33 protein-coding genes (2 of these 33 running past the window's edge) are annotated in these 57,671 nt (G+C 49.0%); 22 read left to right on the plus strand and 11 right to left on the minus strand.

Annotated elements, in window-relative coordinates:
- The 4 genes from LEUMU_RS0117250 to LEUMU_RS0117265 all read right to left on the minus strand — a co-directional run.
- On the minus strand, positions 1-950 hold the 5' end (the start) of the coding sequence (locus LEUMU_RS0117250) for an SdrD B-like domain-containing protein (protein WP_022953553.1). 4,417 nt of this gene lie to the left of the window's left edge; the window shows 950 of its 5,367 coding nt (coding positions 1-950); it begins with the start codon at positions 948-950; the stop codon falls past the left edge of the window.
- A gap of 144 nt (positions 951-1,094) precedes the next feature.
- Positions 1,095-12,674 (minus strand): GEVED domain-containing protein, encoded by an 11,580-nt coding sequence (locus LEUMU_RS0117255; protein ID WP_169446448.1) that lies wholly within the window; start codon positions 12,672-12,674, stop codon positions 1,095-1,097.
- Between the two features lie 306 nt (positions 12,675-12,980).
- Complete coding sequence (locus LEUMU_RS0117260) at positions 12,981-21,230, minus strand: GEVED domain-containing protein (RefSeq protein WP_084708124.1); 8,250 nt, start codon at positions 21,228-21,230, stop codon at positions 12,981-12,983.
- 271 nt (positions 21,231-21,501) lie between these two features.
- The gene (locus tag LEUMU_RS0117265) at positions 21,502-23,085 is read right to left on the minus strand and encodes an isocitrate lyase (protein ID WP_022953556.1); all 1,584 of its coding nucleotides are present in this window, start codon (positions 23,083-23,085) and stop codon (positions 21,502-21,504) included.
- A gap of 171 nt (positions 23,086-23,256) precedes the next feature.
- Between LEUMU_RS0117265 and LEUMU_RS0117270 the strand changes: the two genes are divergently transcribed.
- Entirely contained in the window at positions 23,257-24,210 is a 954-nt protein-coding gene (locus LEUMU_RS0117270; protein ID WP_022953557.1) for a LysR family transcriptional regulator, read from the plus strand.
- Between the two features lie 20 nt (positions 24,211-24,230).
- A complete protein-coding gene (locus tag LEUMU_RS0117275; protein WP_022953558.1) occupies positions 24,231-25,871 on the plus strand; it encodes a cation:proton antiporter family protein in 1,641 nt (546 codons plus the stop codon).
- On the opposite strand, the gene LEUMU_RS0117280 is transcribed toward LEUMU_RS0117275, so the two are convergent.
- Positions 25,835-26,767: a DUF3179 domain-containing protein gene (locus tag LEUMU_RS0117280; RefSeq protein WP_022953559.1), complete on the minus strand. Its 933-nt coding sequence runs from the start codon at positions 26,765-26,767 to the stop codon at positions 25,835-25,837. The genes LEUMU_RS0117275 and LEUMU_RS0117280 overlap by 37 nt on opposite strands.
- Before the next feature lie 183 nt (positions 26,768-26,950).
- On the opposite strand from LEUMU_RS0117280, the gene LEUMU_RS0117285 reads away from it, so the two are divergent.
- From LEUMU_RS0117285 to LEUMU_RS26605, 9 genes are all read left to right on the plus strand, one after another.
- Positions 26,951-28,453, plus strand: a complete 1,503-nt coding sequence (locus LEUMU_RS0117285) for a CotH kinase family protein (protein WP_022953560.1) — start codon at positions 26,951-26,953, stop codon at positions 28,451-28,453.
- Positions 28,454-28,549: 96 nt separating this feature from the next.
- A complete protein-coding gene (locus LEUMU_RS0117290; protein ID WP_022953561.1) occupies positions 28,550-29,233 on the plus strand; it encodes a YceH family protein in 684 nt (227 codons plus the stop codon).
- A gap of 274 nt (positions 29,234-29,507) precedes the next feature.
- Positions 29,508-35,693, plus strand: a complete 6,186-nt coding sequence (locus tag LEUMU_RS0117295) for a GEVED domain-containing protein (RefSeq protein WP_022953562.1) — start codon at positions 29,508-29,510, stop codon at positions 35,691-35,693.
- Between the two features lie 117 nt (positions 35,694-35,810).
- On the plus strand, positions 35,811-36,527 hold the full coding sequence (locus tag LEUMU_RS0117300; RefSeq protein ID WP_022953563.1) for a fimbrial biogenesis chaperone: 717 nt from the start codon (positions 35,811-35,813) through the stop codon (positions 36,525-36,527).
- A gap of 61 nt (positions 36,528-36,588) precedes the next feature.
- Entirely contained in the window at positions 36,589-39,165 is a 2,577-nt protein-coding gene (locus LEUMU_RS0117305; protein ID WP_022953564.1) for a fimbria/pilus outer membrane usher protein, read from the plus strand.
- A gap of 610 nt (positions 39,166-39,775) precedes the next feature.
- Positions 39,776-40,261, plus strand: a complete 486-nt coding sequence (locus tag LEUMU_RS0117310) for a hypothetical protein (protein WP_022953565.1) — start codon at positions 39,776-39,778, stop codon at positions 40,259-40,261.
- A 98-nt stretch (positions 40,262-40,359) separates the two neighbouring features.
- Positions 40,360-40,845, plus strand: a complete 486-nt coding sequence (locus tag LEUMU_RS0117315; protein ID WP_022953566.1) for a hypothetical protein — start codon at positions 40,360-40,362, stop codon at positions 40,843-40,845.
- Between the two features lie 88 nt (positions 40,846-40,933).
- Positions 40,934-41,413 (plus strand): hypothetical protein, encoded by a 480-nt coding sequence (locus LEUMU_RS0117320; RefSeq protein ID WP_022953567.1) that lies wholly within the window; start codon positions 40,934-40,936, stop codon positions 41,411-41,413.
- Positions 41,414-41,428: 15 nt separating this feature from the next.
- Positions 41,429-41,695, plus strand: coding sequence for a ribbon-helix-helix domain-containing protein (locus LEUMU_RS26605; RefSeq protein WP_022953568.1), 267 nt, complete (start codon positions 41,429-41,431; stop codon positions 41,693-41,695).
- Positions 41,696-41,700: 5 nt separating this feature from the next.
- Here the strand turns inward: LEUMU_RS26605 and LEUMU_RS0117330 are convergent, their stop codons facing one another.
- Entirely contained in the window at positions 41,701-42,138 is a 438-nt protein-coding gene (locus LEUMU_RS0117330) for a MarR family winged helix-turn-helix transcriptional regulator (RefSeq protein WP_022953569.1), read from the minus strand.
- A gap of 111 nt (positions 42,139-42,249) precedes the next feature.
- On the opposite strand from LEUMU_RS0117330, the gene LEUMU_RS0117335 reads away from it, so the two are divergent.
- The gene (locus LEUMU_RS0117335) at positions 42,250-42,693 is read left to right on the plus strand and encodes a DUF2798 domain-containing protein (RefSeq protein WP_022953570.1); all 444 of its coding nucleotides are present in this window, start codon (positions 42,250-42,252) and stop codon (positions 42,691-42,693) included.
- Positions 42,694-42,725: 32 nt separating this feature from the next.
- On the opposite strand, the gene LEUMU_RS26610 is transcribed toward LEUMU_RS0117335, so the two are convergent.
- The 3 genes from LEUMU_RS26610 to LEUMU_RS0117345 all read right to left on the minus strand — a co-directional run bounded on the left by LEUMU_RS26610 (position 42,726) and on the right by LEUMU_RS0117345 (position 43,666).
- Positions 42,726-43,208, minus strand: coding sequence for a Uma2 family endonuclease (locus LEUMU_RS26610; protein WP_211223037.1), 483 nt, complete (start codon positions 43,206-43,208; stop codon positions 42,726-42,728).
- On the minus strand, positions 43,177-43,308 hold the full coding sequence (locus LEUMU_RS29325) for a hypothetical protein (protein WP_281169932.1): 132 nt from the start codon (positions 43,306-43,308) through the stop codon (positions 43,177-43,179). Before LEUMU_RS29325 ends, LEUMU_RS26610 begins: the two co-directional genes overlap by 32 nt.
- A 109-nt stretch (positions 43,309-43,417) precedes the next feature.
- Positions 43,418-43,666, minus strand: a complete 249-nt coding sequence (locus LEUMU_RS0117345) for a hypothetical protein (RefSeq protein ID WP_022953571.1) — start codon at positions 43,664-43,666, stop codon at positions 43,418-43,420.
- A gap of 23 nt (positions 43,667-43,689) precedes the next feature.
- On the opposite strand from LEUMU_RS0117345, the gene LEUMU_RS28610 reads away from it, so the two are divergent.
- From LEUMU_RS28610 to LEUMU_RS0117355, 3 genes are all read left to right on the plus strand, one after another.
- Complete coding sequence (locus LEUMU_RS28610) at positions 43,690-43,926, plus strand: type IV toxin-antitoxin system AbiEi family antitoxin domain-containing protein (RefSeq protein ID WP_211223038.1); 237 nt, start codon at positions 43,690-43,692, stop codon at positions 43,924-43,926.
- A 78-nt stretch (positions 43,927-44,004) separates the two neighbouring features.
- On the plus strand, positions 44,005-44,232 hold the full coding sequence (locus LEUMU_RS0117350; RefSeq protein ID WP_022953572.1) for a helix-turn-helix domain-containing protein: 228 nt from the start codon (positions 44,005-44,007) through the stop codon (positions 44,230-44,232).
- Complete coding sequence (locus tag LEUMU_RS0117355) at positions 44,225-46,207, plus strand: DUF2075 domain-containing protein (protein WP_022953573.1); 1,983 nt, start codon at positions 44,225-44,227, stop codon at positions 46,205-46,207. Before LEUMU_RS0117350 ends, LEUMU_RS0117355 begins: the two co-directional genes overlap by 8 nt.
- Here the strand turns inward: LEUMU_RS0117355 and LEUMU_RS0117360 are convergent.
- Together LEUMU_RS0117360 and LEUMU_RS0117365 are read right to left on the minus strand one after the other, a co-directional pair.
- A complete protein-coding gene (locus LEUMU_RS0117360; RefSeq protein ID WP_022953574.1) occupies positions 46,204-46,485 on the minus strand; it encodes a hypothetical protein in 282 nt (93 codons plus the stop codon). The two genes, LEUMU_RS0117355 and LEUMU_RS0117360, sit on opposite strands and share 4 nt — an antisense overlap.
- 9 nt (positions 46,486-46,494) lie before the next feature.
- Positions 46,495-47,526, minus strand: coding sequence for a GlxA family transcriptional regulator (locus LEUMU_RS0117365; RefSeq protein ID WP_022953575.1), 1,032 nt, complete (start codon positions 47,524-47,526; stop codon positions 46,495-46,497).
- Positions 47,527-47,658: 132 nt separating this feature from the next.
- Between LEUMU_RS0117365 and LEUMU_RS0117370 the strand changes: the two genes are divergently transcribed.
- The 7 genes from LEUMU_RS0117370 to LEUMU_RS0117400 form a co-directional block, all read left to right on the plus strand.
- Positions 47,659-50,082, plus strand: a complete 2,424-nt coding sequence (locus LEUMU_RS0117370) for an FAD-dependent oxidoreductase (RefSeq protein ID WP_022953576.1) — start codon at positions 47,659-47,661, stop codon at positions 50,080-50,082.
- 60 nt (positions 50,083-50,142) lie between these two features.
- Entirely contained in the window at positions 50,143-52,581 is a 2,439-nt protein-coding gene (locus LEUMU_RS0117375; RefSeq protein WP_022953577.1) for a GcvT family protein, read from the plus strand.
- 121 nt (positions 52,582-52,702) lie between these two features.
- Entirely contained in the window at positions 52,703-53,383 is a 681-nt protein-coding gene (locus LEUMU_RS26615) for a TetR/AcrR family transcriptional regulator (RefSeq protein WP_022953578.1), read from the plus strand.
- Positions 53,380-54,129 carry an electron transfer flavoprotein subunit beta/FixA family protein gene (locus LEUMU_RS0117385; RefSeq protein ID WP_022953579.1) on the plus strand — a complete coding sequence of 250 codons (750 nt, stop codon included), beginning with the start codon at positions 53,380-53,382 and terminating at the stop codon, positions 54,127-54,129. The genes LEUMU_RS26615 and LEUMU_RS0117385 overlap by 4 nt, the downstream gene beginning before the upstream one ends.
- 1 nt (position 54,130) lies before the next feature.
- A complete protein-coding gene (locus tag LEUMU_RS0117390; protein WP_022953580.1) occupies positions 54,131-55,057 on the plus strand; it encodes an electron transfer flavoprotein subunit alpha/FixB family protein in 927 nt (308 codons plus the stop codon).
- 98 nt (positions 55,058-55,155) lie between these two features.
- A complete protein-coding gene (locus LEUMU_RS0117395; RefSeq protein WP_022953581.1) occupies positions 55,156-56,940 on the plus strand; it encodes an acyl-CoA dehydrogenase C-terminal domain-containing protein in 1,785 nt (594 codons plus the stop codon).
- An 11-nt stretch (positions 56,941-56,951) separates the two neighbouring features.
- On the plus strand, positions 56,952-57,671 hold the 5' portion of the coding sequence (locus LEUMU_RS0117400; RefSeq protein ID WP_211223039.1) for an ABC transporter substrate-binding protein. It continues 57 nt past the right edge of the window; the window shows 720 of its 777 coding nt (coding positions 1-720); it begins with the start codon at positions 56,952-56,954; its stop codon lies beyond the right edge, outside the window.

A 57,671-nucleotide genomic window follows, 5' to 3' on the forward strand; every position in this document is an offset into this window, starting at 1 on the left:
TTGCCGTCCAGATAGCTATTGCCAAAGCAGCCCGGATCATATTTAACCGGCGCACCCGACCAATTAACAACGCGATAAGGTACAGCACTGGCAGGGTCTGTTGCATTGACGATTGTTGCCTCAAACACAATATCCTCAATCAGTGCCTCGGTGCCTTTGCCGTTTTCCACCTTGACTAAAATCGGCACCTGATAGATAACCCCAGTCTCACCAGTATCATCATCTTCTACGATCCGGTAAATCGGGTTATCGAGGCTTTTAATATCCAAATCAAATTTCGGCCTCGCAGAAATAATCAGATCATCCGCCACTGAGTTCAAACTTGAAGTGGTAGTCTTTCCGTTACCATTTTTGAAACTGGTCGCAGTAACATTAGCGGTAACACTGGCAGGCACCGTGCCATTGGCAACGTAATTACCTAAACGGTCCAGAGTGAGTGCAGTCAGCTGCAAAGGTAGTGCTAGAATCGATGATTGCGAGAGGGTGCTATCCGGATCACTTGATGGGTTATTGCCTGGAATTGTACAGGTCAATGTTTGCTCACCCGTCACTGTATTATCCACTAAACTGGAGCCGGTATTACAGTAAGCAGGAACGTCGCTAAGATCTAACTCCTTAGGAATCAAAACGGTGACCGTCGTATCGCTTAACTCTTTGAAGGTAGTAAATTGCACTTCGTAGGAGACGACATCCAATGTTCTGAGGTATTCATTATCCTCACCGGTGTCGTTACCTGCTAAGTTATCCGACTCAAATGGCGAGCTACCCGTAGCCAACGTTTTTAGCTCGAATGACAGATTACTATCGCTATCGGAGGTTCCCGCAAAGGCAGGCACCACTAACATTGCCATCCAGCACCACAGTGCCAGCAGTAACTGTGAAAGCCCAAAGGATGCCCCAGATCGTGGCTCATCATCAAACCAACGCGCTTTTTTATTATTAGTTACCATGCTCCGCTGCCCCCAGCAGGATAGTATGCATTAGCCGCCGACCGTTTATTTCAACGCTCGGCGGCTAATTAGTAGCAGTCCACTATCCTTGTAAAGCACTACAAACCCTATAACCCAAATCTTCTTGGGCCAAATTTATGTTAGCTACTCATCAATAACGACCCGATAGCTGACCGAGCTTCCGGCGCCACCCAATACAGCACCAGTGAAATTCCACTGCAAACTGCCATTCAAACCAACCGGACTCGTTGTACAACTCATTCCCGTCAGCACACCGCCACAATCTAAAGCACCATCGAGTTCGGTGTAAGCCGGAACCAAGTCATTCACCACCAGATCAGTCAAAGGACCAGTACCCGTATTGCTGTAATAAATTCGGTACTCCAATATATCCCCAGGACTGGCGGTATTCACTGTATCGGTTTCCCCGCTATTAGTGCTTATATTACGCACAGTTTTTCGCAATTCCAAACGCGATGGCCCAACGGTAGGTGTTACCGGGGTAGCCGCCACCGGAGCCTGTGCAGGAACTTCCTCAGTTTCAGGAATATACGGCGTGGTTGGCGTTGCTTCCACCGGTGCTTGTACCGGAGTGACCGGTTCCGCGACCACTTCAGGCGTTGCAGGTAAAGCAGGTGCCACCACCTGCAATGCCGTCGTCACATCCCGGACTATCAGCGCTAAGGTGCCTGCAACCGTATTTTCAAAATCAAAGTCCGCCGTGATATTTTGAACATACTGATCATTAGCCGCCACATTAGCTGGCGCATAGACTTTGTTAATCAAACAGATATTATCAGCCGCATCGACCGCCAACGAGCCAGTACCCAACGGCACAGCCCCATCACTTTGATTAAGCGTGCCATCACAGTTTGCATCGCGATAAATAATCGACGACCAACCACTGCTTTTATTCCCACTGGATACACTGCTAAAACTCACGCTTCCCTTGGCTGGCGTTGTAAATTTATGCGCATAGAACAACACATTGCCCGGTAAAACCTGACCCGTATTATCCGGTTCAAAAACTGGCAACTTAACATCACCAAAATCCTGCCCGGTAATATCACTGGTGGTAACGATAAATGCTTCACGCACATTATCCATAGTAGAGCGGTAACTACCTGGGTTTTTAGCAAATGCCGGACCACAGTTTCGAGGAACTGGCACACTTTCACGCGAAGCCTCATAGACCTGATAAGTTCCCGGAACTACATCTTCAAAAGCGTAAGCACCGCTGCCATCGGTTCGAGTACTCACACACACTTTATTGACCGTGTCATACAGCACAACTGGCAACTGGGTTACACCCACTTCACCGCTGTCATTAGCTGCATTCACATTTGCATCATTAAATACACGTCCGCTTACCGTCACACCCACTGTCGTAATGGTGATGGGGTAATCCTCAACCTCACCATCCAGCTTAGGGCCATCCGGCTCACGATTATTCAGTGAATCCGTCGTCAGACGAACACGCAGGTACGTATCACCCGCTTTAATATCCAAGGGAATACTAGACCAGTTGAGCGTAATATCAGAACCACTCGCACCGGCCGAGACCGTACGAATCGCCGCTTCATCAGCATCGAAACGTCCGTTGCCATCAAAATCAATCCAGGCAATCAAGGTGGCGGTATTGCTGGTGCTATTATTCACTCTGGCAACAACGCTATAACTGCTGTCACTGATGGTGAGCGCGCCAAAGCTGGCAATCCCATCTTCATCAGCACCATCGCTATTAGCAGCGGTACTTGGCTGGCCATCGCTATCAACATCCGGCTTTACACTACCCAAATACACATTGTTAATCACATCATGTCGCGCGCCATCGGAGGCTAACGTCGTGTTGTAACGACTTGGCGCATCACCATAATCCTGACCGGCAATAATCGCCACGGCGGAGAACTCGGACGTTCCGGTTCCAGTAAGCGTTGCGGTAGCGGTCAGCTTATCGCCAACCTGCAAGCCTGCTGGCAATGCCATGCGCCATTGGAACGGACTCATACCGGTCGCATCATTGCCATCTGCATCGCTAAGGCCACTACAGTTCACTGCGGCTAAGGTACTATCTTCATCCACGCCTTCTTCAAAGCTGGTTATATAGACTTCACCTTCACCGTAATCCTGCGTTTTGCCAAAGCTATTATCACCAGCCGTCGCACCGCTGGACGAGGTAGAAGAAACATCCGCCTCAAACAGCTCAACCGTCGAGCCAGTTGGCGCACAGCCCTGAATAATCAGATCAGAACCAGAATATACTACGCGGGTAAGCTGCGGGAAGTTAAGCCCGCCATTAGGCCCGGTATCCGCATCGTTGGCATCATTCAGCGTTACATCAGCAGCGGCACTTACCAGATCAATTCCCAACCCTCCATTGCTATACAGACTGTTGCGGCTAATCACCGCATCCGTCGCCCCATCGACATACAAACCATCCGAACCATTATTGGCAATAATATTGCTGCCGGGTGCAGTACCATCTCCGATAGTAATATCAGCGCTGTTTAGTATGCGAATACCAAAGCTGTTATTACCGGCTGAATTACCAGCGGTATCTACACCAATACGGTTGTTGGTGATATTGATCATACGGCTATTGGCAATCCATACACCATTCTGAGTGTTACCCGACAACGTATTATTAGTAATAGTGGCGTTGAAAGTACCCGTGCCACCACCGGAAATATGTAAACCATGCCCACCATTCGCCAGCGTTGTTGTGCCATTAGCGGCCATACCCAACAGGTTGTTGGTAGTCGTTAATGTCAAATTTTCACTGTTAATCACGTACAGACCAGAAATAGTATTACCGGATGAGACGTTATTTTGTACCGTTAACGTGGCACCGGCAGTAGAGATATTGGCCGCAAAGATACCGTGTTTCCCATTAGGTAGCGCGGTCTGACCATCAAGGGTGGTACCCATGTGGTTTGTGTCTACTACAATACCCGCACCGGTTACGCCTATGAACAGGCCCTGTTCTGTATTGCCCGATAGCACGTTCATGCCGGCTGCACTACCATCACCAATTTGCACATTGACTGAGGTAGAAACATTGATTCCGTTAACTGTATTCGGTGTTGCAGTTGTACCGGCAGCATCCAAACCCACATGGTTACAGACGAGCAACGCATCGTCACCCGAGAGGTTAATCCCGTGACGATCATAACCACCAATAGAGAAACCGCGCACGGTTGCGTTATTACCGGTGATAGTGAAGCCATCAATGCCAGAACCAGCAGCGGTACTACTACCATCTAGTACGACTTTTAACGTTCTTGGTGAACAGCTAGCACCGTTTTGGGTGCTGGCATCCAATGCCGTAAAGTGATCGGTGATCGCATCAAACCCTGTACCAGTGGCAATGGTTGCGAGACCTCCTGCAGTCAAATCCAGTGCGCCGTGGTTTGCTGTACCAGCATAGCCGGTACCATCCGGGATCATAAAGATGGAGGTTTCCTGTCCAGCATTAATGTTCTGATTCGGGATGTCAGTCAGCAAGTTACTGTTGAGAATAAACTGGCGCAGCGAGCCTTGGCCGGCATCGTTCGTATTGACGATGGTGTCGAAGTTAAAGCCAAAATCAATGCCTGTGATATCTGCGCCTACCAAGGTAACCGGAGTAACCGATTGCGATTGACCACCATCCAAGGTGCCGCCGGTAAAGGCATAGCTTGTGGTATTCAGAACGGAAGGGCTGGCAATATCATATGCCGTGCCATCGCTAAGTGCTGGCTGTCGCCCACCAACTTCCGCAGTAACTGGTGTTGTGCCATCCGTACGGAAGGTTTGCACCGCAAGCTCACTGCCATCCGCACCGCTTCGGGTAGAGCTAATAGTGTCACTCACAACACGCACATGATAATCGCCATTAATCAAACCAGCGAACTCATACGCGCCGTCGTTAGTACCATCATTCGCAGTGGTTGTACTTGCGATAAATGCGCCGGTATTGTCGTAAAGCTCAACCGTTACGCCATTCACCCCAACGCCTGAAGCGCTCGCCTGATCACGTCCGGCACCACCGCCGTAGTTGATATCTTCAAACACAATACCGTTCAACTTGCTGGCTTCAACAATGGGAATCGGGTAATCCTCGACCTCACCATCAATCGCCGCCAGTGTCGCACGCTCATCCACTCCCGTCGTTCCGGCCACATCAACCAGGGTATCGGACGTTAAACGGAAACGCGCATAGCTGGTACCAGCCGCCATAATATCGGTAAATGCCCAGTCTAAATCGGCCTGCACCACACCTGCAACCACCTCAGCCGTGGCTAATTCATCTGCCTGATATGCACCATCACCATCAAAATCGATCCACGCAGACAGCGTACCGTCTCCTGTGGCTACAATGTCAGTAGCTTTAATCTGGTAGCTAGTCATCGCTTCAGATAGCAGTGGAAAACTGGCAATCGCATCATCCGAAGCATCATCCGCCGCCAATACACTGGCCGTGTCTGCTGTCACACTTGCACCCAATTGAATGCCCGGTAATAACTGGTGCGTCGCGTCGCCATAAGCCGAAGCCGTCACCGTGCCATTTGGCGTATCTAAGCCATCGGCCAACCCATCGGAATAATCCGTTGGACAGGTGTAATTAAGCAGTGTAGGTCTGCCATAGGCCTGAGTCGGGTCAAACAAGACCGAGTAAACATACACCACGCCATCCGTAGGGTAAGTCACGGATATATCGAAGCTCTCACCAATACCGCCGCCACTGGCATAGGTATACACAAAGTCTGCAGCGCTCAGTACATTGCCCGCCGCATCTTCAACCCAGTAAGCCGAGTACTCTGCTCCACCATTGGTATCGTAATTCACCGTTTCAGTGGCACCGGGAGTGCCTTCAAGACGGAATATGGTCGCATGATACTCAGAGCGATGACCGCTATCTGTACGTGCCGTAGTGATTAAATTATTACCTGCACGCGTCGGAATGCTGCCCGTCAGCGTTTCCAGAAGATCAGGATCACCAAACGAGGTTACAATTTTGCCATTCGCCTGACGTCTTAACGCTAGGAAGGCATAAGGATCATTTTGCGCACTACCAGAGTTAAAGCGGATGTCGTTATCATGCAAGATTCCCGCCGCATCCGTTGCCCAACCACGTGACACAAAGCCACCACACACGCCCGGTCTGGTCATTACATCCGGCGTATTATCCAGAATGGTCATGGCATAGTCTTCAACCTCACCATTTGCCGCAATTGAAGCGGGCGTGCTGGCGGTGATTGAGGCATCGGAGGTAAACCGGAAACGCGCAAATGTCGTGCTGGCACCGGCTAAACTAAAGTCAGGATTGCCACCGGCGCCGTCCATGGTCCAACTCAGCGTACCCGCTGTACCACTGGAAATCGCAGTGCTGCTGTGCTCATCGGCATCAAACGTACCGTTACCATCAAAGTCGATCCAAGCATGTAATGTACCGCTACCAACTGCGGTAATATCTGCACTGACAATAGAATATTGCGTATCACCCGCCACCAAAGCCGGTAGCAAAATACCATCTTCATCATCCGCGCCATTAACATCATCACCATCGGCTAAGGCACTATCTTGATAGCTTGCGTCGATATCAGGATCACTGCTACCTAAGCTCATACCCGACACCACGGCATGTTGCGTGATGCCATAATTATTATTACCCGAACCACTTGGCGCAGTGCCTGACAATGGCGCATCACCATAATCAAAACTGGCCACCAAACCAATGGCCGAGAATTCAGAAGTACCGGTACCAGCCAAAGTCGCAATCGCGGTCAACTTATCATCCAGTACGATACTCGCTCCGGCAGGCAAACTGCTCAAGGCAAAGGTCTGGCTAAAGGCCAACATACCCGTCGAGTCATTGCCATCCGCATCGGCAGGCAACGCACAGGCTGTGCCGCTAGCAGGCATAGTCCAAGCCGTCAGGAATACTTCACCTTCACCATAATCCTGAGTCTTGCCAAACGCATTTGAACCTGCGCTGACACCGCTACCAGAAGTTGGTGAAACATCTGCTTCAAACAGCTCGACCGTCGCTCCCGCAGGTGCACAACCGGCTACCGTTAAATTGCCGCTAATCAGTGTGATTTGTGAGAACTGTGGGAAGTTAAGGCCGTCATTACCCGCTCCGGAATCACTATCGCCAGCATCATTGAGCGTGACGTTATCCTGATCCAAATCGATACCTAAACCGGTATTGGCATACATCACGTTACGACTAACAGTATTGTTCTTAGCACCCGAACTTAAGACAGTAATTGCATCGCCCGTATTATAAGCAATGATATTGCTCTCATTAGCCGCACTGCCACCAACTGTCACGCCAGAAGTACTTTGAATCAGCACACCGCCGTTGGTATTACCCATGCCTGTCGTGCCATCCAGCGCGACACCGATTCGGTTATTAGTAATGACGTTATTCGTCGCATCACCATTAATAATTCGGATACCGGTACTGCCATTGCCAGCAATGGTATTGCCGTTGACAGCCAAGTTCACCGCCGCAGTATCAACATCGATACCATAGCTGGTATTGCCGCGATCAGCCGTACCCGCTTCATTCAAACCAATCAGGTTATTGGTCACCGTGGTGTTCGGGCTATTCACCAAATGCACACCGCGTGAGCCATTGCCCGAGGCGACGTTGTCATGAATCACGACACCATTAGTTCCCGAGGTTTCAATACCCGCACCACCATTGGCTGCAATGGTATCGCCATCGGACAGCAAGCCGACCACGTTATTTTCAACCCGTGTGTCAGACGTCGCACCGACCATATAGACGCCTATAACGCCATTACCAGAGACCACATTGCGATCATTCGCCGCACTGCCTCCGACTACAACGTCAGCCGAATTTTGGACATACACGCCGTGCAAACTATTCCCAATCGCACTCATGCCCGTGGCATCAACACCAATATAGTTACCTTTTACCGTCGTGCCACCAGAAGCTGAAATACGCACACCGCTAATATCATTGCCAGCGATAACATTTCGACCCGCCACCGTGCCATCACCAATAATGGCATTGGCAGTATCTGCTAAGAAAATACCGTTATCCGTATTACCCAGCTCACTCGTGCCATTGATAGCAACACCAATATAGTTGCTGAGAATCGAGACCGTATCAGTACCAAAGCGGGTGTTAATTCCATCTTCACCATTTCCGGAAATCACATTGCGGTCAGCGACTGAGCCACCCACGACAATATTTTTAGTATTGAAGCTGTAAATACCGTGACCAGAGTTGGATAAAGCTGCCAAGCCATCGGCTCGCGTTCCGATCAGATTGCGCTTGATATCAATCGTGTTGGCCGCGTAGAGATAAATACCATCAGTGGCATTGATCGGCGATGTACCGGAGATCTTGTCGTTACCTGAAATCAGGTTGTCTAAGATGCTGATATTGGTCGCACTAGCGATCGCCGCAACACCACCGTACTGAGCCCCTTCATTATTATTCGTCCGTGCGCTGTCACCACTCTCATCCGTACCGACATAGTTAAACTGTACCGTCGCGCCATTCACGCCATCCAGATTTATCCCGTGGCGTGTGTTACCGGAGACAATATTTCGCTCAGTGTCGGTGCTACCACCAATGGTGATATTCGTGGCATCTTCAATCCAAATCCCGTGCAAACCGTTGGTGGCTAAGGTGCTGCCATCCGCGGCCAAACCGACATTATTACAAGCAACTACCAAGTTATCCGCATTGGCACTACCGTGAATACCCTGCTCGCTAAACTCACCAATGGCGAAGCCGCGAATAATCGCATCGCTAGCATCAATACTAATACCCTGCTCATTCACACCCGCATTGCTACCGTCTAATTGCACTTGCAATGTACGCGCACCTGCCACACAACTTGCACCTTGCTGAGTTGTTGCATCCAGCGCGGTAAAGCTATCGGTTACTGCGGGTAAACCGGTAGTCGGCTCAATGACTTGTACGCCAGACCCCGGAATTTCAAAGATTGAGGTTTCAACACCGGCTGCTGGGTCAGTCGCGCCATCCGCAGCATTATCAACCTGATCCAATCCCGTGTTATCCAGTAAATTACTGTTGAGAATAAATTGGCGTAAAGAGCCTTGGCCGGCATCATTTGTATTGACGATGGTGTCGAAGTTAAAGCCGAAATCAACCTCAGTCAGGTCAGCGCCTGCCATAGTGATTGGCTGCAATGATTGCGCCTCTCCACCATCCAAGGTACCGCCGGTAAACACAAACGTACTGGTATTGAGTGTCGATGGGCTCGCGTCATCATAGGCAACATCATCTGCGATGGCCGGATTGCGACCACCCACTTCATTAGTAACCGCCGTCGTTCCATCTGTGCGGAAAGTTTGCACTGCAAGCTCGCTACCATTAGCACCACCACGAGTAGAGCCAACCGTATCATTCACAATACGAACGAAATAATCGCCATCCGTGATGGTTTCAAATTTATACGTACCATCTGTACTGCCATCATTGACCGTCGTTGTGCTGCTGACATAAGCACCAGTATCATCATAAAGCTCAACCGTTACCCCATTTACGCCAACACCTGAAGCGCTTGCCTGATCGCGACCCGCGCCACCACCGTAATTAATGTCTTCAAAAACGACACCACTTAAATCAGAGGGACACGTGTAGTCTTCAACCGTCGTCTTACCGTAGTAAGAGGAAGGATCAAATAAGCTACCATAGAGATATACAACGCCATCTGCCGGATAAGTAAAGGTCAGTGGAAGCTCTTCGCCGTCGCCATCTTGAGGCTCAGGAGCAGCCGGAACTGAGTAAATAAACTCATTGGCATGTGTCAGTACATTACCTGCCGAGTCCTCAATCCAAGCGTAAATATTGTCCGCACCACCTACCGAGGTAAACTTCACGGTATCGGTCGTGCCGGGTTTACCATCTAAGCGGAATACGGTCAGGTGATATTCTGATTTTTGACCAGGCTCCCCAACTGCAATCTCTGACAATTCAGTGCCCGCTTTACCGGGAATTGAACCACTCAACGTCTCATTCGGCAGACCAAACGACGTTATGATGCGGCCGTCAGCATCTTTACCAAAGTTGGCATAGGCATAGGGATCACGCAGTTGGTCACCGCTTCCAAACAATATTTGCTTATTAATGTAGGGACCAGCATTAGTCAGCCACCCAGCATGGTTATACACACCACAGCCCGTCGGCCTTGCAAGCACATCAGGAGCGCTAATAGCGAGCACATAGTCTTCTACCTCACCATCGCTGGCTCCCGAGGCTGGCGTACTTGCCGTTACAGAGGTATCCGAAGTAAGACGGAAACGCGCAAAGGTACTATCACCAGCACTCAGTGTGAAATTCGGATTGCCACCCACCCCATCCAAAGTCCAGATCAGGGAGCCGGCTGCAGAACCACCACTTACGCTAGTGCTGCTATGTTCATCGGCATCAAACGTGCCATTACCATCAAAGTCGATCCAAGCATGTAGTGTTCCGGTACCAGCAGCGGTAATGTCTGAACTTAAGATTGAATAAGAACTAACAAGGCCAGCGGTCAATTTCGGTAAATCAATACCATCATCATCGCTGCCATCCCCATCCGCATTGGCACTTGCGATACTTGCTGTTTCGTCATCTACCGCCGAACCAAGATATAAAGCGCTGGTGGCATCTTCAATGTGTGAAGCTGTTCCATAGTTTGTTCCACTTGTTGGCGTATCCGAGCAGTCAACCCCAGGGAGATCATAAGCAAAGTGGAATCCACCGATGTAACCCAGGTTGATAAATCTAATCAGCACTTCATCATTGGCAGCAACAGACACTTGTCCCGGATTTGTCTGGCTTATCCAACCATTAGGTCCTCCGCTAGGTGGGTGTGTCGCCCATTGACGCACACCATTAACGTACACCTCGACACCATCATCTACATAGCTGTCCGCGATGTCTGCGATTCGAATAACACCGGCTAAATCAATCTTACGTCTGTAATCAATCTGGTAGTAGGCATTACTGTCTGACCAAGTTGAACCAACGTAGCTTGGATGCGGAAGGCTTGGCGAAGTTGGTGTTTCACCACCATTAGACCATGTTCCTATGGCGTTCCATGTTCCATTCGACGACGTTTGCACCGGATTCTCACCAGTACCCCAGAATGCTTCACCACGGAACTCAGCTGCTCCGCTGCCACCTGATCCATTAGTAGGACCGTAGCTTGAGCTGGCAAAACCATTCTGCCCTTGATAATAACTGGCCGCCCAGTAGCCGCGAGGGAAACTGCGATCTTCAAGTCCATCTGGCGAGATTCCAGTAAAGTCTGAAGCCTGACAGGCCGCAAAAGGCACGTCGGGACTTGCAGGAGCCGAAGGCAAAAGCGTTATTTCATAATCCTCAACCTCACCATTAGTGGCTAAACCTGTACTAGCCACATTCAGATCACTTGACCAGCGAAAACGAGCATAGGTAGTTCCAACGGTGGAACTCAAAGCCGGGGTAATAGCAAAGCCAATCCTGCCCAGAGTTAAGTCCGTATCTCCAACACCATTATCCTGAACATTAGTGAGTAGCTGCTCGCCAAGGTCGGCAAAGTCACCGTCACCATTCCAGTCAATCCAAGCTTGTAACTTACCATTCGTTCCGGAAACGGTTGCACTGACTACCGTGGCCACTCCTAAAGTCAGCGGAGGTATAACCACGCCATCCTCATCATCAGTCCCATCTAAATCATCACCGGTGCCTTCAGCACCGCCATTGGCTAAATTCTGAGACTCCGCATCCTGATCAGGAGCTATCACTCCTAACTGCACACCAGCTTCAATGGAATGACTGGCATCGCCATAACTATCCGGAGCATCGCCATAATCTGCTGGCTTTACACACACGATATCAGTGCTGTAACTCAGCGTATCCAAGCCATGAGGGTCACGTGCGCCGGCATCGATAGTGCCGCTTTCCACAATATGTTTTATCGATACATTACTGACTGGCGAACTTGCGATAAAGCCAAGTGTGTTCTCAATATTTTGTCCTGCAGTAACTGTTCCACGCGTCGTGCCGTTGCCATCCACTAAGGTTAGTGATCCCGTTAAGTCATCCCCAAGAAAGGGACCTTTTAAATAGGCTACCAGTTCACCGTCAGCATAGATCTCATAACGAAGTACAGGGCTGTTAAGGTTCAGTGTGTCAAAAATATCAATCAGATCAAAACTGAAAGCATTAACGGGTGTGGTAAAGTCTATTGATACGGTATAAGAGTCACCTGCAGTTCCACCCTGCTCCGGGAAGATATAAACTCCGTTACCAGTTTCGCCCGAAAAGAAATTAGCGGCTGTTGTCGTTCGAAATTGAGACAAATTGGTTGTGACATAGTCTGTACTGAAACGCATTGTTCCGTTATCAAAAGTACCCACACTATTAACCGCAGACCCAGAACCGGTATTACCTGTAAAACTATAATCACTATTACCATTGAGTGTGGTTAGAGTGCCTCCCATTTGAGCAACCACATCCTGAAAGCCTGACTCCCTATAGCCCAGTGCATTGGTATTGTTACCAATAGTGTAGATACTGAGACCATCATCCAGCCAGCTAATAGCGTCACCTGCTGCGTTTATGGAGGCAGGAGGTAAACAATAGCTTTCGAAAGGTGTCGTTGCACCTAAGGCAGAAGCGCTAGCTAAGGCTAGGTTAACAGCCACTGCTGTTTTAAGAAAAACACGATTTAATCGCCCAAGGCGACTAGTAACTAAGCCACTCATTTTCATTCTTATTCTTATTCTTATTCTCTTATTCTCATGGCTCTGGAATTTATACTTTCCAGATCAAATCTAATGCCAAGATGAGTTTTGCGGAACTACTTCATGGCAACTTTCAGTCAACACCAGATAACTCTGTGACACTGTAGGTATTACTTCAAAACTAACACCTCCTTCCACAACCAAAGCTGAATAAACACCTCCAAATAAGCTTTCCCACACAATATCCACAGGCACAAAAAAGGGGCTGAATAAATTCAGCCCCTATTCACACAAACCATCATCCAAAACGGTCAGTGTCCGAACCGCTCAATCATCAACCTTTACCTGATAACTTACCCAAGCACCCGAGCCACCTCTTAACTCCCCGTCAAAAGTCCACTTAAGGCTATCATCCAGCCCCAAAGGGCTGGCAATACAACTCATCCCACTCGGCGCACTGCCACAATCAGGCGAGCCAGACAGCGACGTATAAGCTGGAACAGTGTCATTGATTACAAGTTCATCCAACGGCCCGGTTCCGGTATTGCGGTAATAAATCCGGTACTCTAGGATATCACCGGGCGCAGCCGAATTAACGCTCTCAGTCTCGGGACTCCCAACCACGGAAACGTTCCGCACAGACTTGCGCAACTCTAGGCGGGATGGACCAACGGTAGGCGTTACCGGTGTTGGATCAACCTGTGCCTGAACGGGTGCTTCCGGAATCTCAGGAATATACGGCGTAGTTGGTGTTGCAGGAACGGGGTCTTGCTCTGGCGTAACATCTGGCACAGCCACTACCTCAGGAGTGGCGGGTAATGCAGGCGCTTGTACCTGTTGCGCCGTCGTGACATCCCGGACTATCAGCGCCAAGGTGCCTGCAAACGTATTTTCAAAATCAAAGTCCGCCATGATATTTTGAACATACTGATCATTAGCCGCCACATTAGCTGGCGCATAGACTTTGTTAATCAAACAGATATTGTCAGCCGCATCCACCGCCAACGAACCAGTACCCAACGGCACGGCTCCATCAGTTTGATTAAGCTTGCCATCACAGTTTGCATCGCGATAAATAATCGACGACCAACCACTGCTGCGATGACCACTGGATAAGCTGCTAAAGCTCACACTACCGGCGGCTGGCGTGGTGAATTTATGCGCATAGAACAGCACATTACCCGGTAAAATCTGACCCGTATTATCCGGCTCAAAGACGGGTAACTTCACATTTCCAAAGTCCTGCTTTGTTATGTCACTGGTGGTGACGGTAAATGCTTCACGTACTTTTTTAGTAGTAGAGCGATAACCACTGGGATCTTTGGCAAATGCCGGATCACAATTCCTGGGAACCTGCACACTTTCACGCGAAGCCTCATAGACCTGATAAGTCCCGGGCACCACATCTTCAAAGACGTAAGCACCACTGCCATCGGTTCGAGTACTCACGCATACTTGATTGACCCTGTCATACAGCACAACTGGCAACTGGGTTACACCCACTTCGCCACTGTCATTAACTGCATTCACATTTGCATCATTGAACACACGTCCGCTCACCGTTACGCCAGCGGTGGTAATAGTGATTGGGTAGTCCTCAACCTCACCATCCAGCTTAGCCCCGCCTGGCTCCCGGTTGCTTAAAGCATCCGTGGTTAACCGTAAGCGCAGATAGCTGTTACCTGCTTTAATATCGAGCGGAATATTTGACCAGTTCAGCTTAACACTGACATTACTGCTACCAGCAGCTATAGCTCTGATCGCCGCCTCATCAGCGTCAAAGCGCCCGTTCCCATCAAAATCAATCCATGCAATCAATGTGGCCGAGCTCAAAGTGTCATTGCTGGCAGTAACTGAAACGCTGTAAGTACGATCAGAGGTTGTCAGTATCGGTAAAGCACTAACCCCATTTTCATCCGCGTCTTCATCCGCGTCATCATTCGCTGCCGTTGCAGAAGGCTGTCCATCATCTTCAGTATCCGGGGCATTGGAGCCAAGATATACGCCATTTATCACGCTATGTTGCGGGCCTGAGCTAGTCTTGTAGGTCGCATAAGTGTCGGGAGCATCGCCGTGGTCCTGAGGGATGCAGCTGACAAATCCGATATTGGCTGAGCCCGCATAGGTCTGGTACGCCACACGTAGATTGGTTAAACCACTGACCGGCCAGACATAAGCTTCCTGATCATTATTTGGCCCGTCTGAAAGCGTAACAATCTGCTGCAACACGTTATTCCATGAAGCAAACAAACTCGGACTATTCGCAGTAGTGGTTAAAGGGCTCTGCGTTTCCCAAAGACTTGGCGCAGGCAACAATCCCAAATTATTATTTGAAAAGGTTACTGACTCGTTGGTGGCATCAACATCTCTGACCACCATATAAGTATTCGCCGGTAGGGCTTCACTAAACACAATATCGGCCGTTGTTGTACCGGTGCCGCTAAGGTCATCAGGATAGTTCAGATTAATACCATATCCCGGAGACCCAAACCGGTCAGAGAAGGTGCTTTGAGTAAAGGCTTTTGCAGCCGCCGCTGTCCACTTAGCGTTGCTACCCGTCATCGTCGAATTAAACATTACATTCGCGCTAAGCCCTCTCTCAGCCCAGTCAATCGCCCAAGTTGAATTTGGATCTGCCGACTGACCGGAGGTATTCATCCAGCTGGTTATACCGTTACATACCGGAGGGGGCGTTCCCGGATTTTGGAGAATGACAGGGTAATCTTCCACCTCACCATCGGAAGCCTCACCAATTGCTGTCGATACCTCTGTCTGATCTGAAGCAATGCGTAAGCGCGCATAGGTCGTGCCCGTACTTAAGCCCGACAATCCGATCCAGTTCAGCGTTGCAGTACCATTAACATTGCAGCGCTCCGGGTAATCCGTATTTCGTTCACCAGCATCGAACTCACCATTTTGATTGAAATCAATCCAGCCCGAAACATAAGCCCCCTGATCACTGCAATCCACCTTCAAACGATACTGTGATTGCGTCGTCCAGATTGCCGGAAGCGTGTCATAAGCATCTTCATCGTCAGTGCCATTAAGGTCGTCGCCCTTACCATCACTACCGCCATTCGCAGTGTGCTGAGTTTGAGATTCGTTATCCGGTGCAACGCTACCTAAATAAACGGTCGGTGTTTCCGGAATCTTATGTGCCGCCTCCTGATAGGAGGCCGGAGCATCACCATAATCATAAGGCTCGGCGCACACGACAAACTCAATGCCATCACCACCTGCCCCCTCAACACCGACGCCGCTAAAGTCCAGACTCAAACTGTTATAAGTACCATTCACCTGCACCGAACCCATCGCGGTGTAAATAGTACTGTCAGCACCTGAAAGCCCTGTCACGCCAATGTCTTGCATAACTTCATTGGGCGTACGCTGAATCATATTACCGGTCACCTCAAAGTGGGTCGTTCCTGCAAGTCGGGTAAAGGTTGCGGCAGAGTTGGCCGTATTCGGCGTAATGATTGATGAGTTACTCAGCCCCTGCGGAGTGGATGCAGTACTACTACCATAGCCACCCTGACGGTCAATATGAATGACTGGGTTCTTAACCGGCACACCAAAGCCAAAGGTCAACGTACCCGTTGCTGCATCATCTGCCGCATTCGCCAAGCGACCGTCTTCCGGCGTGGTATCCCAGCTAAAGACCGTACTTAAGGATGACGTGCCATTGAGCGCAGACAAACTAAAACTACCTGCTGGATTAAGCGCATCATTTGGCGCAAACGACCACGAAGCGCCAGCCGCTGCTGCTGTACTTGCCGTGATCTCTACACCCTGAGCGGTGGTAGATTTATACACGCCACCATCCAGTGCCCAGGTATTACTACAGTAAGCAATGGGTGGCTCGGTTGGTGCAGTCACCGTTTGAGCTACCGTCACCTGATAATCCTCAACCTCACCATCACTGGCGGAACCTGCCGGAGTACTTAGCGATGCATCACTGCTAAAACGGAATCGAGCATAGGTTGTACCAAGTGTGGAGGCTATCGGAACCGATGCATTCACCACCATGGTTTCATCCGCACCGGCGATGCCGTTGGCAATTACCTCGTTGCTGTTATTACCAAACACGCCGTTGCCATCCCAGTCAACCCAGGCATATAACTTACCGCTACCTGTCACCGGAATGTATAAGGCAGCGCTTTCTTCAGGGGTGAAACTAAAACCCTGCAGACCACTACTCAGGCCGGCATCCGTAAAGACACCATCATCATCCGTACCATCGCCGTCAGCATTAACACTGGCGATATTGCTTGTATCATCATCAATAGTTGAGCCAAGGTACACAGAGCTGGACGCATCCTTGATGTGTAATGCCGTGCCATAACTCGTACCACTGGTTGGCGTATCCGAGCAGTCAACCCCGGGGAGGTCATAAGCAAAGTGGAATCCACCGATGTAACCCAGGTTGATAAATCTAATCAGCACTTCATCATTGGCAGCAACAGACACTTGTCCCGGATTTGTCTGGCTTATCCAACCATTAGGTCCTCCGCTAGGTGGATGTGTCGCCCATTGACGCACACCATTAACGTACACCTCGACACCATCATCTACATAGCTGTCCGCGATGTCTGCGATTCGAATAACACCGGCTAAATCAATCTTACGTCTGTAATCAATCTGGTAGTAGGCATTACTGTCTGACCAAGTTGAACCAACGTAGCTTGGATGCGGAAGGCTTGGCGAAGTTGGTGTTTCACCACCATTAGACCATGTTCCTATGGCGTTCCATGTTCCATTCGACGACGTTTGCACCGGATTCTCACCAGTACCCCAGAATGCTTCACCACGGAACTCAGCGGCTCCGCTGCCACCTGATCCATTAGTAGGACCGTAGCTTGAGCTGGCAAAACCATTCTGCCCTTGATAATAACTGGTCGCCCAGTAGCCACGAGGGAAACTAAGATCTTCAATACCATCCGGAGAAATGCCAGCAAAGTTCGCAGCCTGGCAGGCCGCAAAAGGCACATCAGGGCTTGCAGGGCCTAAGGCCGTTACAACTTTAACTAAATAATCCTCTAACTCACCTTCAACCACATTATCGGTGGCATTAACAACACTGTTTGGTGACCAACGGAAGCGAGCATAGGTGTCTCCAACGATAGCATCTGCTGGAACAGGAACGCTCAACGAAATAGTACCACTGGCTGCTGCAGCATTGGAGAGTTGTGCATCCGTTGCAATCTTTTCAGAAGCATCAAATGCATTATTCTTATTCCAGTCGATCCAGGCATTTAGCTTTCCATTCGCGCCAACCACGGGAACATCAATAGTTACTGTACTGCCTGCCCGCAAAGTTGGCAGTATTACACCGGCTTCTTCATCCGTTGTTACTACACCGGAAGTATTGTCGTCTCCCGAAGGACCCATCTCAGCATCAGGAGATACAGTACCAATGTAGTGTGAACGGATTTCTGGCAGATAATGTGCACCCGCATTAGCATCATTCGTAGCATAAGGTGCATCACCACGGTCAGCACAATTGTCGAAGGAGATCCTAAAATCATCCATCGTTACTTTGCCGCCAACCTGAACGGCATCATATAAGACAGCACGAATTTTGTATTCGGTGTCAGGTTTAACGTACATTTCTGTCAGATCACTTTTAATCCAAGTAAACGTATTTCCACTTTCCGGATCAGTACTTCCATCAACCTGAAACCCTGTATGCAAACGAACTGCCGTTGTGAAGTTATCGTCAGAGATCAGTAAATCCATCTTATAACTGTCACCGCCGAGCCGCCCTCCATTTTCGGCAAAGCCAGCAAGGACTAGAGTATTGCCAATAGTCGACTGTGTCTGAAGGGTATATTCAAGATAGTCCCCATTCCTATAAGCACTCTCGAAGTTGCTTTGATTAATACCGCTGATTTCTACATACGTGCTCGCAACAGCGACTGAAATACCCGAACCGGAAGTAGATGGGTCCGCTCGCGATATATAGTTTGAATCAATGTTTCTTGGGTCAAAGTTGCCCGGGCCATTCTCTGTACTCCACTCAACACGACTCTGCCAAAACTGCGTTGAAGGGGATGCAATAGAGCACATCCCGGCAGTCACTTCAGTCGGCAGTGGTATCAAACAGCTAGCGGCCGACAACTCCACATTATCCAGAGTAACCTCGGCAGTTTGACCACTGCTGCCTAAGCCATCAACGGTACAAAAGCCTGAAGTATCTGGATTACAAAAGCCGCCGTTGTCCTGATAAAAATGACCATAGTTGGTAAAACTAATCACAGAGCTGCTGCTATTAGCTGTGAACTCAACCGTATAACTTTTTGTGCCGCTATTACCGGGCACTTCAAGGTGAACATAGTTGCCGTTAATATCCAGCTTTACGATGCCAGAAGGGCCATTGCCACCCTCACCTTTAACGGTAAATCTAGCCCGATATGTCTCACCACTAACAGTCGTTACTGTCTGCGATAAGCTTGGCGCAGTACCACCATAGTCACAGCAATTACTGGTAGAGCCTGGCGTCGAGCCATTAACGCCCACCACGTCATCATTGATATCACGGATTTGGATAAAGCCAGGAACGTTAGTCGCCTCGCCGTCAGCAGTGAATGCAAATCCGCCTGTGAGTGCTGGCGAGACGCGCTTCACGCCACCATTTCCAAAATAAGCACTATTGCCTACAACTGCACCACCGCCATTGTTGATGGCTGCATAGGTATCGGTACCGCCACCACTGGCTGTCCAGCCATTGATTGTGCCTGAGCCTGCCCGGTTAACACCCCAGAAAGTGCCTGATACTGTGTCTTCAAAGTCACCATTAACTAGCACACTTGGGCATGACAGAATTGGTGCATTAGGAACAATCGTGATACCGCCAGTTGGCTGAGTCGATACCTGAAGTACATCGATTGTTTGGCGAGTCTCATCATCATCGGCAATACCATCACCTAAGTCATCCACACCAAGGCCAGAAGCATCCGACGCATCAATATCTGTTATACCGGAATTGGTAATGACCGCATCGTTCAGGTACTCACCGACACTCGTCGCCGTCGCCATAATGGTTAAAGTCGCATTACCACCCGCATTCACAGTGCCGACACTCCACACACCCGTGGTGCTGTTATAAGTGCCCTGTGATGGCAATGCAGAAGCAAAACTTAAACCAGCCGGTAACAAATCTGTTACCTGTAAACCAGAGGTTGGATCGCCACCTGCCGCGTTATTAACCGTTAGAGTAATCGTTACAGTATCGCCCACATCAAGCGTATTAGCGCTCACGGACTGAGTGATGGAAACATCCGACTGAGGAACACACATGACGATTTCGATTCCGTCACCACCTCCCCCTTCTGTACCAACACCCTTTGTATTAAAACTGATACTTGAATGAGTACCCAGCACACCAAACGTTCCTGCAGCGGTGCCAAGTGTGGAAGTGAGACTGGACTCAGCCGTGTTACTGGGACTTAAGAGCTGGTAAGGTGTTCTTTGTATGTAATCGGTAGTTACCTCAAGATGGCTTCCCGTGTTGACATCAACTAATTGAAGAGAAGGGTCTACAGGCGTAAAGCGCATACCGTTGGAATAATTTAATTGTCCTTTACCATCTGAGGAACCTGCATTCCCTCCTATTCTGTCCAGATGGATAATTGGATTCGTTACTGCCCGACCAAAAGAGAAAGTAATCTGGCCTGTTGAGCCATCGTAGTCAGCAGCTTCCGCGCCAGAGGCCTCAGCAGTCGTGTCCCAATAAAATACATTTTGCCATGATGGACGTCCCTGCACCGCAGACGAGCTCCATGCATTTATTGTATTCATCACACCTGCTGAGACGCCACTCCAACTAGCACCTGCGGCGGCAGATGTTGAAATGGTTGCCGTAAATGCTCCTGCAGTCGAAGAGGCATTTGAGCCTGCAGCCGACCAACTCCCAGTCAGATTCGCACTTTGGCAAGAGAGATTAACGCTTGGTGCATTGTCTGGCGGCGTGTCATTAGTTGACTCGATAAACAGTTGCGAGCGTAACAATGACCCGGCTGTTCCAAGATTATTCTGGTCACACACCTGAAGCGTCCAGGTACCGGCAGCATTCTCACCATCAAAAACGCCTAAGGCTATCGATGGTCTTACCGTGTGCTGATAAGTTGACGTTGTGTTGTGGTTTCCGGTATCAGGGCCAAACAAACCGCCGTTCGGGTCCCTGCCATCAAAGCTCGATGGTGCCTCATCATCAAACAAGTAATTTGCATTGGTGCGATTAATTTCGCCATAACTCATTAAGATAGTTTCAGTACCGCCCGGAGAGACCAGACGTGCTGATATATCATTTCTAAAGCCGTGCTGTATTACCAATCCAAGGTTCACATCCCCGACGGTTATGTTGTCAGTGACATTAAAAGTTCGGCTAAGCGTGGAGGTACACGTTGGAAAATTGTCCGGAATGCTTCCTACTGTAGTATTGGCATATGTGTAGGTCGCAGCATTCGCTGGCGACATAAAAAGCATGGAAAAAAACAACATCAAGCAGATCACCCCCATAACAAAGGAGTGAATGACGTTTGAAACAAGCGTATGGTGCTGTCGCTTTATAGGCTGCATAGGTAACCACTTTCTTTTTATTTATTTTTTATCTGCAATAGGGGTAAGTATTGCAAAAAACATCAAAACGTAGCGCCCACAACAAACTACCTGCGCCACAGTTATATTGCCTCCAAAACTAACAGCCTAAGCCCCGACCAAAGCTGAACCATTTTAACGTTATCCACTTTTACACAGAGATATCCACAGGCACAAAAAAAGGGCTGAATAAATTCAGCCCCTTCTCATCAATCACCAATCACATTCGATTAGTGTATAAACCGCTCAGTCATTAACTGAACTGGTTCATGGTGTTGTCTTTACCGCCTGCTTTCAGTGCAGCTTCACCGGCGAAGTATTCTTTGTGATCATCACCCATATCTGAGCCAGACATGTTTTGGTGTTTAACACAGGCAATACCTTGGCGGATCTCTTTACGCTGTACGCCAGCCACATAACCCAGCATACCTTCTTCACCGAAGTACTCCTTCGCCAGATTGTCAGTAGACAATGCGGCAGTGTGGTAAGTCGGCAGCGTGATCAAGTGGTGGAAGATACCGGCTTCACGAGCAGAATCAGCTTGGAAGGTACGGATCTTATCATCAGCACGAGCAGCCAATTCAGTCTCATCGTACTCAACACTCATCAGGTTATCGCGGTTGTATGCAGACACATCTTCACCGGCTTCAGCCATCGCATCAAAGATCTGCTGACGGAAGTTAAGGGTCCAGTTGAATGATGGGCTGTTGTTGTAAACCAGCTTCGCATTTGGAATCACTTCACGGATGCGGTTAACCATGCCACCGATCTGGCCAATGTGTGGCTTCTCAGTTTCGATCCAGATCATATCTGCGCCGTTTTGTAGTGACGTGATGCAATCCAGTACGCAGCGATCTTCACCAGTGCCCGAACGGAACTGGAACAAGTTAGAAGGCAAACGCTTAGGACGAACCAGCTTGCCGCCTTGCTTGATCACTAAGTCGCCGTTGTTCATGTCATCAGCAGAGACTTCTTCAACATCTAAGAAGCTGTTGTACTGATCACCCAGATCGCCTGGCTCTTTGGTTACTGCGATTTGCTTAGTCAAGCCAGCACCCAGTGAGTCAGTACGGGCAACGATTACACCGTTGTCTACGCCCAGCTCCAAGAATGCGTAGCGAACTGCGCGGATTTTCGCTAAGAAGTCTTCATGAGGAACGGTTACTTTACCGTCTTGGTGGCCACACTGCTTCTCATCCGATACTTGGTTTTCGATTTGGATACAGCAAGCACCCGCTTCGATCATCTGCTTAGCCATCAGGTAAGTCGCTTCAGCGTTACCGAAACCCGCGTCGATATCTGCAACGATAGGCACTACGTGCGTTTCAAAGTTATCGATTTGTGCTTGAATCGCTGGCTTATCAGCATCAGAAGCCGCATCCAACTCGCGGAACAAACCACCCAGTACACGGGCATCTGCCTGGCGAAGGAAGGTGTACAGCTCAGCAATCAGGCTAGCAACCGAAGTCTTCTCATGCATTGACTGATCCGGGAGGGGACCGAACTCAGAACGCAGCGCTGCAACCATCCAGCCAGACAGATAGAGGTATTTTTTGTCAGTCGTACCGAAGTGTTTCTTGATCGAAATCATCTTCTGCTGACCGATGAAACCGTGCCAGCAACCTAAAGATTGAGTATACTGAGAAGGATCAGCGTCATAAGCGTCCATATCTGCACGCATAATGTCAGCGGTGTATTTGGCGATATCTAAGCCAGTTTTGAATCGGTTTTGAGCTCTCATGCGGGCTGCAGACTCAGGATTGATAGAATCCCATGCGCCTCGGGCAGCTTCAATGGAATTAGCAACTGATAAAGTGTCTTCTTGATACTGTGACATAGGTGATACTCCTCAAACGTTAATCGTTATTACTCTCTAGTTGCTAATCATCTTATTCGCAGTTGCAGCATTTTTGAAATAAATGGAGATTATTCTTATAATTCACCAGCGAAATAAAGGTCGAAATATGAGGGTTTTCCTAGCATCCACGGCTACAAAGGTTCCGACGAAATGAACATTGGACGCATTGATTTAAACCTTCTGGTCTACTTAGATGCACTACTTCGTGAGCGAAATGTCACCAAAGCGGCCAATCAATTAGGTATTAGTCAGCCAGCTTTAAGTAATGGATTGCGTCGTTTACGGGATTTATTTGATGACCCGCTGCTGGTTCGCACCAGTGAAGGCATGATTCCCACCGAGCGCGCCGAGCAATTGCAGCCGGTTATTCGCGATGTGCTATCCAAAGTGGACATGGCTGTGCAGCCACAAGCCGACTTTGATGCCGCCAACGAAGAACACTTATTTCGGATTATGGCCAGCGATTACGCCGAATCCACCCTATTTCCACACTTATTACAGCGCCTGCGCCGTGAAGCGCCCGGCATTATTCTGGACATACTTACGCCCAGCGACGTGAGCTTTCTCGATGTAGAGCGCGGCAAAGTGGATATGGTCATCAACCGCTTTGAGACCATGCCGCAGTCGTTTCACCAAAAAGGCATCTGGAAAGATCACTTTGCCTGCCTGACTAGCATCGACAATCCCATCCTGCAAAATTTCACGCTGGAAACCTATATGGATGCGCAGCATGTCTGGGTGAGTAAAACTGGCATGGGCATCGGCGTAGGCATGGACCCGCACGATGTGCAACACCTTGGCTGGGTCGATGAATCGCTATGTAATATCGGCAAACAGCGCCGTATTACCGTATTCACCCGCCACTATCAGGCCGCCATGCTACTGGCCGAACAAAACGATTTGCTGGTAACCTTGCCTTCACGCGCCGCTAAATTGCAGCGTGATAATCCGCGGGTTGCCATCTTAGAGCCACCGTTCGAAATCCCCCCATTCGAACTAAAAATGGCCTGGAGCCCGTTAGTACAACACAATCCCGCCCACCGCTGGATGCGCCGTTTTATAATTGACGTCGCCAACAGCTTACTTGCTGAAGATCAAACTTAAAGGGGAAAATTTACGCTGCCATGGACACACTGGTCTCACTGTTTGCTTCGATTAATTATCACGATCCGGCTTGGATCGGCATCGCCTATGTTTTTGGATTTGTTGTCTGGCAAATCGGCTTACCGCCGTTAGTTGGCTTTCTGATTGCAGGCTTTACGCTCAATTTACTGGGCGCTCAAGGCGGCGAATTCCTGGATATCATGGCCGATATCGGCGTGACCTTGCTGCTGTTTAGTATCGGCTTAAAGCTGCATATCCGGCAATTGCTACGCCCCGAAGTGTGGGCCACCGCTACACTGCACTTAATCGCCCTGACCCTAAGCAGCGCCATTTTTATTATCCTGCTCAGCGTTTCCGGCCTGCCACTCCTTAAAGATTTAGATTACAACGCCGCGCTTATTCTGGCGTTTGCGCTCTCTTTCTCCAGTACCGTGTTTGCGGTCAAAGTGTTTGAAGATAAAGGGGAAATGGGTAGCCCTTATGCCAAGGTGTCGATTGGTATTCTAATCGTGCAGGACATTGCCGCCGTAGTGTTCTTAGCTACCTCCGCCGCCAAACTGCCCTCACCTTGGGCTGCTGCCGCAATTATTGGTTTAATCGCCTTAAAGCCGGTGTTGATTGCCTTATTAAAGCGCGCCGGTCATGGTGAGTTACTGCTGTTGTATGGCTTGCTGCTGGCCAGTGGGGGTTATGCTTTATTTGAATTGGTCAGTCTTAAAGGCGACTTAGGCGCTTTATTCCTCGGTATTCTGGTGGCGTCACACCCTAAAGCCTCCGAGCTTGCCAAGTCCTTGTTATCACTAAAAGATTTATTCTTGGTAGGCTTCTTTCTCAGTATTGGTATCGCGGTCACGCCAACGGTAGATACCGTGCTGATTGCGCTGCTACTCATCACCATTATTCCACTTAAAGCGCTACTGTTTTTCCTATTCCTTACGCGCCTGAAACTGCGCACCCGCATGGCGACGTTCACTTCACTGGCGCTCTCTAATTTTAGTGAATTCGGCCTGATTGTAACCGCTATCGGCGTTGCCAAAGGTTGGCTCAGTAATGACTGGCTGGCGGTTATGGCGATTGCCGTGGTGATGTCGTTTATCCTTGCCTCGCCGCTTAATGTGAAAAATGGCGCGATCTATGCCCGCTATAAAGCATGGCTGCATAAACTCGAACACAGCAAGCGACTGGAAGCCGATAGCACCATTAACCTTGGTCGCACTAAAGCCTTAGTGTGTGGAATGGGTCGCGTGGGCCATGGTGCATACGAACAACTGCACCGCAGCCTTGGCGATTATGTGGTGGGGATTGATACGCAAACTGAGAAAATCAACGCCCATCAGCAAGCGGGTCGCAAAGTGTTTAATGGCGATGCCAGTAACCCCGACTTCTGGTTGCGGGTCGGCAGGGTCAAGCCGGAGCTGGAAACCGTGTTGCTGTGCCTGCCCAACCATCCTACCAATCTGCGCGCGGCCACCGCCATTCGCGACTGGGGATTTACCGGCCATATCGCCGCCATTACCAAGTATGAGGATGAGATTCCCGAGCTAATGGAAGTCGGCGTCAACTCCACGTTTAATATCTACGCGGAAGTCGGCACCGGTTTTGCAGAAAATGTATTGGAGCAAGCCTACCCGCCCGAGGAAAATACCTCAGTCTCAGGGTGAAAGGCGTACCAGGCAAACCAGAAGCCATTCACCAGCTCAAGGTTATTGCCATTGGCGTCTTTAATCTGGCCATCGCGATTGGGCACATCAAATTCGATGCTTAAGGTTTGCCCGGCGAACTGATCCGTTAGTGTAGTACCACCAGCTAAAGCCAACTCCTTAAACGGATAGGCTTTATGCTGGCCGTTAATGGTAATGCCCAGCACGCGCTCTTTCGGGTGATAACGGCGACTCTCGGCCGATACCGGAAAATACGTTTTGCGACTATCGTCATAATTACCATAGGGCGAGCTTTCATAATCCCGCGTATAACCCGTGTTAGTGGATAACACTTTGGTCGCCGGATATTGTTCCAACCATTTTCCCCAACTGGTTTGCGAAGACGTTACCATGCGTAACTTCTGCCCTTTCATCGGGCCATTGATGGCTTTGGATAAAATCTGTGACCACAGCGTTTCAGTCTGCCGGTCGTACAGCAACACATCGCTGTTATAGAGCAAACCCGAGACGCCAAACTGCAAGGTCTTACCGCCGAGCGCTGCCTCGTACACAATGCCCGTGCCGCACAAGGGGCAGAACGTTACCGAAATCGGTTTACCCTGAATCGTGTCATTCACAATCTCATGCCAATTCAGAATTTTGATGGGATAAGCCCGCGCCTCGCCATTCACCTGAATGCCGATAATGCGGTCTTTGGCTTGTAGAAAATCAGCTTGTGCAGCAGGGATAAAATCGGGGCGATCAATGGAGGGAATGCCATCTCGTGGCGGCCCACCTTGAAGTATTTGATTAGCAGGGATCAGGCTTTGGCTCAATTCAAAACCATTCTTGGTTTCGGCGCTGGCAAGGCCGCTAATGAGCAGTGTGCTGAGTAATATAGTGTTTAAAATATGCATACGATGTTCCTCTGGTATCAGTATGCAATACGTAAAAACCAGCCTGTCAGATGCAGAAGATCATTCTCCATACTCTTTTCAAGCTCACTGCACATTTACTGCACAATTGGCGAATAAGCTGCTCGCAGGCTATCTAAAACCAGACCCAGCGAACAGCAACCTCTAACAATAATAGGACCAGCTATGCATAATCACTCCACTGCCAAGGGCTTACCCGAGGCACTTCGCCACTCATTACTTATTTTAGTGTGTGGCTCAATGTTGCTGTTAGCCGGTTGCGGCAGTAGCTCCAGCTCTGACACCACGACTTCCGATTCCAACGTCACTACCGTACCAACCGCTGATACAGATACGGATGACACAACGGACGACACAGACACCAGCACAGTCGCCGATGCTGATTTCGAAGCCACTGACTGGACCGATGAAACCCACAGTAAAAACGTAGACCCTAATTTCGATGAAGTCTTCGATGACAGCCAAGTTAAGCGCTTAGACTTTGTGGTGAGCGATGAGCGCTGGCAAAGTATGTTGGATGACATGACCGCCACCTACGGCACCTTTGGCCAACGCTCCAACTCGCAAGGTTTACTGGATACCGAAGAAGATCCCATTTTCGTACCAGCAGACGTCTACTACAACGGCACGCAATGGTATCGCGTCGGCATTCGCTTTAAAGGTAACTCCTCACTGCAAAGTAGCTGGCAGGCCGGTATTCTCAAGCTCTCATTCAAACTAGACTTTGACGAATTTGAGGATGATTACCCGCAAATCAAAAACCAACGCTTTTACGGGTTCAAGAAATTCAGTCTGAAAAACAACTACGACGACGAGTCGCTAATGCGCGAGAAAGTCGCTTCCGATGTGTTTAAAAATGCAGGTGTACCCGTTTCTCACACCGCGTTTTACACCCTCTATGTCGACCACGGCAACGGGCCGGAATACTTCGGGCTTTACACGCTGGTTGAAGAAATCGATAGCACCGTGATCGACACACAGTTCTCAAACAATGACGGCAATCTGTACAAGCCGGAAGATGGCAGCGCCAATTTTGAGGATGGCACCTTTAACGCTGACGACTTTGAGAAAAAGACCAATGAAGACGATGAAGACTGGACTGACATCATCACTCTATTCACCGCTCTGCATGATGACTCTGCTACTTCCGAGCCGTCTGCCTGGCGTGAGAACCTCGAAGCGATCTTTGATGTCGATGGCTTTTTAAAGTACTTAGCGGTTAATGGCATTATCCAAAACTGGGATACTTACGGGCGCATGCCGCATAACTATTACCTGTATAACAATCCGGACACAGGCAAGCTATCTTGGATTCCTTGGGATAATAACGAAGCACTGCAAACTGGCAAACAAGGTGGCGCGCTGGCGCTCAATTTCTCCGGTCTGAATAGTACCGAGTGGCCTCTGATTGCCAAGATTTACGACGATGACGTGTACAAAGCCCGCTATGACAGCTACTTGAACGATGTCATTTACGGTGCGTTTGAAACCAGCAGCATGCAAACAATGTACGACACTTATTCTGCTTTAATCGAGCAATATGCAACTACTGAACGCTCGGGCTTTTCATACCTTGAAAGCACTAATGACTTCTACAATGCCGTGGATACGCTCAAGTCGCACGCTAGCAGCCGAGCCAATGCGGTGAGTAGCTATTTGAATAACTAATACGCTAAGTAACAACGCGGCGGCTCAGAATTACGCATATCACTTGATACCATTTAGCATTCGCAGTAGTCTGATCTTTTAGCAGAGAGCTGATTTATGTCTAACGAAGCTAATGAATTTCATGTTGATATGCCTGAGTCGCCCCTACCGCAACTCACTCCCGCGCAAGCTCGCGTATTTGCTTGCCTCGTCGAAAAACACCTCGCCACCCCCAATAGCTACCCGCTAACCGTTAATTCCTTAATTACCGCCTGCAACCAAAAAACCAACCGACAGCCCGTTATGGCACTCACCGAAGGCGAAGTAAGCCGCTCCTGCAATGAGCTGGTCGAGCTGGAACTGGCCCGTATCGAATATGGAAGCCGTGCCAATAAAATCACCCACACCGCCATGCGCGCGCTAAATATGAATCGCGAGCAAATCGCCGTGCTAGCCATACTCATGCTGCGCGAGCCGCTCACCCTCAGCGAGATCAAAGCCCGTACTGACAAGATGGTTGCCTTTGATAGTGTCGATAAGGTGCAGGAACTGGTCACTGGCTTGTTAGAAAGAACTTATCCGCCGATTGTGGTGCTGGGCAAAGGCCCCGGCAGGCGTGAAGATCGCTACTCACATACCTTATGCGGCGAAGTGGATATTGACTCGTTTAGCTTTTCGGAATCATCCGGCGGTGGTGCGCAAGGTGGGATTAGTGCCGATAGCGAAGCTATGAAGCGAATTGAAGCGCTGGAGGCTAGAGTTGAGAGTTTGGAGCGGATGCTAGAGGAATTAACCTCCTAATGGTAAAATGACACATAAAATATACTAATTGAATCAATAGTTAAGCGTTTTAATGATAAATAAGGGGCAATTTTATACAGCCTCTTTTTTTGTGCCTGCCTATATCCCGAGATTAAAAAAATGAGTCAACAACCGTTAAGCTTTGGTCGAGCTTCGGACTGTTAGCTTGAAAAGACAATTTTTCCGTGGCGATAGTTTTAGAGCAGACGCTGGGGCTTCGTATTTCCTGCTAAATACAAAAAACCACCAGAAGAGTCTAGCGCGGAACTTAACAGTGAAAAATAAAAATACCTGTCGCCTTCATTATTTTATGGGGTACTTAAGTACCTTATTTGTAAGCCTTTTATTAGCCAACGGGCAAGCTCAGGCAGCAAGCTTCACCTTAGGAGGCCCAACCAGCCCAGCCATCATTAGCGGTAGTGAGTGTGAACCGGTCTTATACCGGGTACCCATTGACCAGACCTATGAAGGCAAGTTACTGGATATGTTGGTCGATATCACAGAGGAAGATAATCAATGGAATTTGACCCGCGCCTCACATGGATACTCAATCCCCTGTACCCGGGTTGTTGATGGCACTTTGAGCTTTGTCCTCGACTCTGTTAGATATTCTAATACCATCAATAGCTGGACGTTAGATGAAAGCGATGATATCGGCGCCGACGGAATTTCCGGAACGGCTGACGATGGTGATGATTCCGCCCACATGAATATGACTTTAACTGTTGTGGAGCGCAATACGACAACCCCGGTTACAGTCGACCGCCTTATCATTACCGGTTTTGATCTTGATCAGGGGTCAGGCACCGATGATATCTATTATATATCCGCTAGCAATACCCAACCAATTCTCGCTAGTGACAGCGAGGTTGACCTATCGGAAAATACCTCCTACAACACTTACAACCTGAAAAACAAAGGCAGATTAGAGTCCTGCAACGATACTGCAACCGCGCCAGACTCAACCTGTCGGGCGAGTAGTATCTTTCTGGATACATCGTCAGTAACACTTCGCATACAAAATGATCTTGCCTACGTGCGTCTATTCAATTTTTCTTTTCGGGTTCAGGATCTGGAAGCGATTATAGGTACATCCAGCGATTACGGCGACACTCCTAACACCTACCCTGTCGGCGCCCAAACTATAGGCACTGCCTTGGCTGCTCTTGGTACCGGCTTCGTGCCTGATGGTGAGACTGCACAGCAATTTACAAATAATGCTGATGGAGATGACACTGACGGAGCTGGAGGCGCACTCACGGCGCTTGATGATGAAGACGGTGTTTTCCTGTCGGATGGTACAACCAAACTGGATGGCGCCGATTTAACCACAGGTGAAACAACTACGTTAAGCATCAAGACGTTTGGCTCAGGTTACTTAAATGTCTGGATCGACTGGAACCAGAATAACAGCTTCGCAGATAGTGGTGAGAAAATCATCATCGACCAGAATATTGTAAATACCGGTGAGACAGCAATCGATGGCACAGCAACTACTAACGCCACTGATGCGCGTAGCACTACCAATATTTCAGTTCCGGTTCCTGCTGGTGCTGTCGTCGGCCAAACCTATGCGCGCTTCAAGTTCACCTCAGAGGCTGCACCTGGTGTTGGTGTCACCGCCAGTAAAGGCGAAGTTGAAGACTACTCCCTAATACTGTCTGCACCACCTTCATTCGGGACTGGAATGACCTACTGTGAATCAACCGGAAACTTATTGCTTGGTCCCAATCTAATCTCCGGGGGCTCTTTTTCAAAACAAGGGAGCTTATCTACAAATATTCCAGGAGCGACAACGGGTTATGAGTATTACACGGGAGTAGGCTTCTCCGACGGCTGGCCAAATGATAAGCAGTATGAGCCTGAAAATGGTAAGTACCTAATCACATCGCGAACAGGACCTAACCTCTATGGTGCGGCTTTAAGTTCAGCAAGAGAATCAGGCCTCTGGCACGACCTGAGAGGAGTTCAGGCAGCAACTAATTCAACTGACAAGTTTATGGTGATTAATGGTGATGAGACCCCAGGTGGCGTTTTTGTCCTGCCCATTTCAGTTGAAGTCGGTGACAACTATGAGTTTTCTGCCTATTTTTCGAATCTGATCTCACGGCCCGACCTTAAGACCTATATCGAACCGAATATTGCTTTTGAATACTCCATAGACGATGGTGATACTTGGATTGAGATTGATACAACAGGCAATGTAGAGGCCTCTCAATATCCGGACCCCGCGGGATGGCAACAAAGCGCAGGGTTCATCACTTCGAGTATTACAGGAACGATGTTAGTTCGCCTTAATTCAATTGCCCCCGGAGGCAGTGGTAATGACTTTGCGGTGGATGAACTGGTTTTTCAAAAATGTTCGGCAATACCAGTTGGCGAAGCCTCATCAATCGATTACTCAGATGCACCCGCCGATAACTCCACAGCGCCAAATGGTATAACAAAATCCACCGCTTACGGTACAGCCACTCATGTGGTGACTTCCGGTATTCAATTGGGCGCTTCCATCACCGGTGAAACCAGTGCCGTTGAAGATGCCGATAATGATTCAGATGATGGCGTATTTACCGATGCGGCATTGACGGCAGGCCTACAGGGTGGAAATTTTAAACCTGAAGACAGCTCTACCTTATACATCCCCGTTTCAGGCAGCGGTAAGCTTTACGCGTGGATCGATTGGGATGGCAATGGCGTATTTGGTAACAACAGCAATGAGCTGATTGCCAATGGTATTGCCGGCGCCAATGAAACGCTGATAGTAAATGCCAGCGTGCCGATAGCCGCCAATCTTGGCACCACTTATGCCCGCTTCCGTTTCAGTAGCGATGCGGCATTAACGGAACCAACGGGGGCAGCGAGTGATGGTGAAGTCGAAGACTACCAAGTCACTATTGCCAATACCGCAACGGCTCCTACTGCACCAGCAATTGCTTATTGTAGTAACACCTGGACCTTAGACGGCGGCGTTTATAAAGCCACAACCAGTCAAGGCGTTGCAATCTCTGCAAGCACTACCGCAGAGCCAGGAACTTCCTGGTCATTTGCGCCCAACGATGCACTCAATACCTCCGGAAATTTTAGCTTTGCAGCACTCAATGGCTCCCCCTCTTTAAGCACCGTCTTTACTTGGGACACCTCTCCGGAAGATGGACGTTTAGCCAATGCAGCCAATGATGCTGCAAGCGGCACGCTAACATTTAGCTTTGGGGTACCTGTTAAAAATCCGGTTCTACATATCGATCGTCAAGGTGGTTATGGCTCCAGTGCGGCTGCCACCCCTCAAGGGCTTAGTAATTCCTCAATTATTACGCCAAATACAGCGAACGCCAGCGCCAGTTTTACCCGTCTTGCAGGCACTACACACTTTTTAGTGACCAGTAATAGCATCCAACGCACGCCCAACGAAACCATGCAAGATACGGGTGTGACCGGTGCCTCAGGGGCTGATAGCACCATCTATACCGCCATGGGGTCAGTACAAGTTAACGGCACCTTTAATAGCCTAAGCCTTGACCTAAGCGGCGTCGGCGTTGAGGGAGCAGGTGCCGATGGCATTGAATTTGTCATCTGTGCCGAGCCTTATGACTACGGCGATGCACCTGCCAGCTATGGTGAAGCCGCTCATAAAATTCCTGATACTCCCGTTGTCTACTTAGGCGATGTGGCACCCGATCACGAACCACAAATCCTGAATACTGCTAATGGTGGTTCAGATGGTACCGGGGATGACCTGAATGGCAGCAATGACGAAGATGCTTATGTAAAACTACCCGCAGTGTGGACCAGCCAGTCTCACTATCGCCTAAAGTTAACCTGTAACGATACCGGTGCTTTCGTCTCCGGCTGGGTTGATTTCAATCAAAATAATCAGTTTGATGTGGGCGAGCGCAATACCGACTACCCAAGCAAATGCAGCAGCACCGGCAGCGTGACGCTTAACTGGACAGGACTCTCCGGCTTAACCGCTGGCAACACCTATGCCCGCTTACGGATTGGTTCGGATACCGATGAGATTTCCACCGCAACCGGTACCGCCAGTGATGGTGAAGTAGAAGATTACCCAATCGTACTGCAAGCGACGGGTACACCACCGGGCGCTTGTAATGGAGAATTAAGCTGGCTAAATCTGGCCGGCCAACCGGCTTATCCAACAGCGAGCTGGAATGTCAATTGGGCCGAGCGCGGCCTCAATGCCACCCTAGGCTTTAGCACTACGATGACCGGCAGCAACGCCAAATGGACCTCCGCTGCACCCAGAGTATTTACCGAAAGCAACTTTATTAATCGCTTCAGCTCTCCGGGCTATGCGTTGGGCTTAAACCATCCAGCAGACCTAAGCGGTACAGGCTCAACCATCGCCAATATTGGATTTGATACCCCATTACCAGCTAACACCTACATGGTGGTACGGGATGTTGATGCGACCAATGAATCTATTAGCTTCTCCAATAACAGCTTGGGGTCTTTGCCAGCCCCCAGTCTCTGGGAAACTCAGAGCACTACCGAGCTTAATGCGAACGCTATCGAGACCCCCTCATGGAACAACCCAAGCCTGTTCGCCGCCTGGGACGCCGCCAACCAGAAACTAGTCACACTGTCGGATGGCCCGAATAATGATCAGGAAGCTTATGTCTGGCCTGTCGCCGGATTAACGGATATTCGTGTCACCTACCAAACCTATGCAGGCTCGGCGAATATCGGCTTTGTCAGCTGTATTCCACAAGACTACGGAGATGCACCGAATACTTATTTGACCACGAAGTCCGCAGCAGGCCCGCAACACGGCATTATTAATGACGTCCGCCTTGGCGCGAACACTCCGGACACTGATAGCGACGGCCAACCTTCAACCGATGGCAATGGTGATGGTGCCGATGAAGACGGCATTAGTAGCCTACCCACCCTCACCAGCTCCGACCGCAGCTTTAGCGCGACCGTGAGTGCCAGAAATGACACCGCTAACCCCGCGACCTTAGTCGGTTGGATTGATTTTGATAATAACGGCACGTTGGATGCTGATGAAGCGGCCATCCGAACCATTGCTGCTGGCAGTAGTAACGCCAGCTACACTCTCAACTGGTCTAATATTCCGGTCGATATTCAAACTGGTGATAGTTATTTACGCTTGCGTTTAACCACCGACTCCTTAAGCAACCGGGAACCAGGTGGTGCCAAACGCGATGGTGAGGTTGAGGATTACCTTATCACTATTAAGGCGGCTGGGGTTATGGTCAGTGGCCGGGTGTTTAACGATTCGAATGTCGATGCAGCCAATGACAGCACTGAAATCGGCGTGACTAATTTACCAGTCGTACTCTATGAAACGATTAGTAAAACCTGCATCAGCACACGAACTAACGGCTCAGGAAATTACGTGTTTAAGGATGTAACTCCCGGTACCTATCAAGTGTATGAAGCCTCTCGGGAAAGTGTGCCAACTCCTGGGCAATGTGGCCCTGTCAATGCTAAAGACCCAAGCGGCTACCGCTCAACGACCAGCAAAGTACGTGAAGCATTTACCGTGACGACCAATGACATTACCGGACAAGACTTCGGAAATGTGAAATTACCCGTCTTCGAGCCAGATAACACGGGTCAGATTTTACCGGGCAATGTGTTGTTCTATGCGCATAAATTCACCACGCCAACTGCCGGCAGCGTCCGCTTTAGCAGCTTATCCAGTACGCATCGCAGTAGTGGTTGGTCTTCGATTATTTATCGGGATGAAAACTGCGATGGCAAGCTAAACCAAAGTGATGGAGCCTCGCCTTTACAGACCAGCTCAATGGAAGTCAATGCGAATGATAAAGTTTGCCTGATCAATAAAGTCTATGCGCCATCTAATGTGGCCGCCAATGAGCAGTATGCTCAAAACATCACGGCTGACTTTGACTTTAAAAATATCGTTGCGGGTACATTAGCGCTGACAGTACGAGATGTCACGACGGCAAAACAGGTTCAGGCACCCGCTTTACCCGCAACACCAGAGGTAGTCGCTGAGCCAATCACACCCGCTCAGGAGCCGGTCGATGCAACACCAACCACACCCTACATTCCTGAGGTTCCGGAAGCTCCTGCACAAGCGCAGGTCGACCCAACACCAGTGACTCCGGCCGTCGGCCCATCTCGCTTGGAGCTGCGCAAAACAGTTAAAAACATTAGCCAAGGAACCGCTGAAACCAGCACGGTAAACTCAGCAGATCCCGGCAATATACTGGAATACCGCATTTACTACAGCAATACCGGTACCGGACCGCTAAGTGATCTCACCGTGAATGATCGCGTGCCAGCCTATACCGAACTTGTAGGCGTTGCCGACTGCGGCATGATCTTACCTGATATGGGTTGCACCGCCAGCCCACTAAGCTTGGATGATGCTTTACAGTGGACATTCACCGGGCAGTTGCCAGGTGGTTCAGGGAGCTCAGTCAGCTATCAGGTGGTTATTGATCAATAGGTTGCTCATGACAAATTTTAGAGAAAACAACCGCTTGGTCTGCAAAGTGTTGTGCTTATCGGGTTTCAGAGCTAGCATCGAGATAGCCATAATAATCAATATAATAGGTTTACCCAGATGAAACTTAAAAAAAGCACATTGCTCCTGCCCCTTGTTTTTGCAGCTTCCATGTTCGCCAGCCCATTTGCGAATGCACTACAAATGGAGCCATTGTCATTAGTTTTAAAACCAGCCGGTGCGGGTGCTAACCAGATATTTAGCGTGATCAATGAAAGCGCCAAGCCGATTGCAGTGCAGTTCAGCATGACGACTCGCCAGCAGCAAGGCGATAAAGAAATCCGCTTACCTGCTGATGATAAATTTATGATTTATCCTCCTCAAACCATTATCCCACCAAAAACAGCACAGAAAGTGCGCGTGCAATGGTTGGGTGATAGCAATGTTCAGCAAGAGCAGGCGTTCCGTTTGATTGCTGAGCAAGTGCATGTGTCTTTGGACAAAGAGCCAACCGGCGTCACTATGTTAATGAAGCTGGTCGGTGCCTTATATGTACAGCCTAGCAAAACGCAAAGTAATGTCCGCGTGAGTGCAGTGCGCCCTCAGGGCAACAAGCTTAGTGTAACCGTTGCCAATACCGGCACGCGCCACCAAATCTTAGATAAAGCCATTCTCAACCTGCAACATGGCAATCAGGTGATCTCGCTTAAAGGCAATCAGCTATTGGGAATGGAAGGTAAAAATGTACTGGCCAAATCCACACAGCAGTTTTTGATCAATAAGCCTGCGCAGGTTCAAAATGCCGCTTGGGTTGCATCACTAAACGTACAAAAATAAAAGCAGTAATCAATTCAGGGCCGTTTGAATAGCGGCCCTGAATAAGGTGTTTGTGGGCAGTATGGGGTTAAAATTTGGTGGCTGCGCAGGCAGCGCTTCCAGCCGGATTCATCGGGAGTTACCCGCATGCACCACCCTATCGCTATGCATGGCTATTGCCCTGTCCATTCCCGTTACACTCATTCCAACTCCAGCAAGCGCCGATCAGGCGAGCGACATGCAAGCCATGTTCCTCAAAGCCTTTGGCTCTAAGAAAAAAGCCACGCCTTCCCAATTCACCGTCGACTTAAAGATTGATGGCGAAACGCATCAGTCGGTCATGGTGTTTAATAACAAGCAGCAAGTGGTGAGTCGGGTAAAGACAGTCGACCTCATCCCGCAGCTAAAATCCATCTTAAAAGAAGACGTGTTTTTAGAGCTGGAAAAAGCCATTGGCGACACCAAAGAAGTCAGCTTTGAATGGCTGGCTAAACATGATATTAAAGCCGCGTACGATACCGCCGCCTTGAGCCTGAATCTGGCACTCGACCCTGAACAACGCGAACCGCTGGTGCTCTCTTTACTGCAAGAACTGTCATCCACCATTCGCAAAGACAATAAAGTAGAAGCCAGCCAAGTCAGTGGTTACTTAAACCTATATACCAATACCGAGCTCTCCTATCAGGAAGATGAGCACAGTACCGACTTTCAGCTTCAGCTCGATGGCAGTCTAACCATCGACAAAGCCACCCTGCAAAGCCAGCTAACCCGAAACACTGATGACTGGTCGCTGGATAAAACCTACATAACCTATGACGAACCTGAAAACTTAAGACGCTACCGTGCCGGCGAAGTCAGCGCGATTACGCGTAATTTTCAAGATAGCTTCTCGCTGATCGGGCTATCGGTGAGTAAAGACTTCACCTTAGATAAAACGCAGGAAACACAGCCAAAAGCCAGCGAGCGACTGATCTTAACCACCCGCTCCGATGTCATTATCTTACTCAATAACTTTCAGATCGAGCGCTACACACTGGCACCCGGTACTTACTTATTAGAAGACATTGGTTTGAGTAATGGCCAAAACGACCTGACGCTAAAAATCATCGACTCCTTTGGTAAAGAGACCATTAAGCAGTCCTCCCAATTATTTGATACCCGCTTACTAAAACCTGAGCTCTCCAAATACGCCTTCGCAGTCGGCGCACTAAGCAATAGCGACACGGATGAGTTTGCGGTGAATGGCATTTACCAATATGGCGTCTCCGATACCTTAACTGCCGGAGCGGACGCACAAGTCATTGGAAAGCAGTTTTTACTCGGCGCAGAAGCGCTAAAAGTGGTGAATGCGGGCGTGTTTGATACTGGCATTGCAATCAATGGCGATGCCTCCGGCGTCTCTGGTGCAGCGGCCAGCGTAAAATTTAAACCGAGTTTCTCCCGCGAAAAAGGCTCCGTGCATTGGGATGTCGGCGGTGAAGTGCGTTCCGAGCAATTTACCACCACACTATTTACCACCACCCTCAGCGATACAGACTCAGACACCGAAGTAACGGATGATAGAAGCTTAGAGACGACTCTCTACCTCAACACCAGCAAATTGTTATTTGATAAATGGAACACCTCACTGGGAGTCAACTACAGCCGTTTCTATGGTGCGGATGATGCGCTATCGCTGGACTTATCAACCTCCCGCCGCTTTGCCAAAGGCATTAGCTTTAGCGCAGGCTTAAACTATCAGGAAGACAGCGACTGGAGCGTTAAGGCGCAGTTATCCGTACCGCTTGGTGGCAAACAATCGCGACGCAAGCGGCTGGGCCTACTCGCCAATGGCAAAGATGACTCTTTTGAAGCGCGCTATGAAATTAAAGCACGCAACTCAATCGGGCGGGATAGCCTATCCGGCAACCTGATACACCGCCAAAAAGGCAGCAGCTCAGAAGACAGAGCCGAAGGCGCAGTCAGGTTCCCGCAATTTGAGTCGCACTTTAGCGCAAGCCATTTAAGCTCCGACAGCCTCAATCAACAGCGCTTGCAAGTGGGCGTAAATACCAGCTTAGCCTGCGCCGGAGAAGACTGCGCCATCACCTACCCCATTGAAGATAGCTTTGCACTGGTTGGCGGCCCTAAAAACCAGAAGCAAGCCATTGCGCTGAATACCGGCAACCGACGCTTTGTGTACTCAGAAGATGAAGACTCCATGCTCCCGATCAGCTACGCCGCCCTAATTCCAACACGCGACAGTAAGGCGGTGATCCATCTGGATGACTACCAAACGCAGCGCATAACCGTTGATGAAGTCTCCCTACCCTTTGGCTACAACCCCGAGAAAACCGAGTTTGAAGCCTCCCCAGGCTATCACCACGGCTTTAGCTTTGATGTCGGTGGCGAGCCAGGCACGGTAGTCGATGGCGTACTCGTAGATAAAGACGGCAAGCCGCTTGCCTATAAAGGTGGCCAATGGATTTCCACTAAGAACAAAGATAAAGCCATTGCCTTCTTCTCAAACAAAGCAGGCCGCTTCCGTGTGCCCTCTATGGTCTCTGGCAGCTATCGCCTTGAGCTGCATGACTACCCCAATATGGCACCGGTAGAAGTCGATATAAGCATGCAGGATAATGGCGTTCAGGATCTGGGCAACGTCGCCATTCTCCTATAAACACCTAACGCCTCGCCGAATACTTTAGCCAATACCCTCCTGATAATTGCCACTCCACTACTCCGCCTGTCTGCAACACTAAGAATTTCCCTAAAAAATCCCTCAATACCCTCCGACTAAATGCCCTCCAAAATCCGGCCAAATACGCAAAACCCCGACGACTGGCCCAAAATTCTCATTCACTACCTATTCAGCTTTGATTTTGTAAGCCAACCTGAAACAGCGATAGAAAGTGCCTCAGCCAATCACGAAAAAAACACCCAGGCAACTCATCGTTCCGCAACAGAATCACTCTCTAAGATCACACGAAAAACAAATAATTTATATAAAAATTAACAACTTATAAAAAACAGAACCACCTCTAATAACGGCCCAATATCGCTAATAGAAAATAAAGACATCGTTATCATTTAAAGGAAAACAAACCTCTAAAATACCTATTTAAAAAGACGATCTCCTGCCACCACTCGTCTGTAAACGCCGAAACTGAACAGATATTAAGATTCGTTCATAATCCGTTCATATAATATTCAGTAAAGTAGGCACCAGATTTGAGACGCTTCCCCCAGCTTTCAAATACTCTAATTATAAAAATAAACAGGTATACAAAATGAAAAAGTTTTCCCCGATCCTAGCTTCAGCCGCATTCGTTATTCTTAGCTCTTCTGCCATGGCAGCAACCGATACTAAGACAATTGATATTGAAGTTATTCAGGGTACTTACGCAGAACTGGTTGGTTCAGCAGTAGATGGCAACATCAACAACATCGACATGGGTAAGATCACTGGTAACTCAGCGACTTCTCTAGGTACATTAGGTGTTAAATCTAACGGCAAGAATTGCGAAATCTCTTTCTCAACATTAAATAACTACCGCTTAAAACACGAAACCAGCGGAGCGACACTGAAGACATTTTTCCTGAACTATCAGGGCACTAATATCTATTCAAACGTTGATGAAAACTCAAACCGTAAATTAGATTCTTGTGTGATGGCAGCCAGCGCACTGACTTTTGAAACATCGGGTGAAGCACCAGATGTAATCGAAGCCGGTACTTACAAAGACACAGTGACAATTACTCTGACCGCTGAGTAAGACTCCACCCCACTTTAAAGCAAGTAATAGATGATAGATTTGAAACGCTCCCCCCAGCGTGCAAACCTTCTAAATATAAAAATAAATAGGTACACAAAATGAAAAAGTTTTCCCCGATCTTAGCTTCAGCCGCATTCGTTATCCTTAGCTCTTCTGCGATGGCAGCGACTGACACTAAAACAATCGACATTGAAGTCATTCAAGGTACTTATGCTGAATTAGTAGGTTCCGCAGTGGATGGCAACATCAACAACATCGATATGGGTAAAATCACCGGTAACTCTGCAACGTCATTGGGTACATTGGGCGTAAAGTCTAACGGTAAAAACTGCGCGATTTCTTTCTCGACATTGAACAACTACCGCTTAAAGCACGAAACAAGTGGAACCACACTGAAGACTTACTTCCTGAGCTACTTAGGCACTAACATCTATTCAAACGTTGATGAAAACTCGACTAGAAAGCTGGATTCGTGTGTGATGGCAGCCAGTGCGCTGAATTTTGAAACATCTGGCGAAGCACCAGACGTAATCGAAGCCGGTACTTACAAAGACACTGTGACAATTACTCTGACCGCTGAGTAGGAAAGAGATACCTTTTTGTAAAAAAAGCTAGTAGGTTAGGACGCTCTAATACGCGTCCTAACCTCGTTTTTTATAAGAAGGAACATAAATGACAACATTCCCCCGTGCTGTCTTTTTAACTGCATTGATTGTTTCAACATCAGCAGCACTTGCCACCAGCGACACTAAGACTATTAATGTCCAAGTCACTCAAGGCACCTTTGCCGAACTCACCGGATCTGCGGTAGATGGGCATATCAACACCGTCAGTATGAACAATATTGAGTCGAATGCCGCTGTTTCATTGGGAACATTAGGCGTGAGATCAAACGGCGACAGCTGCGCACTTAAGTTTTCTACGCTTAATAACTTCGCGATGATTCATGATACGACGGGTTCGCTGCTTAAACGTTACCAACTCAGCTATCTTGGGCGTAGTGTCTCGTCTAATGATGCGCCGACTATTCGTCTGGATGCTTGCACGATTAACAATCAACTACTGACCTTTGCAGCACGTGGCAATATGCCGGAAGTGATCGAAACAGGTTGGTATCAAGATCGGGTCACCATCACTTTGACCGCAGAGTAATTTTTTGAACAAGCTATGAAAATATCGTTATCGCAAGCCCTTGAAGACTATGTAAACAAAAAGGTCGGCAGTGGTCTTTACCGCTCAGCCGATGAGATCATCGAAGAAGCCCTTCTGCTGCTGCAAAAACAAGAGCAAGCGCTGGAACGTCGCACTCAACGCGATGGTTTACTCACCCAACGACTCGCAGCACCGCGTAAAAAAGTCATCGCGCCTGCCGAGACGAGAAAAGGCATTCTGGAAAGCTTAAAAGATGAATATATTGGAACACGGCGTAGCTGAAAAGCTTACAAACCCCGCCCCAAGTTAGCCACCATCTTTTCGCCTAAGCTTAAAAACTGAGCGAGCTCTGCATCGCTAATGCCCTCGCGCATATTCGTTAGCGTTACAAAATCAAACTCCTGAAGCCCTTTAAAGCACGCCGAGCCCTGCTCACTCAAGATGAGAAACTGGCTGCGCTTATCATTTGGATTCGCCACTTTTTCAACAAGCCCTTTGTCAACTAACTCTTTGACCAGTCTCGTTATTTGCCCCTTATCCTTTCTCAAGTGATCCGCTAAGGCATTAGACGTGCAGCCTTCAATGTGGTGAATACTGCGCAAAATAATGAAGTGTAACGGCGATAACTCCAGACCTTGCGCCTTCAGGTGCTCAGTCATTGAGTGCTTCAGGCCTCCCAATATTTGAATGAACATACTTTGTAACTCTGACTGATAACCTTTCATCTTACCCTTCCATAAATTTAGTTGACTTAGTCAACTACAACATCTAAGATTCTCACCATTATAGTTGATATTGTCAACTAAATTACACACATCACACCTTAGAGAACACTCATGCCAAAACTAGCACAGAAAATTCTAATCATTGCTTCTATCATTGCAACCTTGGGCGGCACCTTAACCTTTTTAATGACATGGCGCAGTATCGGTTTTAGCGACACATTCGTGACATCGTGGCTGTCTTCATTTGCCTTATGCGTGCTGTGTATCGCACCGCTGGGTGGCGTGATTTCGTATGCGCTCAACCGGACGATTAATGCCGTGTTGCCAAACTTCTCCAGCCTTCAGAAAAACATCACGTTTGGCTTCGGAATGGCATTCATTATGGAAGCGATTATGGGCGCAGTCACTACCATGAACCTGCATGGCTATGAATCATCCGTCTTTGCCAGCCAATGGTCTGCTGCATTTTTAGCGGCGCTGCCAGTTGGGATCGTGTTTTCGATCGTTATGTCGTTGGTGATTAAGCCGCGTTTGGAGACGTTTTTGGCGAGTTGATGGATACAGCGTAACGAGAAGCTCTCGCCAGCCTACCGCCAAACAACATCCTCATAAATATCATCCAGGCACAAGCCTGCACTGAAGCGACTAGTCCCGTCCTCGCATTGCACAAGGATAGTATCCATCGAGGAAAGCGCTGAAACTTGCCATGCCCCCTCCTCATCTCGTTGGTAATAATCAACATGCTTTCTGTCAGCAGAAATCAGAAGGTAATAGCGAAGGCTGTCTAGCTCACTGTAAGCCAGCCACTTTTCACGTCGGTCAACTGCCTCAGTCGACGGGGATAATACTTCAGCAATTAAACACGGCGCATCTTTGTAATGACTATGATCGTCGTTCTCATTACAAACCAGCATAACGTCCGGGTAATAAAAACGTTCTCCGTTTTCGATGCGAAGCTTCATATCGCTCATGAAGACACCACAACGACCGCCTCGGGCTTTACTCCGAAGCTGAAAGAAAACATTCCCCGCTATACGATTATGATTTTTCGCCTGCCACTGCCATTGCATAAACTGCACCTGTCACATATTCACGACGCGTTTCCGCACGCTCTTCTCCGTCTAAATACTCTTCAGCTGACAATGTTGTTTTGATGACTGCTTTTGACATGACTGGTTACCATTTTTTACTGCGTTTAGATAAACACAACATAGCAGGATAACTCTCTAAAATAACTGATAAAAGTTACCGCCACCGACATGCCCGAGGATCAGTGCAATCAGGCCCGCTGCTGTCGGCTTCTGAGAATGGCTGCCGTCAGTAATACGACGGTTAAGGACAAACACACCACCGCCATAACGACATACGCTTCCAGTGTTTGCTGGTGATAGACGATGCTCTCGACGGGCTCGAAATAGCGGCCGGTTTCATCATATGGGTAGTGCCAGACGGAGTAGCTCAGGTAGGTGGAGAGAATGCCGAGTAGAGCGAAGAGGTAGCTGGCGTAGTAGAGAGTTTTGGTTAGCATTATATCTCTTTGAAATCTCATAGATGACCCGCGATTCACTTAGTATAAAACTGCCTCTAAACCACCACAAATATGCCGTGCGAACCAATCGTATCTTCCTGTTTTTGAGCCACTACCATGATCACCAATGGGCTAAACACCTTGATGAGTCACAAATAGAACTGGGGTCTGGAAAGCGGCAAGTGGTTCCTGAAGGTCGCTATGATGAGCGCTATAAAATTACTGTGCCTGAATCTTTGAAGACCAATAGGAAACCATAGCATGTGACTTATAGTCCGTAGACTTATAAGTCTAGCTTGATGAGTATGTTTTGCACTTAAACTACTCAAAATAAGCAAATGACGGACAATATTCTCCTCGCCTTCGGTGCCAGAGTAAAAGAGCTACGTCTCGCTAAAGAGCTCAGCCAAGAAAAGCTAGCTCAAATCTGTGAGCTAGACCGAACTTACATTAGCGGCATTGAAAGAGGGATTAGAAATGTCGGCTTACTAAACGTCAAAAAGCTTTCAGATGCTCTAGAAATATCACCCTCTGAACTACTTCGGTTTGGAGATGATAATGTCTAATAAAGCCTATTATCACGCGCCTGTTAGCAAATTCCTCAACACAACCACTGAAGAAATTCGCGGTACGATTACCACCTCTCACACGCAATCCATTGAATACAATCAAACACGCGCATGGATGGGACAAGTCGAGAATCTGCAGGAGCAGTTGTCAGACTTTAGTGATGGTTATATTTGCTTTGAATTATTAATTCCTCGCATGGGCAAAAGAGCCGACGTAGTTTTACTCTACCAAGGGATAGTTTTTGTCTTGGAATATAAGGTCGGAGAAAAGAACTATAAACCCATGGATAGCCGCCAAGCCCTAGGTTACGCAATGGATTTAAAGCACTTCCACAGCGCCAGCCATGAACGTGTAATCATTCCTATTCTTGTGGCAACCAAAGCAAAAAATGCTGACATTGACGTAATCAAACATGAATCTGGTGTTTCAGATGTTATTTGTAGTAACGGCCAAAATCTCTCACAAATTATCAAAGCCTGCACTGCGGCCTTCAACACAAAGAAATTTTGCTATACGGACTGGTTAAACGCTCCTTACAGGCCGACGCCAACGATTATTGAAGCGGCTAAAGCTCTCTATGCCAAGCATGATGTAAGAGATATTTCTCGCAATGATGCAGGTGCAGTTAATCTAGCTACAACCTCCAAGCAAATCCAAGAAATCATTACGACTTCAAGAAACAAGAAACAAAAATCCATCTGTTTTGTGACAGGTGTTCCCGGTGCAGGGAAAACACTTGTAGGCTTAAATATTGCGACTACCCACCCAGACGGAGATGTTGATCATGCTGTTTTTCTATCGGGTAATGGACCGCTTGTAGCCGTACTGCAGGAAGCCCTTGCAAGAGATAGTAAATTAAGAAACAAGCGTATTAAAAAAGATGATGCTAAGCGTGAAGCCAGAGCAGCTATTCAAAATATTCATCACTTTAGAGACCAAGCATTGACTGACTCCGGAGCTCCACCGGAGAATGTTGTCATTTTTGATGAGGCTCAGCGCGCTTGGGATTTAAAGAAAACAGAAGATTTTATGATCCGTAAACGGCAGCGTGAGACATGGAATCAGTCAGAGCCCGAGTTCCTAATTAGCATTATGGACCGACACGAGGAATGGTGCGTCATCATTGCCCTCATTGGTGGCGGCCAAGAAATTAATACCGGAGAATCTGGATTACAAGGATGGTTATCTGCATTGGAAAACTCGTTTGATGATTGGCAGGTCTACTATTCAAATGAATTAAGACAATCAGAATATGCCGGCAACGGGGTCAAACTAGAATATTTAGAAAAATCTGATAAAGCTCTAAGCTTGAAGAATCTCCATTTAGCAACATCGATGAGATCATTTCGAGCAGAGAAACTCTCCAATTTCGTCCATTATGTTATCGGCAATGACGCTAAAAAAGCGAATGAGAATGCCGCATTTTTAGTTGAGAAATTCCCACTGTTTGTGACCCGCAACTTACAAAGTGCTAAGTCATGGGTCAGATCTCAAACTAGGGGAACAGAGCGGTCAGGAGTTATGACCTCATCTAGCGCTGTTCGCCTAAAAGCAGAGGGTATTTACTTCCCGGACTCAGAGAAGTTTAAGCCCGAAAATTGGTTTCTCAATAGTGCTGACGATGTGAGAAGCAGTAATTATCTTGAGGATGTAGCGAGTGAGTTCGTCGTTCAAGGCTTAGAGCTGGATTGGTGCTTGGTAGGTTGGGATTCTGATTTTAGATATCAGGATGGAGCTTTTCAGCACTTAGTATTCAATGTAACTACCTCGAAATGGAGACCGCTTAAAACCGATGAGGAAAAGCAATACTTAGAGAATGCTTACCGAGTGCTCTTAACTCGCGCCCGCCAAGGAATGGTGATTTATATCCCGCATGGTGATATCGAAGATGAAACTCGTAAACCTGAGTTCTACGACCAAACCTACTCATACTTGTTAAGATGCGGGATGCAGCCGCTAGATAAAGATTAGTGAAACGACAACAACTGAGCTAAATTTGGCATCACATGCTCAGTAAATTCACTAACTTCCATGACATTACCACTCCGGTTACACGCGATAAACGTGCCATCCGGAGTGTCATTCTCAAAGTTATGAGTTTGGCTGCGGCCATCTAAATAGCCAACGCAGTACCATTCGTTTTTAAATTTAAAGAACTCAGAATCCATCGCTGACTGATGTGGAAATTCAACTTTTGCAGTCGATGGTAAGTCTTTCCATTCAATAATTTTACAGTGTGAAATAGCCATAAATCCTCTCTACTTCCGATCCCCAGTAGCCCGCCAAACCAGCTCATTCCTCAACTGCCCTTCCGGTACGATCGACTCATAGCCGTGCTCGCGTACATGGCCGAGCATGTGCTTGGGCGATATGCCAAATTCGCGTTTAAACGCCCGCGACAAGCTGGCCGATGAGCTAAAGCCGGAGGCAAAGGCGACATCGGTCATTGAGCATTGGCTTTGCAGCAGTAGGTGTTGTGCGTGTTGCAGTCGCAAGATGACGTAGTAGCGGTTGGGCGACATGCCGAGTTTGGTTTGAAATTTGCGAAACAGGCTACGCTCCGACACGCCGAGTTGCTTGGCTAAGGCTTTGATCGATAAGGGCTCTTCCACGTAGGTGCGCATGAGTAGCGAGGCACGCCCGACGATGCTGGGGTTGTTATACACGCGACTGGCTTTCATGCCGGTGTCGGGAGCCGAGAGTTCGACGGGGTTGATCTGCATATCGTGCGCCACGGCGTGTACCAGCGCTTCGCCGCCGTGTTGGCCAACTAAGTGCAACATCATCGGCACCACGCTTAGGCCGCCCGCGCAGCTTATGCGGCGATCGGTAACCAGCATGTCGCCCTGCTGGATTTCAATGTTAGCGGTGCGGTAGCGTTCGGTAAACGCGGTGACGCCAGTGGGGTGTAAGGTGATTTTTTGGTTTTGCAGCAGTTGCGCTTCAGCTAGGATAAACGCACCACTGTCGATCGCGCCCAGCACCACTTTCTGGCGGTTTAAGCGCTGTAACATCTGTTTCATAGCGGGCGAGAAGTCGGCCAGCGCGTCGTAGCCTGCCACTACGATCAGGTAGTCTACGTCTTTGGTATCGTAAAACTGCTGTTCTACGGCCAGCCGCGTGCTGTTGCTGGCCTCTACCGAAAGCCCGTCGAGGCTGGAGTAGTGCCATTCAAACAGGCGCTTTCCCGCATAGCGATTGGCGAGGCGCAGCACTTCGGTAGCGAGTATTAAACAGTACAGCGGCAGTAGGCGAATGAGCAAAAACGATACAGTGACAGGGGCTTGCACGGCGGTTACTCCGTAGTCATTTTCTTAAAGTGCCACATTATGGCAGTTTAGGATAAAAGTCATGCCATTTCTCAGATTATCTTGAATAGCTTAAGGCCCGTTCTGTGCCGTCTAGCAAAATCTGGAGAAGCTATGAGAAGTCACGCAAGAGTCGTTATTATCGGTGGTGGTTCACTGGGTATCAATCTGCTGTATCACCTCACGAAAGAAGGCTGGACCGATATCGCGCTGATCGAAAAGGGTGAGCTAACCAGTGGTTCTACCTGGCACGCAGCGGGGCTTTGCCCAAGCTTTAACGGCAATATGACGGTCTCTCAGATCCACGAATACACCATGAAGCTGTATGACGAGATCCTCCCACAAGAAACCGGCCTGCCCTCCACCTTCCACAAAACCGGTAGCTTGCGCGTTGGTTTTACTAAGCTGGAAGAGGATTGGTTCCGCAATCTGGAAAGCCGCGCCAAAACGGTTGGCTGCGAGTTTAATTTCATCAGTAAAGACGAAGCCCGCAAGCTCAACCCGTTTATGGATTTTGATAAGGCACGAGTGATTGTCAGCACGCCAAACGATGGCCATGTTGACCCAACCTCTGTGGTAATGCCATTGGGCCAGCTGGCTAAAGCCAATGGCGCTGAGATCAACCGGTTTACTCACGTCAGCGCGATTAATCAGCTGCCATCCGGTGAGTGGGAAGTGGTGACCAACAAAGGCAATATTATCGCCGAGCATGTGGTGAATGCGGGTGGCTGTTTTGCGCCGGAAGTCGGTGCCATGGTGGGTGTGAATGTACCCTTGGTGAATCTGGAACATCAGTACCTGATTACCGACGATCACCCTGCACTGTCTGAGCTGGATTTTGAGCTGCCGGTGTGCCGCGACTCTTACACCAGCAGTTATATCCGTCAGGAAGGTAAAGGCTTATTGATTGGCCCGTATGAGACCTTTGGCTCTAAGCCGTGGGCGCTGGGTGGTATGGATTGGAGTTTCGATCGCGAGCTGTTCCCCGGTGCGCTGGAGCGCTTAATGCCGTTTCTGGAAAAGTGCATGGAAATCATGCCGATCTTTAGTGAAGTGGGCGTTAAAACCGTGATTAACGGCCCGATTACCCACACGCCGGATGACAATATTTTAGCCGGTCCTCAAGCCGGTTTACGCAATTTCTGGAACTTACATGGCGCGAGTATCGGTATCGCTCAGGGTGGTATCGGTAAGTTTATGGCGCAGTGGATGGTACACGGCCAAACTGAAATCAATATGGCCCCGCTGGATAGCCGCCGCTTTGGCCCTTGGGCGGATAAGAAGTTCTGCATTACTAAAGCCATCGAAGCCTATGAGAATATGTATACCGCGCCGGGTGTGAATGATAACCGCCCTCATGCGCGCCCAATGCGCACCAGCCCGCTGCATCAGGAATTGGTGAACCGTGGTTGCGTGCATGGCGTGGTGCATGGCTATGAGAAGCCTTTGTGGTTTAAAACCGCAACCGTCACTGGCGAAACGCCGACCTGGTCGCGCAGTGAAAGCCATGCGGCGGTCGCTGAGGAGTGTCAGGCGATTATGACTAGCGCGGGCGTGGTGGATATTTCCGGCTCGTCTAAGTTTGAAGTCACGGGTAAGGATGCAGCGGCATTCCTCGATCACTTATCCTGCAATCGCTTGCCGGCGAAAGATGGTCGCCTCTCGCTGACGCTATTCCACGGGCCGGAAGGCGGAATTATGAGCGAGTTCTCGATTACCCGCATTGCGCCTGATCATTTCTATCTGGTAAGCGCGATTGGTTCAGAGCTGAAAGATCTGCACTGGATGCAGCAGCATACCGATGGCTATGAGGTTGAAGTGAAGAATGTGACCGAGGAGATCGGTGCGATTCTGGTCACTGGCCCTAAGTCTCGCGAGATTCTGCAACACATGACGGAAGATGATTTATCTCACGCGGCCTTCCCATGGCTCACCGCGCAAGCGATCACGCTGGATAGCGCTGTGATTCGGATGATTCGCGTGTCGTATGTCGGCGAGTTGGGTTATGAGCTGCACATGCCGGCATGGCAGTTGATGTCGATTTACGAGTCGATGCATCAGGTGTGCAAGCGCGAGGGCATTACCATTCGCGATTTTGGTACGCAAACCATGAATGCACTGCGACTGGAAAAAGCCTATCGCACCTATGGCCACGAGTTTACGGAGGAAGTGAGTGCGGTAGAGGCCATGATGGACCGCTTCTTAGACACATCCCGCGACTTTATTGGCGCTGAAAACTTGCGCCAACGTCAGCAATCCACCCCAAAACATCAGCTGGCCTTTTTAGCTTTTGATGACGATGTGCCGTGTGAGTGCTTTGGTAACGAGGCGGTTTACGATGGCGATGAGTATATCGGCGTAATGACTAGCGGTGGCTTTGGGCATCGTGTGGGTTATAGCGTTGGTTTTGCTTATATCACGCCTGCGGCCAATGTTCAGGGCAAGTCATTAAACGTGTTAACCACAATGGGCGTGCGTAAAGCCCATGTTGAGATGGATGGTGTTTACGATCCTGAAAACAAGAAACTGCGCGCTTAAGCCGCTAATTTTTAAATCATTAATTAACAGAAATATCACCCTATTTTACAGGATTAGACCATGAGTGAATCGAGACTTCCGGAACGTGCTTCCGTTGTGATTGTTGGTGGCGGCATTACCGGCTGCTCTATTGCTTATCATTTGGCGAAACGTGGCGTGACCGATGTTGTGGTGCTGGAGCGCAAACAGCTCACCTGCGGCACCACTTGGCACGCGGCGGGCTTGGTTACCATGATGTGGCCAACGCCAACGCTGACTAATTTGGCCAAGTACAGCCATGAGCTGTATGCCTCGCTGGAGGAAGAAACTGGCCAAGCAACGGGGTATCGTCGTACCGGTAGTATTTCGCTGGCGCGTACTGAAGAGCGTTTGGAAGAGCTGCAACGTACCGCGTCATTGACTAAAGTGTTTGGGGTGGAGTCTGAGTTTATTGACCATGCGCGCTTGGAAGAATTGTACCCTGGCATTAATACCGAAGGCGTTTTAGGCGCGTTGTATATCGAAGCGGATGGCCAAACGAATCCGGTTGATACTACGATGGCGCTGGCCAAAGGCGCGCGTAATCGCGGTGCGAAGGTGTTGGAAGGCATTAAGGTCGAAGAGATCTTGGTTGAGGATGGCACCGCGACGGGTGTGCGCACCGAGCAAGGCACCATTCTGGCGGATAAGGTGATTTTGGCCGGTGGCTTGTGGTCGCGCGATATTGCGCAAAAGATTGGTGTGGATCTGCCTTTATATGCCTGTGAGCATTTCTATGTGGTAACTGAGCCGATGGAAAATCTCACTAAGCGCCCTGTGCTGCGCGATTACGATAAAGGCGTTTACTATAAAGAAGATGCCGGAAAAATGCTGGTTGGCTGGTTTGAGTTAAACGCCATCGGCTGCCCCATGAGCCGTATTTCGGAGGACTTTTGTTTTGATGAATTCCCAACGGATATGGAACACATTGAGCCGTACTTAATGGCGGGTATGGAGACATTCCCTCCGCTGGAAGAGACCGGTATTAATACCTTCTTTAATGGCCCTGAGAGTTTTACCAACGACAATCTGCATTTGCTTGGCCCAACGCCGGAAGTGGATAATTTCTGGGTGGCTTGCGGCATGAATTCCAAAGGCATTGGCGCTGGCGGCGGCATGGGTAAGATCATGGCTGACTGGGTGATTGATGGCTATCCTTCCGGCGATATTCTGGAATGTGATGTGCGCCGTAATCAGCCGGTACAGAAAACACAGAGCTATGTTGAAGCGCGTATTCCGGAAGCACTGGGCCACACTTATGACATGCACTGGCCGTTTTATCAGTACAAAACTTCGCGTGATTTAGTGTTGTCGCCGCTGCATGAAACCTTAAAAGCACAAGGTGCCTGCTTTGGTGAAGTAGGCGGCTATGAGCGCCCGAACTGGTTTGCTAAAAACGGCGCGCCAGCGGAATACGTGTACAGCTACAAGCGCCAGAACTGGTTTGATTTTTACGCCGCTGAGCACATGGCCATGCGTGAAAATGTCGGTATTTATGATATTTCATCCTTTGGTAAATTTGAGGTGAAAGGTCCGGATGCTCAGGCGACTTTGAACTACCTGTGCGTGGGTGACATGAATGTTGAGCCGGGTAAATTGGTGTATACCCAATGCCTGAATGCACAAGGCGGTATTGAAGCGGATATCACGGTCGTGAAAATGGCGGAGAATCACTTCTTTATTACCACCGGTGTGGCCTCGACTTATCGCGATTACTGGCATCTGAAAAAGAACCTGATCGGCGATACCACGCTGACCGATGTGACGGATCAATACGCTTGTTTGTCGCTGCAAGGCCCGAATGCACGTGCGGTTTTAACTGATCTGGCTGAAACGGATATCACGGCAGAAGGCTTTAGCTTTGGTACGGGCCGCTTTGCCAAGGTGGCGGGCGTTGAGGTTTGGCTGCAGCGTTTGTCGTATGTTGGCGAGCTGGGCTGGGAAATCTTTGTACCGTCAGCAAAAGCGGTTGAGGTGTACAAAGCGCTGATGTTGGCAGGCTCAACTTATGAGATTTGCAATGTCGGCCTGCATGCGCTGAACAGTTTGCGGATGGAGAAGGGTTTCCGTCATTGGGGCCATGATATTGGTCCGGCGGATAACTTGGTACAGGCGGGTTTGAGCTTTACGGCCAAGCCAGATGCCGGTGACTTTATTGGTCGCGATGCCTTTATTGCAGCCAAAGCGGCAGGTGTTCCTGATCGCCGCCTGTTGCAGTTTAAATTGGATGACCCAGAGCCGCTGTTATATCACAACGAATCGATTGTGATGGATGGCCAGATTGTGGGCTACCTGACCTCCGGCATGTATGGCCATGCAGTGGGCGGCGCACTCGGTATGGGCTTTGCCAATGTGCCGGGCTTAACGGCGGATAAGATTGCATCGTCCAACTTTGAAATTGAGATTGCCACTAAACGCTTTAGTGCATCAGCCTCATTACGGGCCTTTTACGACCCAAGCGGCGAGAAGATGCGCGGCTAAACAGTACTTTTTTGCAGTATGCGTGTTGACATATTCATTCGTGGGTAGTTGACACGGTATACTTCCATCCATATACTTGCACGCAACAAGTAAATTAACCGAAGCGTAGCTACGAATAGTTTTGATTGATAAAACCGCCACTATTGGGAATGATGCCAGTTCGCGCATGACACATGCAGAGCGCACTGACCTTTCAGACACATTGATGTTTGAGACGGCAGTGAAGCTGATTGTTGAGCGCGGTACGGAAAAGACAACATTGAAAGATGTTGGCGAAATGGCAGGCTACAGCCGCGGGCTGGCGGGTTACCGTTTTGGCTCCAAAAGTGGCTTGCTTAGCTATGTTATTAAGCGAGTGGGTGACTCCTGGTCTCAGGAGCTACGGCAGGTAACTCAAGGCAAGACCGGCTTCGAGGCGATTGCGGCTTCGATCGATGCACATTACCGGTTTTGTGTGGATGCACCCGTCACCCGGCGTGCTTTTTATCTGCTTTGGTTCGATGCTGCCGGCACCACCTCTGAAGTGCGTGAAAGTATGCTTAAGATCCACGAACGACGTCAGCAAGATGTTGAGCAGTGGATAAAGGATGGGATTAACGATGGAAGTGTAAGAGCGGATGTTAACCCTGAAGCGGTTGCACGACTATTTCTGGCAACGGTGATTGGTATTTTGTACCAGTGGCTGATGCAGCCAGAGGCGATGGATGCGGTGGAACAGCTGCATAACAATATGAAACAAACCATGTATGTGTTGTTGCGAGACACTACCTCACAGCACAAATTAGGAGAGATAAACGCGTGAAAATTCTGGTTCCTGTAAAGCGGGTAGTTGATGCTTATGTCAACGTTCGCGTAAAGAGCGACAACACTGGCGTTGAAACTGACAACGTTAAGAAGTCATTAAACCCTTTCTGTGAGATTGCGGTTGAAGAAGCGATTCGCCTGAAAGAAAAGGGTTTGGCTGAAGAAGTGATTGCCGTCACCATTGGTGAGAAAGAATGCGAAACAACGCTGCGCAGCGCGCTGGCAATGGGAGCAGACCGGGCGATTCACATCGTAACGAATGACGCACTACGTCCTTTGGCGTTGGCTAAAGTACTGCAGAAAGTCGTTGAGAAAGAAGCGCCTAAATTGGTTATCACCGGTAAGCAGTCTATCGATGCGGATAACAACCAGACTGGTCAGATGCTATCTGCCCTACTGGGATGGCCTCAAGGTACGTTTGCCTCCAAAGTTGAGTTGGATGGCGATGCAGTGACACTGACTCGTGAAATCGACGGTGGTCTGGAAACTCTGGCGCTATCTCTGCCAGCAGTTATCACGAGTGACTTGCGCTTGAACGAGCCTCGTTACCCGAAACTGCCTAACATTATGAAAGCGAAGAAGAAGCCTCTGGAAGCAATCGAGCTGGCTGATTTGGGTGTTGAAACAGCTTCTGGTCTGACTGTGAAGCAAGTGAATGCACCTTCTGCCAGAGAGGCAGGTGTGAAAGTAGCTAATGTTCAAGAGCTGATCGAAAAACTGAAAAACGAAGCGCGGGTGATCTAGGATGAGTGTATTAGTAATTGCAGAACACGATAATAGTGAACTGAAAGAAGGCACATTAAACGCCATTACTGCGGCGACTCAGCTGGGCGACGTGACAGTATTGGTTGCTGGCCACAACAGCCAAGCGGTTGCAGATGCAGCAGCACAGGTTGCTGGCGTTGCTAAAGTACTGCACAGCGATGCAGCACATTATGAAAACGGCATTGCGGAAGAGCTGACACCATTATTGGTGAGTGCAGCAGCGGGCTTTGATCACATCGTAACGGCAGCAACGACTTTCGGTAAGAACGTATTACCACGCGTTGCAGCGCTATTAGATGTTGCTCAAATCTCTGATGTGACCGCGATTGAGTCGGCTGATACCTTTGTACACCCTATCTATGCGGGTAACGCATTGGAAATGGTACAAAGCAGCGATGCTAAGAAAGTATTGACGGTTCGTACGACAGCGTTTGAAGCGGCTGCAGCAACGGGTGGCTCTGCCTCTGTTGAAGCATTGGCAGCAACGGATGCGGTTGGCACTGTGACTTTGGTTGGACGTGATCTGACGGTTTCTGATCGCCCAGAACTCTCTTCTGCTGACATCATCGTTTCTGGTGGTCGTGGCGTGGGTAGCTCTGAGAACTTCGCGATTATCGAAGCTCTGGCTGACAAGCTTGGCGCAGCAGTGGGTGCATCCCGTGCAGCTGTTGATGCAGGCTTTGTACCAAACGATTATCAGGTTGGTCAAACCGGTAAAGTGGTTGCCCCTGGCCTGTACATCGCGGTTGGTATTTCCGGCGCGATCCAGCATTTGGCTGGTATGAAAGACTCAAAAGTGATTGTTGCAATCAACAAAGACGAAGATGCACCGATTTTCCAGGTTGCAGATTATGGTCTGGTTGCTGATTTGTTTGATGCCGTTCCGGCAATGACCGCGTCACTGTAAAGCAAGACCCTGTCAGTCGGGCGACGACATGCCCGACTGACACTATTTAGTTTATTTTTTAAAAGCCTCACCGCTCAATTTCTCTGGAGAAATCACTCATGTCCACTTATACCGCACCCGTTAAGGAACTTCAGTTTGTCCTTAATGAACTGGCCGATATCAATGCCATTGCGCAATTCCCTGGGTTTGAAGAAGCGACGCCGGAGATGGTCGAGGCCATTCTTGAAGAAGCTGGCAAACTAGCCACTAACGTATTAGACCCGATCAACTACAGCGGTGACCAACAAGGCGCTAAGCTCGTTGATGGCAAAGTACAAGCAGCCGATGGCTTTAAAGAAGCTTATGAGCAATTTGTAGAAAGCGGCTGGACCTCCGTGAACTTCCCTGAAGAAGTCGGCGGCCAAGGCTTACCGTTTCTAATCCAAAGTGCCGCCACTGAAATGTGGAACTCCTCCAATGCCTCTTTTGCTTTATGCCCACTGCTAACGGCTGGTGCGGTTGAAGCGTTATTGGCGCATGGCTCAGATGAGTTAAATGCGATTTACCTTGAGCACATGGTTAGCGGTAACTGGACCGGCACCATGAATCTGACTGAGCCTCAGGCCGGTTCTGATCTGGCAGCAGTAAGAACTCAGGCAAAACCGGAAGGCGATCACTTCCGCATTAAAGGCCAAAAGATTTACATCACATGGGGTGACCATGAGATGTCTGAAAACGTGGTGCACTTGGTGTTGGCACGTTTACCGGATGCGCCAGAGGGCGTTAAAGGGATTTCCCTGTTCTTGGTTCCTAAGTACTTAGTGAATGAAGATGGCAGCTTGGGTGAGCGCAATGATGCTTACGCAATCTCGCTGGAACATAAGATGGGTATCCACGCTAGCCCGACGTGTGTCATGAGTTTTGGTGATAACGACGGTGCGATTGGTTATCTGGTGGGTGAGCCAAACAAAGGTCTGGCTTGCATGTTCACCATGATGAACCATGCTCGCCTGGAAGTGGGTATGCAGGGTGTTGGTATCTCTGAGCGCGCTTATCAGCGTGCGGTTAGCTATGCACGTGATCGTAAGCAAGGCCACGCTTATGGGCATGAAGGCAAAGTTGCCATCATCAATCATCCAGACGTTCGCCGTATGTTGATGCATATGCGTGCAATGACTGAAGCGGCGCGTGCGATTTCTTTCATGTCGTCTGCTGCGCATGATATTAGCCATAACTCTGAAGATGAATCGGCACGTGATTTCTACAATCGTCGTCTTGGCTTGCTAACGCCAGTGTCTAAAGCATGGTGTACTGAGGTCGGCATGGAAGTAACTTCGCTGGGTGTACAGGTACACGGCGGCATGGGCTTTATGCAAGAAACCGGCGCTGAGCAATACATGCGTGATGCCCGAATTTTCCCAATTTACGAAGGCACTAACGGTATTCAAGCGAATGATTTGGTTGGCCGTAAAGTACTACGTGACAATGGTGTGACAGTTGCTGAGTTTATTGCTGAGCTGCGTACCTTTGAAACTGATTTGAAAGCACAGTCTGATAGCCAATTGGCCGTTATGGCAGCGGCATTTACGGAGTCGTTGGATGCCTTTGATGCAGCCACACAGTACCTGCTAAGCAATGGTAGCCAAGATCCAAATACAGCGGCTTCAGCATCATTCAACTACATGATGTGCATGGGTGTGATGACCGGTGGTTGGTTGATGATCAAATCAGCGGTTGCGGCTAAGCGCATTATCGCCGAAGGCAATAGTGATCCGTTCTACAGCAGCAAAGTGAGCACGGCGCAGTTCTATGCTGAGCAGATTTTGCCACGTGCTTTGGCACACAAAACAGCGGTGATCTCGGGTGCGGATAGCACAATGGCTATGAGTGCCGATCACTTCTGATGAGCATTGTCGTGACGGATCAGATGCAGCGCACGGTGACGCTGCCTGCTCCGGCTAAACGCATTGTTTCACTGGTTCCCTCGCAAACCGAGCTGCTGTTTACGCTCGGTGCGGGGGAATCCGTCGTTGGGCTTACCCGCTTTTGTACCGAGCCACCTGATAAAGTTGCTGGCATTGCTAAAGTCGGTGGCACGAAAAAGTTTGATTTTGATGCGATTGCCGCATTAAAGCCTGATTTGATTATCGGCAATAAAGAAGAAAATTATCCGGAAGGTATTGCTCAACTGGAACAAGACTATCCGGTTTGGATGAGCGATATCAGTACGTTGGATGAGTCGCTGGAGATGTTTCGCGGTATCGGTGAGATTATCGGGCGCTCTGAGCAGGCTGAAGTATTTGTTAGGGCGGTAAACCAGAACTTCAATGATCTTTTGCCTGAGCAGTTTTCAAAAGTTAACGTCGCTTATTTGATTTGGCAGAAACCCTTTATGGCAGCCGGCGGCAATACCTTCATCAATGATGTACTAGAGCGAGGTGGCATGCATAATGTGCTGGCTAGCCAACCGCGTTATCCGGAAGTGACTCTGGAGCAGCTGGCAACTTGCGGTGCTGAATACATTCTGCTTTCCAGCGAACCCTTCCCGTTTCGTGAAAAACATATCGAGCAGTTTAAGGCCGAGCTACCGGATCAGAAATTTCTACTGGTCGATGCCATGCCATTCTCCTGGTAC

Origin of the sequence: Leucothrix mucor DSM 2157 (genome assembly GCF_000419525.1) — a bacterium.
Lineage (GTDB): Bacteria > Pseudomonadota > Gammaproteobacteria > Thiotrichales > Thiotrichaceae > Leucothrix > Leucothrix mucor.

Excerpts from the sequence above, each read along its gene's own strand:
- LEUMU_RS0117300 (WP_022953563.1), top strand. The coding sequence starts at position 35,811 with ATGAAACTTAAAAAAAGCACATTGCTCCTGCCCCTTGTTTTTGCAGCT.
- LEUMU_RS0117285 (WP_022953560.1), top strand. The coding sequence starts at position 26,951 with ATGCATAATCACTCCACTGCCAAGGGCTTACCCGAGGCACTTCGCCAC.
- LEUMU_RS0117315 (WP_022953566.1), top strand. The coding sequence starts at position 40,360 with ATGAAAAAGTTTTCCCCGATCTTAGCTTCAGCCGCATTCGTTATCCTT.
- LEUMU_RS0117345 (WP_022953571.1), bottom strand. The coding sequence starts at position 43,666 with ATGCTAACCAAAACTCTCTACTACGCCAGCTACCTCTTCGCTCTACTC.
- LEUMU_RS0117355 (WP_022953573.1), top strand. The coding sequence starts at position 44,225 with ATGTCTAATAAAGCCTATTATCACGCGCCTGTTAGCAAATTCCTCAAC.
- LEUMU_RS0117255 (WP_169446448.1), bottom strand. The coding sequence starts at position 12,674 with ATGAGTGGCTTAGTTACTAGTCGCCTTGGGCGATTAAATCGTGTTTTT.
- LEUMU_RS0117305 (WP_022953564.1), top strand. The coding sequence starts at position 36,589 with ATGGGGTTAAAATTTGGTGGCTGCGCAGGCAGCGCTTCCAGCCGGATT.
- LEUMU_RS29325 (WP_281169932.1), bottom strand. The coding sequence starts at position 43,308 with ATGTCAAAAGCAGTCATCAAAACAACATTGTCAGCTGAAGAGTATTTA.
- LEUMU_RS0117360 (WP_022953574.1), bottom strand. The coding sequence starts at position 46,485 with ATGGCTATTTCACACTGTAAAATTATTGAATGGAAAGACTTACCATCG.
- LEUMU_RS0117395 (WP_022953581.1), top strand. The coding sequence starts at position 55,156 with ATGTCCACTTATACCGCACCCGTTAAGGAACTTCAGTTTGTCCTTAAT.
- LEUMU_RS0117290 (WP_022953561.1), top strand. The coding sequence starts at position 28,550 with ATGTCTAACGAAGCTAATGAATTTCATGTTGATATGCCTGAGTCGCCC.
- LEUMU_RS26610 (WP_211223037.1), bottom strand. The coding sequence starts at position 43,208 with ATGCAATGGCAGTGGCAGGCGAAAAATCATAATCGTATAGCGGGGAAT.
- LEUMU_RS0117370 (WP_022953576.1), top strand. The coding sequence starts at position 47,659 with ATGAGAAGTCACGCAAGAGTCGTTATTATCGGTGGTGGTTCACTGGGT.
- LEUMU_RS28610 (WP_211223038.1), top strand. The coding sequence starts at position 43,690 with ATGACCCGCGATTCACTTAGTATAAAACTGCCTCTAAACCACCACAAA.
- LEUMU_RS0117350 (WP_022953572.1), top strand. The coding sequence starts at position 44,005 with ATGACGGACAATATTCTCCTCGCCTTCGGTGCCAGAGTAAAAGAGCTA.
- LEUMU_RS0117330 (WP_022953569.1), bottom strand. The coding sequence starts at position 42,138 with ATGAAAGGTTATCAGTCAGAGTTACAAAGTATGTTCATTCAAATATTG.
- LEUMU_RS0117275 (WP_022953558.1), top strand. The coding sequence starts at position 24,231 with ATGGACACACTGGTCTCACTGTTTGCTTCGATTAATTATCACGATCCG.
- LEUMU_RS0117320 (WP_022953567.1), top strand. The coding sequence starts at position 40,934 with ATGACAACATTCCCCCGTGCTGTCTTTTTAACTGCATTGATTGTTTCA.
- LEUMU_RS0117375 (WP_022953577.1), top strand. The coding sequence starts at position 50,143 with ATGAGTGAATCGAGACTTCCGGAACGTGCTTCCGTTGTGATTGTTGGT.
- LEUMU_RS0117280 (WP_022953559.1), bottom strand. The coding sequence starts at position 26,767 with ATGCATATTTTAAACACTATATTACTCAGCACACTGCTCATTAGCGGC.
- LEUMU_RS0117390 (WP_022953580.1), top strand. The coding sequence starts at position 54,131 with ATGAGTGTATTAGTAATTGCAGAACACGATAATAGTGAACTGAAAGAA.
- LEUMU_RS0117265 (WP_022953556.1), bottom strand. The coding sequence starts at position 23,085 with ATGTCACAGTATCAAGAAGACACTTTATCAGTTGCTAATTCCATTGAA.
- LEUMU_RS26605 (WP_022953568.1), top strand. The coding sequence starts at position 41,429 with ATGAAAATATCGTTATCGCAAGCCCTTGAAGACTATGTAAACAAAAAG.
- LEUMU_RS0117270 (WP_022953557.1), top strand. The coding sequence starts at position 23,257 with ATGAACATTGGACGCATTGATTTAAACCTTCTGGTCTACTTAGATGCA.
- LEUMU_RS0117335 (WP_022953570.1), top strand. The coding sequence starts at position 42,250 with ATGCCAAAACTAGCACAGAAAATTCTAATCATTGCTTCTATCATTGCA.
- LEUMU_RS0117310 (WP_022953565.1), top strand. The coding sequence starts at position 39,776 with ATGAAAAAGTTTTCCCCGATCCTAGCTTCAGCCGCATTCGTTATTCTT.
- LEUMU_RS0117260 (WP_084708124.1), bottom strand. The coding sequence starts at position 21,230 with ATGCAGCCTATAAAGCGACAGCACCATACGCTTGTTTCAAACGTCATT.